This is a genomic window from Methylobacterium terrae (assembly GCF_003173755.1).
GTDB classification, from domain to species: domain Bacteria; phylum Pseudomonadota; class Alphaproteobacteria; order Rhizobiales; family Beijerinckiaceae; genus Methylobacterium; species Methylobacterium terrae.
Window position 1 is genome coordinate 2,462,117 of the sequence record NZ_CP029553.1, and the last position, 56,533, is coordinate 2,518,649.

The window sequence follows — 56,533 nt, forward strand, 5'->3', positions numbered from 1 at the left end:
GCCCGCCGATGGTGAGCACGAGGCCGATGTCGGACTGGGTCCAGCTCTGCGAGGTGAAGTAGACCGCCACGAACGGGCCGAAGCCGGTCTGCAGGTTGGCGACGAAGAACGTGAAGGCGTCGAGGCCGCGGCTGCTGGCGAGCGAGGGCGCCGGCTTCTCCCGCCGCCGGCCCGCCGACCCGCCGGCCCCGTCCCGCAAGCCGTCGCGGGCGGGATCCTGGCGGGGATCCGGCCGCGCCTCGGTGCGAGGCACGTCCCGGTCGCGATGGGCGAGGGGGCGGCGATAGGCCTGGCGCGGTCGCGTCATTTGTCCGGCGGGTTGCGCGCCGCAGCCTGGTCGGCGTCGGGCGCCGCCGGAGGAGGCGACGTCGTCGCGGAGGGTGCGGGCGCCGCCGGGGGCGCGGCGGGGGCGGCGGTCGCCGGGGCGGCGGGCGTCGCCGGCGCGGGAACCGGGCCTGCGGGACCGAGCACCACGATCGGGTCGCCGGGCTTGTACTCGGGCGAGACCCGCACCTGGTTGCGGTTGAGCTGCAGCACCGCGCGGCCGGGCTTGTTGTCGGCCGAGAAGTGCAGGGCGCGCCAGTCGACCGCGATCTTGCGCGAGCCGACGCCGAGGAAGCCGCCGAAATCGATGATCGCGGCCCGGGGCCGGCCGTCCTTGTCGACGATGATGTCGATGATCCGGCCCATATCCTCGCCGGCGGCGCTGCGCACCGGCTTGCCGAGGACGCCGTCGTAATCCTGGGTGTCGAGCACCGTGGCCGGGGTGCCGGACGGAACCGCCGGCGCCTGCGCCGCGGGGGCGGGATTCGCGGGCGCCGGGACCTGGTTCGCCGGCGCCTGGGCGGCCGGTGCTTGCCCTGCGGGGGCTTGCCCGGCGGGGGCTTGGGGCTGGGCCGCGGGCGCTTGAGTTTGGGCCGCGGGCGCCTGCACGGCCGGTGCGGGGGTCGGCGCGGGCGCCGTCGGGGCCGGGGCCGCCGGCTTCTGGGCGTCCGGCGGTACCGAACCCTGCTGCGCCTGGGTCGCCGTCACGGCCGAGAGCGCGGCGAGGGCCGTCAGCATCGTCCGCAGGGTTCCGGGCAAGGTTCCGAGCAAGCGGGCCTCTCGCAGCGTCACGCGGTGTGTCCTGCCGGCAACCGCGGCGGAGGCCGGCGGTTCCGAACGCGAGGGGTCCGGATGGCGGAGGAACGCGGCGAAGTTGTGGGGGCGGGGCGGCAGGGGCAGCCGGGCGGGCGCGTCACCGCCGCGGTCGAGCCGTCGAGCAGACATCGTGGGCCTCCGGGGCAGGCGCGGCGGCCCGCCCGAGCATCGGTCGTTGGGTTGTCGCGGCGCGCGGGCCTCACGCCGGTCGGGCATCCGGGCCCGCGCCGCGGAAAGCCTACAGTGCGGTGCACCGGGCGGGATTGTCCAGGCGGATGCCCCGCCTCGCCGCGCTTTCCCGGGGAGTGTGGTTCCGCAATACGGGCGGGTGGCGAGGCCCGGCCGCCCACGCTACATCGCGGAGGCTCCCGAGGAATCCGTCCGAGAAGCCCGCCCGATGCCCGCGTCCCCCCTCCGCCTCGGCGTCAACGTCGACCACGTCGCCACCCTGCGCAACGCCCGCGGCGGCACGATGCCGGATCCGGTGCGGGCGGCGCACGCGGCGATCGCGGCCGGGGCCGACGGCATCACCGCCCACCTGCGCGAGGACCGCCGCCACATCCGCGACGCCGACGTCGAGCGGCTGATGCGCGAGATCGACCGGCCGCTGAACTTCGAGATGGCGGCGACCGACGAGATGCTGGGGATCGCCCTGCGCCTGAAGCCCCACGCCGCCTGCCTGGTGCCGGAGAAGCGCGAGGAGCGCACCACCGAGGGCGGGCTCGACATCGTCGGCGGCCGCGAGCACCTCGCCCCGGTCGTCGCCCGCCTCAATGAGGCGGGGGTGCGGGTGTCGCTGTTCGTCGAGCCCGAGCCGCACGTGATGGAGGCGGCGCGCGCGCTCGGCGCCCCGGTGGTCGAGCTGCATACCGGCACCTACTGCGAGGCGGTGATCGCCGGGGACGAGGCGAAGGTGCGCGCCGAGCTCGCGCGGCTGGCCCGCGCGGCCGAGCACGGCGGGGGCTTGGGGCTCGAGATCCATGCCGGCCACGGCCTGACCGTCGACAGCGTCGGCCCGGTGGCGGCTCTGCCGCAGGTGCGCGAGCTCAATATCGGCCACGCCCTGATGGCCGAGGCGATCTTCGACGGGCTGCCCGCCGCGATCCGGGCGATGCGCGCGGCGATGGCGGCGGGCCGCACGGGGAGCGCCGCATGATCGTCGGCATCGGCTCGGACCTCTGCGACATCCGCCGCATCGAGCGCTCGCTCGAGCGCTTCGGCGACCGCTTCACCCACCGGGTCTTCACCGAGGGCGAGCGCGCCCGCAGCGACCGGCGCGCCGCCCGCGCCCCGTCCTACGCGCGGCGCTTCGCCGCCAAGGAGGCCTGCTCCAAGGCGCTCGGCACCGGCATGAGCCACGGCGTGTTCTGGCGCGACATGGAGGTGGTGAACCTGCCCGGCGGCCGCCCGACCCTGCGCCTGACGAACGGCGCGGCCGACCGCCTCGCCGCCCTGATGCCGCCGGGCCACCGCCCGGTGGTGCACGTGACGCTGACCGACGATCCCCCGCTCGCCCAGGCCTTCGTCATCATCGAGGCGCTGCCGGCGGGGTAGGTCGCCGACGACCGCGGCGGCGTCGCGGCGCGGAAGGCGAGCCCGAGAGGGGCGTCGGCGCCCGTGCGCCGGACGCCTTCGCCGGCTCGCGGAGGCACGAACGGACTGATTCGCCCGCGCCGGCCACGCCGCGTTGCGGGCGGGCAAGCGTTGGTCTAGACCCCCCGCACCGCGCAAAAAGCCGGCCGCGTGCCCTCGGCGGGTGCCCAGGCGCATTCTGCACGGACCGCCGGAGAGAACGAGCATGGATCGCGCACGCACGGACCAGGACCTGAAACGCGGCAAGGATGCCGGCCTGTGGGACTCGATCAAGGAGACCGTCAAGGTCGGCGTCCAGGCGCTGCTGATCGCCGTCGTGGTGCGCACGCTGCTGTTCCAGCCGTTCAACATCCCGTCCGGCTCGCTGATCCCGACCCTGCTGATCGGTGACTATCTCTTCGTGTCGAAGTACTCGCTCGGCTACTCCAAGTACTCGCTTCCCTTGAGCGAGTACCTGCCGTTCGAGGCCAAGGGCCGGATCTGGGGCGCCGAGCCCAAGCGCGGCGACATCGTGGTGTTCAAGCTGCCCAAGGACAATGCCACCGACTACATCAAGCGGGTGATCGGCCTGCCGGGCGACCGGATCCAGGTGATCGAGGGCGTGCTCAACATCAACGGCCGGGCGGTCAAGCGCGAGCGCATCGCCGACTACTCGACCACCGACGCCTTCGGCCAGCCGACCCTGGTGCCGCAATACCGCGAGACCCTGCCCAACGGCGTCACCCACGAGATCATCGAGCGCGACGGCGACCGCGGCCTGTGGGACAACACCCAGGTCTACACCGTGCCGGCGAACCACTTCTTCATGATGGGCGACAACCGCGACAACTCCACCGATTCCCGCGACCTCGGCAATGTCGGCTACGTGCCGTTCGAGAACCTGATCGGCCGGGCCGAGGTGATCTTCTTCTCGATCGACGAGGGCGCCGCCGCCTGGCAGATCTGGAACTGGCCGTGGACGGTGCGCTGGAACCGCCTGTTCAAGCCGATCCACTGACGGGAGACCGGACGCTGTGAGCGACGCCGACGCCGCCACGCCGCAGGCCGAGCCGCCTGGCCCCGCACCGGGCGACGCCCCGCCGCGGCGCAAGCGCGGGATGCGGCGCCGGCCCGACCTCTCGGTGCTGGAGGAGCGCATCGGCCACCGCTTCGCCGACCGCGACCTCCTGGTGCAGGCGCTCACCCATGTCAGCGCGACCAACGGGAAGGGCAGCTACCAGCGGCTCGAGTTCCTCGGCGACCGGGTGCTCGGGCTGGCGGTGGCGGACGGCCTCTACAACGCCCTTCCGGGGGCCGACGAGGGCGACCTGTCGCGGCGCCTGTCGAGCCTGGTGCGGCGCGAGAGCTGCGCGGTCGTCGCCAATGCCTGGGAGGTCGGGCCCCACCTCAACCTCGGCGGCGGCGAGGTCCATGGCGGCGGACGCCGCAACGCGGCGATCCTCGCCGACGTCTGCGAGGCGATCCTCGGCGCGATCTTCCTTGATGCCGGCTACGGCGCCGCCAAGGCGGTGATCGACCGTGCCTTCGAGGCCGGCCGCCAGACCGAGGGGACGCGCAGCCGCGACCCGAAATCGGCCCTCCAGGAATGGGCGCAGGCGCAGGGCTGGCCGACGCCGACCTACGTGGTGGTGGAGCGGGCCGGGCCCGACCACGCGCCGCAATTTCACATCGAGGCCCGGGTCACCGGCGCCGCGCCCGGCATCGGCTTCGGCGGCTCCAAGCGCCTGGCCGAGCAGACGGCCGCGCGCGCGCTGCTGGTGCGCGAGGGGCTGTGGACCGGGGACGAGCCCGGGGAGCAACCAGAATGATCGACGACGATACCCCTCCCGAGACCGACGAGTCCGGCCTGCCCGAGAATGGCCCGCCCGAGAATGGCCCGCACGAGGCCGCTCCTCCCAAGGACACCCGCGCGGGCTTCGTCGCCCTGATCGGGGTGCCGAATGCCGGCAAGTCGACCCTGCTCAACAGCCTCGTCGGCACCAAGGTGTCGATCGTCTCGCGCAAGGTGCAGACCACGCGCGCCCTGGTGCGCGGCATCGCCATGGAGGGCACGGCGCAGATCATCCTCGTCGACACTCCCGGCATCTTCGCGCCCAAGCGCCGCCTCGACCGGGCGATGGTGACCTCGGCCTGGAGCGGCGCGGCCGATGCCGACGCGGTCTGCCTCTTGATCGACGCCCGCAAGGGCGTCGACGAGGAGGTCGACGCCATCCTCAAGCGGATGCCGGAGCTGAAGCGCCCCAAGTTCCTGGTGCTCAACAAGATCGACGTGATCGCCCGCGAGCGCCTGCTGGCGCTCGCCGCCTCCCTCAACGAGCGGGTGCCGTTCGAGCGCACCTTCATGATCTCGGCGCTGACCGGCGACGGGGTCGACGACCTGCGCCGCGACCTCGCCGCCCGGATGCCGCCCGGCCCCTGGCTCTATCCCGAGGACCAGGTCTCCGACGCGCCCCTGCGGATGCTCGCCGCCGAGATCACCCGGGAGAAGATCTACGACCGGCTGCACGAGGAGCTGCCCTATTCCTCGACCGTCGAGACCGACCAGTGGCAGGTCCGGCCCGACGGATCGGTGCGGATCGAGCAGACCATCTTCGTCGAGCGCGAGAGCCAGCGCTCGATCGTCCTCGGCAAGGGCGGGCAGACCATCAAGGCCATCGGCCAGGCCGCCCGGATCGACATCGCCGAAGCCGCCGAGACGAAGGTGCACCTGTTCCTGTTCGTGAAGGTGCGGGAGAACTGGGCCGACGATCCGGAGCGCTACCGCGAGATGGGCCTGGAATTCCCCCGCGGCTGACGTGACCGACCTCAGCCCCGCCCGGCCGGGCGTCTACGGCCACCCGCCCGCCGATCTCGCCGCCGTGCCGGACGGCGCGGTGCAGCTCTCGCCGCTGATGCCCGGCGGCACCGCCCTGGAGGCGCTCGCCGCAGGGTCGCTCCCCGGCCTGACCATGCTGGCCCCGCCCGGCACCCTGGAGCGCCGCCACGTCCTGGCGCTGGGCTTGCGTGCGCTCGCCCCCGGCGCGACCCTCACAGTGCTCGCTCCGAAGGACCGGGGCGGCTCGCGCCTCGCCCGCGAGCTCTCGGGCTTCGGCTGCCGGCTCGACGAGACCGCGAAGAGCCACCACCGCATCGTCCGGACTGTGCGGCCCGACGCGCCGACCGGGCTCGACGAGGCGATCGCGGAGGGCGCGCCGCGGCGCGACGACGGTCTCGGCCTGTGGACGCAGCCCGGCATCTTCTCGTGGAACCGGATCGACCCCGGCACCGCCCTGCTGATCGAGACGATGCCGGCCCTGTCCGGGCGCGGGGCCGATCTCGGCTGCGGCCTCGGCATCCTCGCCCACGCCGTGCTGGCCTCGGCCAAGGTCACTGCGCTCGCCCTCGTCGACAACGACCGCCGGGCCGTCGAGGCAGCGCGGCGCAACGTCGACGATCCGCGCGTGACGGTGACGTGGGCCGATGCCCGCGCGACGGATGCGGTGCCGGAGCGCCTCGACTTCGTGGTGATGAACCCGCCCTTCCACGATGGCGGCGCCGAGGACCGGACCCTCGGCCAGGCCTTCATCCGCCGCGCCGCCGCGGCCTTGCGGCCCGGCGGGACGCTCTGGCTCACCGCCAACACCCATCTGCCCTACGAGGCGACGCTCTCGGAGGTCTTCCGCGAGGTGGTGCCGCGCGCCTCCGCCCAAGGGTACAAGATCCACGAGGCGCGCAAATGAGCGCCAGGACATGAGCACGAAGGCGAAGGTGGCGTCGGTCCGGCTCGACCGGCTGCTCGCCAATCTCGGCTACGGCTCGCGCCGCGAGATCCAGATGCTGGCCCGCGCCGGCGCCGTGGTGCTCGACGGCGCGCCGTTGCGCGACGCCGACCGGCGCATCGCCCTCGACCCGGACCTGCCGGCGCGGCTGACCGTCAGCGGCAAGCCCCTCGATCCGCCGCCGGGCTTGGCCCTGATGCTGCACAAGCCGCTCGGCGTCACCTGCTCGCACAAGGAGGCCGGTCCGCTCGTCTACGGCCTGCTGCCGCCGCGCTGGCGCCGGCGCGAGCCGGCGATCTCGACGGTGGGCCGCCTCGACAAGGAGACCTCCGGCCTCCTGCTGCTCACCGACGACGGCGCGCTGCTGCACCGGATCATCTCGCCGAAGGCCAGCGTCTCGAAGCGCTACCAGGTCACGCTGGACCGCCCCTTGCGCGGCGACGAGGGGGCGATCCTCGCCTCCGGCACGCTGATGCTGGAGGGCGAGGAGAAGCCGCTGCTGCCGGTCGCCCTGGAGGTCCACGGCCCGACGAGCGCCGCCGTGACCCTGACGGAGGGGCGCTACCACCAGGTCCGGCGGATGTTCGCGGCTCTCGGCAACCACGTCACGGCGTTGCACCGGGATCGGGTGGGCGCGCTGGACCTGCCGGCGGACCTGGAGCCCGGACGGTACCGGGTGATGGAGGAGGGGGATGTGGCGCGGGTGTTCGGGGTGGAGTGAGCGGGTATATCAGGTTGTTTGAGACCGTGCGACGGTGAGCCTCGCTCTGCCACCTGCAACTGTCCCCGAACGTCCAAGCCTGTTCGATTCGCCCCCCGAGACTTCTAAACCCTACTGGTCATTCCGGGCTCCGCTGCGCGGCGCACGGTCCACGACACGGCCTTCAGGCTGCGGCGGCAACTCCTCCCACCCGCGACCTCATCCTGAGGTGTCAGCCGATCGTCGATCGGCTGACCTGGCGTCCGCTCGCGGACGAAAGATAGACGCACGGCTCACCGCCATTTCCTGATTCGTTCATGCGCCGGCTCGCCACCGAGCCCCCGCATCCAGTTCAAGACGAGGCGCTCTCACCCCAGCGTCGTCAGATCCTGAAACCAGTGCTGCGCCTGCATATAGCCCTTCACCTTCCCCGACAGCGCGTGCGGGTTGGTGTCGTGCACGACCCAGACCTGCACCGCGTCGTCGACGACGATCTCGTGGATGCGCGCCAGCATCCGGTCCTGCTCGGCCGGGTCGAAGCTCGCCCGCACCGCGTCGCAGAGACGGTCCACCTCCGGGTTGCGGTAGTGGCTCCAGTTCACGCCGGTCGGCGCCACCTGCGTCGAATCGTAGAAGCGCAGGATCGCGTAGAGCGGGTCCGAGGTGACGTAGGCGATGTTGCTGCCGGTCACGCCCTTCAGCGACGGGTCGGCGACGCCCTGGCGCCAGGCGGTGTAGGCGACCTCGAGCTCCACCGCCCGGAACTCGACCGCGATCCCGATCTCGGCCCAAGCCTGCTGCACGAACTCGTTGATCGGCAGCGACAGCATCTGCCCCGAACCGCCGGTCGGGATGATGAAGGTCGTGCGCAGCGGGTTCTGCACCGAGTAGCCGGCCTCCCGCACCAGCTCGCGCGCCTGATCGGCGTCATACCCGATCGTGAAGCCCGGCTTGCCGAACCACGGGCTCGAGGGCTGCACCTGGCCCACGGCCGGGGTCGCGAGCCCGCCCATCAGCGCGGCGACCCCGTCGCGGTCGATGGCGAGGTTGGCGGCCTTGCGCAGGCGCAGGTCGCGCCACGGGCTGCCCTCCCGCATCGACAGGTGGTAGTTCCAGACATGCGGCGTATCGTTGCCGGTGACCCGCATGCCGGCGCCCTTGAGGCGCGGCACCGCGTCGGGGGCGGGCAGCTCGATCAGGTCGGCATTGCCGGAGAGCAGCGCATTCGCCCGCGACAGATCCTCCGGGATGCAGGCCAGCGTCAGCTTGGCGAGACGCGGCATCCGCTTCGGGTTCCAGTAGGTCGCGTTCGGCACCAGATCCAGGCGCACCCGCGGCACCAGGGCGGCGAGGCGATAGGGGCCGGTACCGGAGGGCTGGAAGGCGAACTTGGTCCAGTCGCGCCCGACCGCCTCGTACTGCGCCGGCGACGAGATCAGGAACCACAGCATCTGGTAGGGAAACAGCGCGTCGACCGCCTTGGTGGTGACCTGCACGGTCATGGCGTCGAGCTTCCTGTACGAGGCCACCGAGGGCAGGCGCGGACGCACCTGCGAGGCCTGGCGCTGGTCGTAGTGAGGTGCCTTGGCGTCCAGAACCTTGTCGAAGTTCCAGATCACCGCGTCGGCATCGAACCCTGAGCCGTCGTGGAATTTCACGCCGTCTCGCAGGCGGAAGACCCAGTTGCGGCGGTCCGCCGGATCGCTTTCCCAGGATGTGGCGAGCCCCGGCACCAGCTGGCCCGGCCGGTCGGCGACGTCGAGCTCCCAGGCGACCAGGGGGTCGTAGAGGGTGAGCCCGGTGAACTGGTAGCCGCCGGCGCCCCGGTCCGGCTGGCCGGTGGTGAGCGGCAGGTCGAACAGCGAGATGCCGTAGGTCAGGCCGCCCGACGCCGTCCCCTCGGCGAGGACCGCGCCGGTGGGCCCGAGCGCCGCGACGGCGGTGGCTCCGGCGAGCATCTGGCGGCGCGAGAGGGAAGCGTGACGCATCGAAGGACCCCGGAAAGGCGCGCGGCCCGTCCGGCCGCGTTACGCGCCTGACGTCTGCAAGAGGCATGCAAGCGGGGCCGCGGCGACCACACGCTCACCGTCGAACCAGTCGCATAAAGACATCTTTATATCTTGATTGCCTCCCTGCCGGGGGGCTGCTATAGGCCCACCCCGAAACGGCCGCTACCGGGGAGCCCGACCATGCCGAGCACGCAGGACTACATCGTCAAGGACATCGCCCTGGCCGATTTCGGCCGCAAGGAGATCGCGATCGCCGAGACCGAGATGCCCGGCCTGATGGCCGTGCGCGAGGAATACGCCGCGAGCCAGCCGCTGAAGGGCGCCAAGATCGCCGGCTCGCTGCACATGACGATCCAGACCGCGGTGCTGATCGAGACCCTGAAGGCTCTCGGCGCCGACATCCGCTGGGTGTCGTGCAACATCTACTCGACCCAGGACCACGCCGCCGCCGCGATCGCCGCCGCCGGCATCCCGGTCTTCGCCATCAAGGGCGAGACCCTGGAGGATTACTGGAACTACACCGCCAAGCTGTTCGAGTGGCATGACGGCGGCATGCCGAACATGATCCTCGACGACGGCGGCGACGCCACGATGTTCGTGCATCTCGGCCTGCGAGCCGAGCAGGGCGATACCGCCTTCCTCGACAAGCCGGGCTCGGAGGAGGAGGAGATCTTCTTCGCCCTCCTCAAGCGCATGCTGGCCGAGAAGCCGAAGGGCTGGTTCGCGGGCCTCGCCGAGTCGATCAAGGGCGTCTCGGAGGAGACCACCACCGGCGTGCACCGCCTGTACCTGCTCGCCAAGGAGGGCAAGCTCCTCTTCCCGGCGATCAACGTCAACGACGCGGTGACGAAGTCGAAGTTCGACAACCTCTACGGCTGCCGCGAGTCGCTCGTCGACGGCATCCGCCGCGGCACCGACGTGATGATGGCCGGCAAGGTCGCGATGGTCGCGGGCTTCGGCGATGTCGGCAAGGGCTCGGCCGCCTCGCTCCGCAATGCCGGCTGCCGCGTGCTGGTCTCGGAGGTCGACCCGATCTGCGCGCTCCAGGCCGCGATGGAAGGCTACGAGGTCACCACCATGGAAGATGCCGCGCCCCGCGCCGACATCTTCGTGACCGCGACCGGCAACAAGGACGTCATCACCCTCGACCACATGCGGGCGATGAAGGACCGGGCGATCGTCTGCAACATCGGCCACTTCGACAACGAGATCCAGGTCGCGGGTCTCAAGAACCTGAAGTGGCAGAACATCAAGCCGCAGGTCGACGAGATCGAGTTCGCCGACGGCCACCGCATCATCCTCCTGTCGGAGGGACGCCTGGTGAACCTCGGCAACGCCATGGGCCACCCGTCCTTCGTGATGTCGGCCTCGTTCACCAACCAGACGCTGGCCCAGATCGAGCTCTGGACCAACCCGGGCAAGTACGAGAAGAACGTCTTCACCCTGCCCAAGGCCCTCGACGAGAAGGTCGCGGCGCTGCATCTCGAGAAGATCGGCGTCAAGCTGACCAAGCTGCGCGAGGACCAGGCCGCCTATATCGGCGTCAGCCAGGCCGGTCCGTTCAAGCCCGATCACTACCGTTACTGATCGGCGCGACGATCGCACGACGATCGATGGGGAGCCCGGCCCGAAAGGCCGGGCTCTTCTTTTTGCGTGTACGCTCCAAGGTCGCGGTTGTGCGATCGTGTCGTCGCTTGCGTTCTATTTTTGTTCTTTCACAGGTGTGGCATTTCTGTGCCCTTGACGATGCTCCGTGCGGGCCTCGGCGGCCTTCCCCCAATTCACCCCTTCCGGCCCGAATCCGCGCCGCGCTAAACTCCGGCCGAATCTCTGGAGGGGGGTGGGCGTCCCGCGTCGCGGGCGGCGCCCGGCATCCATCGAGGCGTAGCGTTGCGGTCGTGAGGCGTGCCGGTCCGGTCGAGGGCCGGCGCGCCGGTTCGCGTGGAGACGGACGGATCATGGGGGTTGGACCTACGCCGCGGCGGCCCGGCGGCCGCGCGGGCGCCGGCGTACTGGGCGGCGCCCTTGGCTGGGCACTCGGCCTCGCGGCCGCCGCCCAGGCGGCGGAGACCGCCCCGGGCCTGCACGCGCACAACGCCGTCGGCTTCGCGGTGCTGATCGGCCTGACGATCTTCGCCACCATCCTGTCGCTGCTCTACCTGCGCGAGCGCGCCCGCTGGGCCCGGCGCGAGCACACCCTGAACGCCGAGCTCTCGGAGCTGCGCGGCGCCCACGACCGGGCCGAGCTGCTGCTCGGCTCCGAGCCGCAGCTCGTCGTGACCTGGGATGCCCGCGGCGAGCCGCGGATCGAGGGCGATGTCGGCATCACCGCCGAGGGGTCGCGGCCGGGCTCCGCCCGCCGGGTGCTCGCCTTCGGGGCCTGGCTCGTCCCCCACGACGCCGCCGCCCTCGACGCCGCGGTCGAGGCCTTGCGCGGGCGCGGCGAGCGCTTCCGCCGCACCGTCCACACCCTGCAAGGCCGCACCGTCGAGGCGCAGGGGCAGGCGGTCGGCGGCCAGGCGCTCCTGCGCCTGCGCGAGCTCACCGGGGAGCGGAGGGAGCTGGTCGAGCTGCGCGCCACCCTGGAGGAGGCCCGCCACGGCCTCTCGGCGCTCGCCGGCCTCCTCGACGCGATTCCCCAGCCGGTCTGGCGGCGCGGCCGCGACGGGCGCCTGGCCTGGGCCAACGCCGCCTACGTCGCCGCGGCCGAGGCCGGCGACGTCGCCCGCGCGGTGCGCGAGGGGGCGGAGCTCCTCGAGCGCACGGCCCGCGAGGAGGCCGAGCGCCGCCGCTCCCGGGGCGGCGGCAACCCGCTGCGGGTCTCCGCCGTGGTGGCGGGCGCGCGCCGCACCCTCGACGTCACCGAGGTCGCGACCGAGGCCGGCACCGTCGGCATCGCGGTCGACGTCTCGGAGCTCGAGAGCGTGCGCGCCGACCTGCAGCGCCAGATGGACGCCAACGTCCGCACCCTCGACCAATTGCCCACCGCCGTCGCGATGTTCGACGCGCGCCAGCAGCTGATCTTCCACAACGCCGCCTACCGCCAGCTCTGGGACCTCGCTCCCGCCTTCCTGGAGACCCGGCCCCTCGACGGCGAGATCCTCGACACCCTGCGCAACGCCCGCAAGCTGCCCGAGCAGGCGGATTTCCGCACCTGGAAGGCCGGCGTGCTCGCCGCCTACCGCGCCGCCGAGGCGCAGGAGACCTGGTGGCACCTGCCGGACGGCCGGACGCTCCGCGTCCTCGCCGACCCGAACCCGCAAGGGGGGCTCACCTACCTGTTCGAGGACGTGTCCGAGCGGGTCCACCTCGAGTCGCGCTACAACGTGCTGATGCAGGTGCAGAGCGAGACCCTCGACACCCTGCGCGAGCCGGTGGCGGTGTTCGGCACCGACGGGCGGCTCAAGTTCGCCAACCGGGCCTTCGCCCAGGTCTGGCGCATCGCCCCCGAGATGCTGGAGGTCCAGCCGCACATCGACCAGGTGATCGCGGTCTGCCGGACCCTGAGCCCGGCCGAGGAGCCCTGGACGCAGATCCGCGAGGCGGTGACCGGCCTCGTCGATGCCCGCCGCGGCCTCGCCTGCCGGCTGGCGCTCAAGGACGGCACCATGCTCGACTGCGCCGCCGAGCCGCTGCCCGACGGCGCGACGCTGCTCACCCACATCGACGTGACGGCGAGCGTCAACGTCGAGCGGGCGCTCACCGACAAGAACGAGGCGCTGGAGCGCACGACGCGCCTTCGCGACGAGTTCGTGCATCACGTCTCCTACGAGCTGCGCTCGCCGCTCACCAACATCATCGGCTTCACCGAGCTCCTCGGCGACGAGACCGTCGGCGCCCTCAACCCGCGCCAGCGCGAATATGCCGACCACATCATGCGCTCGTCGGCGGCGCTCCTCGTCATCATCAACGACATCCTCGACCTCGCCTCGATCGATGCCGGCTCGATGGAGCTGACGCGCGAGCGGGTCGACGTGCAAACCACCATCGCGGCGGCGGTGCGGGGCATCGGCGACCGGCTGGCCGAGGCCGACATCGCCCTCGTCCTCGACGTCCCGGCCGACATCGGCAGCTTCGTCGCCGACGGCAAGCGCATCCGCCAGATCCTGTTCAACCTGCTCTCCAACGCGGTCGGCTTCTCGGCGCCGGGCCAGCAGGTGCGGGTCTGCGCCCGCAAGGACGGCGAGAGCCTGGTGCTGGAGGTGATCGACCAGGGCCGCGGCATGCCCCCCGAGGTGATGGCGCGGGTGTTCGAGCGCTTCGAGAGCCAGACGCTGGGCACCCGCCACCGCGGCGTGGGCCTCGGCCTGTCGATCGTGCGCTCCTTCGTCGAGCTCCATGGCGGGCGCATCGACATCGCCTCGGCCCCCGGCGCCGGCACCCGGGTCACCTGCACCTTCCCGGTGGGCGACGGCGAGGCGCATCTGGCGGCGGCCGAGTAGCCGGCGAGCGGCCGCCGCGTCCTGACGTTTCGTGCCGGCGGGTGACGGGATCGGGAAATTCCGGCACCCTGTCCGCGTTGTCTCCGGCGCCGTGTCGCGAGCCCCGGCGCGAGGCCCCGGCCCCGTCCGGGAAAGGTTAAGGTTCATGGGCTATTTCATGGGCCATCACCGGGGCGCGACGCCCCGGACGGGCCCGTGAGCGAGGATGGCGGAGTGGACCAGGAGGGCATGGCCGAGCGCACACCCTGGGAGATCGTGCTGCCGGACGAGAGCGCGACCGAGGATCTCGGGCGCTTCCTCGCCGAGATCCTGCGGCCCGGAGACCTGGTGGCGCTCTCGGGCGGGCTCGGCGGCGGCAAGACGACGCTGGCCCGGGCGATCATCCGCGACATCGTCGGCGACCCGGAGCTCGAAGTGCCGAGCCCGACCTTCACGCTCGTGCAGCCCTACGAGGGCCGGGGCGACCAGGCGGTGGTCCATGCCGACCTCTACCGGCTGCGCGGGCCCGACGAGCTGGTCGAGCTCGGCTTCGACGAGCTGACCGAGCGGGCGATCGCGCTCGTCGAGTGGCCCGACCGGCTGCCGCCGCGCCACGGCCCGACGCTCGCCATCGACCTCTCGCTCAAGCCCGAATTCGGCGACGACGCCCGCCTCGCCCGCCTGATCGGCGGCGGCGGCCTCGGCGACCGGCTGATGCGGGCGAGGGCGCTGCGCGTCCTCCTCGACCGCTCCGGCTGGGGCGAGGCCGAGCGCACCCACATGCAGGGCGACGCGTCGAGCCGCTCCTACGAGCGCCTGACCAACCCGGACGGCGCCAAGGCGGTGCTGATGATCTCGCCCCCGAAGGCCGACGGGCCGCCGGTGCGCGACGGCAAGCCCTACAGCGCCATCGTCCACCTCGCCGAGAGCGTGCACGCCTTCGTGGCGATGGACCGCGGCCTGCGGGCGCTCGGCCTCTCCGCCCCCAAGATCCTCGGCGAGGACCTGGAGGCGGGGATCCTGATCCTCGAGGATCTCGGCAGCGAGCCCGTCATCGACCAGAACGGGCCCCGCCCCGAGCGCTACGCCGAGGCCGTGAAGGTGCTGGCGCGCCTGCACGGCACGACCCTGCCCGCCGTGCTGCCGGTGGCCGAGGGCCGCGACCACGTCCTGCCTCCCTACGACCGCGAGGCGCTGCTGTTCGAGGCCGAGCTGCTGCCGGAATGGTACGCGCCCTTCGTCGCCAACACTCCGCTGGTGCCGGAGGCCCGGGCCTCGTTCGTGGCGGCCTGGAGCGAGGCGCTGGAAGGCCTCGAATCGGAGGCCCGGACCTGGACCCTGCGCGACTACCACTCGCCCAACCTGATCTGGCTGCCCGAGCGCGACGGGATCGAGCGCATCGGCGTGATCGACTTCCAGGACGCGGTGCTCGGCCACCCGGCCTACGACGTCGCCTCGCTGCTGCAGGACGCCCGGGTCGATGCCAGCGCCGAGTTCGAGCTGCGCCTGCTCGGCCTCTACGCCCGCGAGCGCAAGTTGCGGGACGCCGAGTTCGACATGCAGGGCTTCGCCCGCGCCTACGCGGTGCTGGCGGCGCAGCGCGCCACCAAGATCCTCGGCATCTTCGCCCGCCTCGACCGGCGCGACGGCAAGCCGGGCTACCTCGCCCACCTGCCGCGCATCGAGGGCTACCTCGCCCGCAACCTCGCCCATCCGGCGCTCGCCGGCGTGCGGGCTTGGTACGCCGAGCACCTGCCGCGCCTCTGTCCCGCCGATTCCTGACCGCCGAAAACACCTCCCGATGACCGATTCCCCGACCCCTGCCGTGACGCGCGCCTTCGTGCTGGCCGCGGGCCTCGGCAAGCGCATGCGCCCGATCACCGTCACCACGCCGAAGCCCCTGGTCGAGGTCGCCGGCAAGTCGCTGGTCGACTACGCCCTCGACCGGATCGCCGAGGCCGGCATCCCCGAGGCGGTGGTGAACGTGCACTACCTCGCCGACCTGATGGAGGCGCACCTCGTGCGCCGGCGCTCGGGGCCCGTCGTCACCATCTCGGACGAGCGCGACAAGCTGCTCGAGACCGGCGGCGGGGTGAAGAAGGCGCTGCCGCTCCTCGGGGCGGCGCCGTTCATGGTGCTGAACTCCGATTCGTTCTGGCTCGAAGGCCCGCAGCCGAATCTCGGCCGGCTGGTGGCCGCCTGGGACCCGGAGCGGATGGACATGCTGCTGCTTTTGGCCTCCGCCGCCACCAGCCTCGGCTATGACGGGCCGGGCGACTTCCACATGGACGGGGAGGGGCGCCTGACCCGCCGGGCCGAGCGCGAGGTCGCGCCCTTCGTCTATGCCGGCGTCGCGATCCTGAAGCCCGAACTCTTCGCCGACACGCCGGAGGGCTCGTTCTCGCTGAACCTCCTGTTCGACCGTGCCATCGCGGCCGAGCGCCTGTTCGGCCTGCGCCTCGACGGGCAGTGGCTCCATGTCGGCACGCCGGAGGCTTTGCGCGAGGCCGAGGAGCGGGTGCGGGCGAGCGCGACGCAGCCGTGAGGAGACTTCCCTTCCCCCCTGCGGGGAGGGGAGGCGCCTCATCGCCCCGCCGAAAAGCTCGCACGGATCCCGCATGACCCCCGGCTTCTCGATTGGTCCCATCGACGACCTCGACGCGGTCCTCGCCCTCAACGCCGCGAACGTCGCCGAGACCTCGCCCCTCGACGAGCCGGCCCTGCGCGCCCTCCTCGACCAGTCGTTCCTCGCCACTGCCGTCATCGGCCAGGACGGCCTCGCCGCCTTCCTGATCGCCCTCGACCAGGACGCGACTTACGCCAGCCCCAACTTCGGCTGGTTCCGGGCCCGCTACCCCCGCTTCGTCTACGTCGACCGGATCGTCACCGCCCCGGCGCAGCGCGGCCGCGGGATCGCGCGCGCGCTCTACGAGTCCCTGTTCGCCCGCGCCGCCGCCGCCGGCCACGGCCGCGTCGCCTGCGAGGTCAACCGCGTGCCGCCGAACCCGGGCTCCGACGCCTTCCACGCCGCCCTCGGCTTCGACGAGGTCGGCACGGCCGAGATCCACGGCGGCCTGAAGACGGTGCGCTACCTCCTGCGGGGGGCCGCCCGGTGAGCGCGCCGGATCCGGGAAGCCGCGTCTTCACCATCCCGCCGGGGGCGCCCTTCCTCGACACGCTCGCCGAGGCGCTGCTGTCGGGGCGCCTCGTCGGCGACCTCGCGGGCGGGCCGTTCGGGCTCGCCGCCGTCACGCTCTACCTGCCGACCCGGCGCGCCGCCCGGGCCCTGGCGGCGATCCTCGCCCGGGAATGCGGACCGGCCGCGCTCCTGCCCCGGATGGTGCCGCTCGGCGAGGCCGACGAGGCCGAGCTCGACCTTCTCTCCGCGCCGCTGCCTGAGCGCCGCGACGACGTCCTGCGCCCGCCGATCCCGGCGCTCGAGCGCCGGCTGATCCTGGCGCGCCTCGTCCAGGCCTGGGCCGGCACCGTCGACCGCCAGCTCCTGCCGCTCGGCGACGAGGTGCCGTTCCGGGTGCCGTCCTCGCCGGCCGACGCGATCGGGCTCGCGGCCGACCTCGAGGGGCTGATGGACAGCCTCACCGTCGAGGGCCTGCCCTGGGATGACATCGCCGGCGCGGTCGAGGCCGAGCATTCGCGCTACTTCTCGCTCACCCTCGACTTCGTGCGCATCGCCGCCGAGCACTGGCCGCGGATCCTCGCCGATCGCGGCGTCAGCGATCCGGTCGAGCGCGGCCGCGCCCTGGTACTGGCGGAAGCCGCGCGCCTCGCCCGCGAGCGCCCGGCCGACCCGGTGATCGTCGCGGGCTCGACCGGCTCGGTTCCGGCCACCGCCCGTCTCATCGCCGCGATCGCGGGGCTGCCGCGCGGCGCCGTGGTGCTGCCGGGCCTCGACCGCGACCTCGACGCCGCCGGCTGGACCGCGATCGACCCCGCCGGCGACGGCGAGGCGGCGGCCCACGCCCACCCGCAGGCGGTGCTGCACCGCCTGGTGGGAAAAAGCTTCCTCGCCCTCGACCGCGCCGACATCGTCCCCCTCGGCACCCCGACCCCGGCCGCCGCGGCCCGGGCATGCCTGCTGTCCCAGGCCCTGCGCCCGGCCGAGACCACCGACGCCTGGGCGGACCTCGACGCGGGCATCCGCCGGGCGCTCGCCCGCGACGGCGCCGCCGGGATCCGGGTGGTCGAGGCCGCCGACGAGCGCGAGGAGGCGCTCGCCATCGCGGTCGCCCTGCGCGAGGCGCTGGAACGGCCCGGCCGCACCGCCGCCCTCATCACCCCGGACCGGGCGCTGGCGTTGCGCGTCGCCGCCGAGCTCGGGCGCTGGGGCATCGTCGCCGACGATTCCGCCGGCGAGCCGCTCGCCCGCAGCCCGGCCGGGCGCCTCGCCCGGCTCGCCGCCGACGTGGCGGCGCTCGACGCCAAGCCCGAGCGGGTGCTGGCGCTCCTCGCCCACCCGCTGGTACGCCTCGGCCTGACCCGGGCGGAGGTGGAGCAGGCGGCGGCCGCGCTGGAGATCGGGTGCTTGCGCGGTCCGGCCCCGGCCAAGGGGTTCGCCGGCATCGCCGACGCCCTGCGCCTCTCCCGAGCCGAGGAGCGCCGGCACGATCCCCGCCCGCGCCGCCGCCTCACCCCGGAGGAGTGGGGGGCGGCCGACGAACTCCTTCTGCGCCTCTCGGTCGCCTTTCGCGACTTCTCCGCCGACGAGGACGACGCCGCCGACGACCTGATCGCCATCGCGCGACGGCACCGCGCCGCCTGCGACTTCCTGATGGAGGGCCCCGAGGAGGACGAGGACGAGCCCGGGCCCGAGGTCGACGCCTCCGTGGCGGTGCTCGACGCGCTGTTCGACGACATGGAGCTGGCCGAGCCCGGCCTCCTCGCCGGCCGGTTCTCGGACTACCCGGCCTTCTTCACCGCCCTGTCGCGCGAGCGGGTGGTGTCGCGGCGCAACGCCAGCCCGCATCCGCGCCTGCGCATCCTCGGGCTCCTCGAGGCGCGCCTCCTCTCCGTCGACCGGGTGGTGCTCGGCGGCCTCGACGAGGGGGTGTGGCCGCCCAAGGCCGAGACCGACGCCTTCCTCAACCGGCCGATGCGCGGCCGCGTCGGTCTGCCGCCGCCGGAGCGGCGCCTCGGCCAGACGGCGCACGACTTCGTGCAGGCGCTCGGCTGCCCCGACGCGATCGTCACCCGGGCGCACAAGCGCGAGGGCGCGCCGACGGTGCCGTCGCGCTTCCTCCAGCGCCTGCGCGCCTTCGCGGGCGAGGAGATCTGGACGGGCCTCGTGCAGGGCGGGCAGCGCGTCCGGGCGCTCGCCGCCGCGATCGATGCAGGGGCGGGCCTTCGCAGCGGCCCCCTCCCGCCGCGCCTGCGCCGCCCGGCGCCCCGGCCCGATCCGGCCCTCTTCCCGCGCTCGCTCAGCGTCACCGAGATCGAGACCCTGGTGCGCGACCCCTACGGGATCTTCGCCCGCCACGTGCTCGGCCTCGACGCCCTGGAGCCGGTCGCGGTGCAGCCGAGCGCCAGCGACCGCGGCACCATCGTGCACGACGTGCTCGGCGGCTTCGCCGAGCGCTTCCCCGAGGCGCTGCCGTCCCTCGACGAGGCCGAGCAGGTCCTCTACGGGCTCGCCGCCAACGCCTTCGCGCCGATCGCCGACGCCTATCCGGAGCTCTACGCCGAGTGGTGGCCGCGCTTCGTGCGGCTCGCCGAGGCCTTCCTGGCCTGGGAGGCCGAGCGCCGCCCCGGCCTGCGGCGCGTCCATCCCGAGACCGGCGGGCGCTGGGTCCTGGACATCCCGGGCGGCCACGTCCTGACCCTGCGCGCCCGCGCCGACCGGATCGAGACCCGGCGCGATGGCAGCCACACCATCATCGACTTCAAGACCGGCCAGCCCCCGAGCGCCCGCGAGGTGTTCGCCGGGTTCTCGCCCCAGCTGACGCTCGAGGCCGCCATGCTGCGCGCGGGCGCCTTCAAGGGGCTCGGGGCCGCCGCCGAGACGCCGGACCTCCTCTACGTCCGCGCCGGCGGCGGCAAGACGCCCCTCGATCCGATGCCGCTCAAGGCGCCGCGCAACGACGGACGGACGCTTCCCGAGCTGGTCGAGGCGCACGTCGCGGGATTGCGGCAGCTCGTCGGCGCGTTCATGGCCGGCGAGGCGTCCTACCTGTCCCGGCCCTATCCGAAATACGCCAAGGCCTACTCGGATTACGATCACCTCGCGCGGGTCAGGGAGTGGTCGCTGGTCGAGGGGGAGGAGTGAGGGGCTGAAGGCGCGCCGGATCGAACCCTCCTCCCGTCTGCGGGGGCAGGGTTCGGTCCGTCGCCTCGTTCGGCCGGCGAGAGGCGGGCAATCCCCCTGTGCCCCCGCCGCCACGCCCCCCGAAATCCCTGTGCAGCACCCCCCGATCGCCCTTGAGGCAACGCTTCCTTCGGTGCGAGCCCGGCACGGTGGGGCGTGACCGGGAGGACGGATGGGCATCGAGGGTTTCGTCGTCGACGGCCTGACGCAGGACGCGCAGCGGCGGGCGGCGGATCCGCGGGCCTCGGCCTGGGTGTCGGCCAATGCCGGGGCGGGCAAGACCAAGGTGCTCACCGACCGGGTGGTGCGCCTGCTGCTGCACGGCGCGGCCCCGGCCAAGATCCTCTGCCTCACCTTCACCAAGGCGGCGGCCGCCAACATGGCGATCCGGGTGTTCGAGCGGCTCGGGCGCTGGGTCACCCTCGACGAGGCGGAGCTTCGCGCCGAGCTGACGGCGCTCGAGGGCGAGGCACCGGACGGCGCCACCCTGCGCCGGGCGCGGCGCCTCTTCGCCCGGGCGGTCGAGACGCCGGGCGGGCTCAAGATCGAGACCCTGCACGCCCTGTGCGAGCGGCTGCTCCACCTCGTGCCGTTCGAGGCCAACGTGCCGGCCCGCTTCGTGGTGCTGGACGAGGCCCAGACCCGCGAGGCGATCGACCGCACCATCGACAACGTGCTCGCCGATGCGGTCGACGCGCATCACCCGGAGCTGGCCGCGGCGCTCGCCCTCGTCGCCCCCGAGGCGGCGGGCGAGGCCCTGCGCCGGGCGATGGTGGCGGCGGTGCAGAACCGGAGCCTGATCGGCCATCCCGACGGGGTGCCGGCCCGCCTCGCGGCGTTGCGCGACGCGCTTGGGCTCGCGCCCGACGAGACCTCGGGCTCGATCGAGGCGCGGATGCGCGACGGCGGGCCCGACCTCGCCGGCCTGATCGAGGCGCTGCGCACGGGCAAGGCCACGGACGAGAAGCGCGCCGATGCGCTGGCTCTCGCCGCCTCCGCCACCGGGCCGGCCCGGCTGACGCTGACGCTCGCGGCGTTCTTCAAGGACGAAGGCGAGGGCGACCCTTACGCCGCCGCGAGCCTCGGCACCAAGGCGGTGCCGGCCGCCGCCAAGGAGGCGCTGCTCGCCGAGCAGGCGCGGCTCGGCGCCTTGCGCGACCGCCTCAAGGCCGCCCGGGCCCATTCCCGCACCGAGGCGCTGTTCACGCTGGCCGCCGAGATCCACCGCCGGATGGAGGCGCAGAAGGCGCGCCTCGGCGCCCTCGACTTCGACGACCTGATCCACAAGACCCTCGACCTCCTGACCCGGGTCGATTCGGCCTGGGTGCTGTACAAGCTCGACCGCGGCGTCGACCACGTGCTGATCGACGAGGCGCAGGACACCAACCCGCAGCAATGGGAGATCCTGCGCCGGATCACCGAGGATTTCTGCGCCGGCGACGGGGCCCGCGAGGCGGGCGCCGGGCTCGCCCGCACCCGCTTCGCCGTCGGCGATCCCAAGCAGTCGATCTACAGCTTCCAGGGCGCGGCGCCGGAGGAGTTCGAGACCACGCGGCGGGCCTGGCGGCGCGACGCGGAAGGGGCCGGCCTGCCCTTCGCCGATGTCGGCCTCACCCTGTCGTTCCGCTCCGCCATCGGCGTCCTGCGGGCGGTCGACGCTACCTTCGGGATCGAGGGCCATTATCGCGGCCTGTCCTTCGGCGACACCGCGATCGGCACCGTGCATTCCACCGCCCGCGTCCGGGCGCCGGGCCAGGTCGAGCTGTGGCCGGTCGAGCGCCCGAGCGCCGAGGAGGAGCCCGACGCCTGGACCCACCCGGTCGACGCGATCGAGGCCGGCGCGCCGGCCCTGGTCGCCGCGCGCCGGGTGGCGCGGGCGGTGCGGCTCTGGACGACCTCCGGCGACGAATCCGGCCGGGTCTGGCGGCCGGGCGAGGTGCTGATCCTGGTGCGCAAGCGCTCCGCCGCCTTCGAGGGCGTGATCCGGGCGCTCAAGGCCGAGGGCGTACCGGTGGCCGGCCAGGACCGCCTCGACATCGCCGCCCACATCGCGGTCCTCGACCTCGTGGCGGCCGGCCGCGCCGCGCTGCTGCCGCAGGACGACCTGACGCTCGCCACCGCGCTGAAGACGCCGCTCGTCGGCCTCACCGACGACGACCTCGTCGGCATCGCGGCCGGTCGCGACCCGGCGGAGTCGCTGGTCGCGGCCTTGCGCCGCCGCGCCGAGGCCGGCGACCCGGCGGCGCAACGCGGCGCCGCGTCGCTCGATCGCTGGATGGACCTCGCCCGGACGCACGGGCCGTTCGGCTTCTACGCCGAGCTGCTCGGGCCGCGCGGCGGCCGGGCGCTGCTGGTCCAGCGCCTCGGCGGCGAGGCGGGCGATGCGATCGACGTCTTCCTCACGGCGGCCGCCCAGGCCGAGGCCGGGCCCGACGCGCCCTCGCTCACCGGCTTCCTGTCCCGCTACGCCCCGAGCGGCGGGCGCGATGCCGGCGGCCACACGGTGAAGCGCGACCTCGATTCCGCCCGCGACGAGGTCCGGGTGATGACGGTGCACGGCGCCAAGGGGCTGGAGGCACCGCTGGTTCTCGTGCTCGACGGCTGCGATGCGGCGGGCCGCGACCCGGCCCTGATCCCGATGCGGCTGGAGGATGGCAGCACCGTGCCGGTCTGGTCGAGCGCCAAGGCCCATGACAGTCCGGCGGTCGCGGCGGCCCGCGACGCGCTCCACGCCAGGGCCGGCGAGGAGCACAACCGCCTGCTCTACGTCGCCATGACCCGGGCCAAGGACCGGCTGGTGATCGCGCCCTATGCCGGCAACGACAAGGAGACCCCGGCGGCGGCCTGGTGCGAGATGATCCGCCGCGGCCTGGTGAAGGAGTTCGGCGGCGTCGAGGTCGCCGAGATGCCCTACGGCCCGGCGGAGAGCTGGCGCGAGGGCGCGGCCCTGCCGGAAGCCCCGGCCACCGCCGTGCCGGTGCCGGAGCCCGAGGCGGTGCCGGACTGGCTCCACCGGGCGGTGACGCCCGAGGCCGAGCCGCTGCCGCCGCTTCGCCCCTCCGGCCTCGGCGCCGCCGACGAGCCGCGCCGCTCGGATGCCCGCTCCAGCGACCCGGCGGCGCGCCGCCGCGGCGTGCTGGTCCACGCCCTGCTCGAGCACCTGCCGGCGCTGGCGCCCGAGCGGCGGGCCGGCGCCGCGGAGGCTTTCGTCGCCGCCCGCGCGCCGGGCCTCGACCCGGATCGCCGTTCCGCCATCGCCGCGGAGGCCCTGCGGCTCCTCGCTGATCCCGACCTCGCGGTGCTGTTCGGGCCGGAAGGACGGGCCGAGGTGACGCTCGCCGGCAGTCTCCCGGTCGACGGGGCGATGCGCCCGGTGCATGGCCGGGTCGACCGGATCGCGGTGACGGACGAGGCGGTCTGGCTCGTCGACTTCAAGACCGGCCGCCCGCCCCGCGACGGCGCGCCGACGCCGCGGGGCCAGGCGGCGCAGGTCGCGCTCTACGCCCGCCTCCTCGGGACGATCTATCCGGGCCGCGCCCTCGTCCCGCTCCTCGTCTGGACCGCCGGGCCGACCTTCCGCCGCCTGAGCCCGGAGGAGTGCGACGCCGCCTTGGACACGCTGGCGTGACCCGGCGTGCGCCGGCACACGGGCCGCGCGGGGACGGCCCCGGGGAGGGGGCATGAGAGCGGGGATGACGTGGCCGTCGCGCTTGATCGGCCCCGGTGCGGTTCTTAACTTCCCACCCACGCGGGCCGGTCCGCGCCGTCGGCCGGCTTCATGACGAGAAGGATTTTCAGCGATGGCAACCGTGAAGGTGACCGACGCGAGCTTCGAGCAGGACGTGCTGCAATCGGCCGAGCCGGTGGTGGTGGATTTCTGGGCCGAGTGGTGCGGCCCGTGCCGCGCGATCGGTCCCGCGCTGGAGGAAATCTCCAGCGAGATGAACGGCCGGGTGAAGATCGCCAAGGTCAACGTCGACGAGAACCCGGGCATCGCCTCCCAGTACGGCATCCGGTCGATCCCGACCCTGATGATCTTCAAGGGCGGCGAGCTCGCCGGCCAGATGGTCGGTGCCAAGCCGAAGGGCGAGCTGTCGCGCTGGATCCAGACCAGCGCCTGAGCGCGGCGGCCCGATCGATCGACGAGGAGCCCGGCCGTGAGGCCGGGCTTTCTGCATTTCGGACGGGCGGTTGTGGCGTCGTCGTCCTTGGGACAACCTCGCGTGGACGGGGAGGGGCGCAAGCTCGCTCCGTTTCTCCCTGAGCTTGTCCGGCTGAAGCGATAGACTTGAAATCCTCCATCGTCGTCCCGAGGCCGCGTAGCGGAGTCCGGGATCCGTGACCGCTGACGGTGCAGGATGAAGCCGGACGATGATCGCCTGATCCGGCCTTATCAGCCGGCACGGATCCCGTGTTCTCGACTTCGTCGATTTCCATGACGATACAGATCGTTGTCAATGTCGCCGCCGGACAACTTGCGCGGCGAGTCAAGCAAGTTCCGATGAACGACGTGTCATAAAATTAACGACCGACAGACGATGATTTCCCGACGACAGGATCGATCCGGATCGTGAGTCGCGGAAGGGATTGTTGGATGGCGATCGAGGCGGTGACCGACGACACCTTCGAGCAGGTCGTGCTGCGATCGGCGGAGCCGGTCGTGGTGGAAATCTGGGCGCCGTGGTGCGGCCCCTGCCGCCTGATCGCTCCGGCTCTGGAAGAGGCGGCAACCGAGTTCCAGGGTCGGGTCAGGTTCGTGAAGCTGAACATCGATGAGAACGAGGGAATGCCGAGGACGTACGGCGTTCAGGCGATGCCGACCCTGCTCCTGTTCAAGAACGGCAATCTCGTCTCGAACCGCGTCGGTGCGTTTCCGAAGACCCGGATGGTGAGCTGGATCAAGGACCACGTCTGACCGCTCGCCGCGTCCCATCGTGCGGGCCTGCCGGCTCACCCCCGCCGCAGCAGCTGGAGCGCGCTGCCCGGCCCGTAGGCCACCCAGATCGCGTCGCAGGCCGCCCGCCGGTCGCGACGCAGTCGCGTGTCCAGATCGTCGAGGGCGGCCTGGAGGCGGACGGAGCGGGTCTTCTGGAAGAAATCGGCGTGGCTGAGCTGCGCCCGGGACGAGAAGGCCCGGAAGTGCTCGGCATCGATCCTGACACCCTCGCAGCGTCGGCTAGCGAGGTCGGCCTCGATGCCGGAGAGCAGGACCGTGTCCTGGGGCGTCGCCTGCTCCCGGTGCGGCTGGGCCGTGAAGCCGAAGGCGATCCAGGCAGTGGCGGCGAGGGCGGAGCCGAGGGACGAGCGGAGGATCATGGACGTGCTCGCAACGCACGAGTGACGATTGCGTGGCGAGAACCGGCGGCGGAAAACCCGGTTCCTGCCCATTCGACCCGCCATGTGCGCCGGCGCACGCCCGAGAAGACCGGGCGCGGCGCCTCCGTTCGTCCTTACAGGGGGTCGCGGTCGATCCAGGCCGGGTCCATCGCGGCGACGTCCTCCGCCGCGGCGCCCCCGTCGAACGGCGCCGGGCCGGGCGCCTCGCCGCGGATCAGGGTCTCGGCCTCGTCGTGGTCGACGTCGCGCATCTGCTCGGCGAGGAGCGCGAGGTAGCTCGCCGCCGCGGAGGTGCCGAACAATCGGCGAAGCGGGCGTGGGCGACCGCCGTCATGGTCTCGACCACCGCCGCGGGCGGGCTGCCGGCCTCGACGGCGTTGTCGAACACCGCCCGCCAGGCGCGGGACAGGCGCTCACGCAGTTCGAAGGTATCGTCCACGGGAGGCCTCGCCGGGCCGGAAAGCGGCCTCACCGGAGTATGGGCCCGGGGGCCCGCGCTTTCCAGGCGGGGAGGGGTGCATCCGGGCGCCTCCGGTGCGATACGGCCCGGGCGGTCCTCAGCCGCAGGGAGAGATCCATGAAACTCTACGGCACCAGCCTGTCGCCGTTCGTCCGCAAGGTGCTCGTCGTCCTCGCCGAGAAGGGCATCGAGGCCAAGCACGTGCCGCTGCGCTTCCACGATCCCGATCCGCGTTTCCGGGCCGCCAGCCCGTTCGGCAAGATCCCCGCCCTGGAGGACGAGGAGTTTCGCCTCGCCGATTCCTCGGCGATCATCCACTACCTGGAGCGCACGCACCCGGCGCCGGCCCTGCTGCCGACGGACGCGCAGGATCTCGGCCGGGCGCTCTGGTTCGACGAGCTCGGCGATACCGAGCTGTTCCCGGTGCTGATCAAGCCCTTCGTCCAGCGGGTCCTGCGGCCGAAGATGATGAAGCAGCCCTGCGACGAGGCGGTGGTCGCCAAGTGCATGGGCGAGGAGTTGCCGCGGCTGTTCGACTATCTCGAAGGGGTGATCGACGGACCGTTCCTGGTCGGCGGCGCGTTCGGCCTCGCCGACATCTCGGTCGCGACGGGCTTCCACAACCTGCACCTCGCCGGCGAGGCGGTCGATGCCGGGCGCTGGCCGCGGCTCGCGGCCTACGTCACGGGCATCCTGGAGCGTCCGTCGTTCCAGGCCGCGATCGCGGCCCGGCAGGGCTGAGGTAGGGTCGAGGGGGCGGGTGACCGTCCCCTCGTGTCAGCGTCCCTTGGCGCTGCGGCGATAGAAGCCGTCGACCTGGGACTGGGCCTCGGCCCGGTCGCGCTCGTTGGCGGCGGACATCGCCTGCTCCTGCAGGGCGACGATCCACTGGTCCTTCGGCCCTTCCGCCGCGTCGCGGGCGAGCGTCAGCCAGGCGAGGCCCCGGGCGCGCTGCACCGTGACGCCCTGGCCGTTGATCAGGAGCTGGCCGAGCAGCGCCTGCGCGGCCGGATGCCCCTTCTCGGCGGCGAGGTTGAACCAGCGCGCCGCCTGGCGCGGATCCTGGGTCACGCCGGTGCCGTCGAGGTAGAGCCGGGCGAGGTTGTACTGCGCGTTCGGGTCGCCGTAGTAGGTCGCCGCGTAGTTGAACATGTCGTAGGCGCGCTCGACGTTCGGGCGCACGTAGGAGCCCTTGATCCCGTCGAGGAAGTAGCGGCCGAGCGCCGTGAACGCGCTCGCCACCACGCCGGCATTCGGCGCCTCCGGTCCCTCGTCGGCGTTCTCGTCGGCGATCTTCGAGAAGAACTCGAACGCCTTGAGGTCGTCGTGCGGGACGCCGTCGCCCTCCGCGTACATGCGGCCGAGCTTCCACAGGGCCAGGGCATGGCCCTGTCCCGCGGCGTATTCGAGGGCGCGGGCGGCGCCCTCCTTGTCGCCGGCATTGTAGTCGCGCATGCCCGTCCGCATCGCCTCGCGGGCGCTGCGGTAGCCCGCCGCCGCGGGCACCGGCGTCCGCACCGCGGCGTCGAGCGCAGCAGCCGGGCCGGCCCCGGCCATCGTCAGGCCGAGGAGCGCGAGGAGGAACCGGCGGCCCGCCCTTTTGGGCAGGCCGGCCTCAGATGTCCGCATAGGAGAGCGTCTCCTGGGCCCCGCCCGGATGCGTCACCGCGCCGGTCACCGCCGGGCCGACGGTCTGCGCGTACTTCCACAGGTAGCCCGAGGTCGAATCGTTGGCCCGCGGCTGCCAGGCCGCGCGGCGCTGGGCGAGCTCGTCATCCGTGAGGTCGACCGAGAGCGTGCCCTGGATCGCGTCGATGCGGATGATGTCGCCGTCCTGGAGGAGGCCGATCGGGCCGCCCACCGCGGCTTCGGGCCCGACATGGCCGATGCAGAAGCCGCGGGTGGCGCCCGAGAAGCGCCCGTCGGTGATGAGAGCCACCTTGTCGCCCATGCCCTGGCCGTAGAGGGCCGCGGTGGTCGCCAGCATCTCGCGCATGCCGGGGCCGCCGCGCGGGCCCTCGTAGCGGATCACCAGGACCTCGCCCTCCTTGTAGGTGCGGTTCTTCACCGCCTCGAAGCAGGCCTCCTCGTTGTCGAAGACCCGGGCCGGGCCGGCGAAGCTCTGCTTCTCCGGCGGCATGCCGGCGACCTTCACGATCGCGCCCTCGGGGGCGAGATTGCCCTTGAGGCCGACGACGCCGCCGGTCGCGGTGATCGGCTGGCTCGAGGGGCGCACCACGTCCTGGTTCGCGTTCCACGACACCTTGGCGAGGTTCTCGGCGATGGTGCGGCCGGTGACGGTGAGGCAGTCGCCGTGCAGGAAGCCGCCGTCGAGCAGCGTCTTCATCAGGAGCGGGATGCCGCCGACCTCGAACAGGTCCTTGGCGACGTAGCGCCCGCCGGGCTTCAGGTCGGCGATGTAGGGCGTGCGCTTGAAGATCTCGGCGACGTCGAACAGGTCGAATTCGATGCCGCACTCGTGCGCGATCGCCGGGAGGTGGAGCGCCGCGTTGGTCGAGCCGCCCGACGCCGCCACCACGGTCGCGGCGTTCTCGAGCGCGCGGCGGGTGACGATGTCGCGCGGGCGGATGTTCTTGGCGAGGAGCTCCATCACCATCTCGCCGGCGGTGGCGCAGAACCGGTCGCGGATCTCGTAGGGAGCGGGGGCGCCGGCCGAGTAGGGCAGCGCCAGGCCGATCGCCTCGGAGACGGTCGCCATGGTGTTGGCGGTGAACTGCGCGCCGCAGGCGCCGGCCGACGGGCAGGCGACCTGCTCCAGCTCCTCGAGGTCGTCGTCGCTCATCGCGCCGACCGAGTGCTTGCCGACCGCCTCGAACAGGTCCTGGATGGTGACGGGCTGGCCCCGGAAGGTGCCGGGCAGGATCGAGCCGCCGTAGATGAAGACGGAGGGCACGTTGAGGCGCACCATCGCCATCATCATGCCGGGCAGGGACTTGTCGCAGCCGGCCAGCCCCACGAGCGCGTCGTAGGCGTGGCCGCGCATGGTCAGCTCGACCGAGTCGGCGATGACCTCGCGGGACGGCAGCGAGGCGCGCATGCCGCGGTGCCCCATGGCGATGCCGTCGGTGACCGTGATGGTGCAGAACTCGCGCGGGGTGCCGCCGGCGGCGGCCACGCCCTTCTTCACGGCCTGGGCCTGGCGCATCAGCGAGATGTTGCAGGGCGCCGCCTCGTTCCAGCACGACGCCACGCCGATCAGCGGCTGGTGGATCTGCTCGCGGGTCAGCCCCATGGCGTACAGGTACGACCGGTGCGGCGCGCGGTCCGGACCCTCGGTCACGTAGCGGCTGGGCAGCTTCGATTTGTCGGTGGTGTGACGCGCGTCCATGGCCCTGTCCCGTACCCGTAGTTTCTTGAAAGGCCGGTTTTTCTCCGGTCCCGCTCCCTGCACCGTCCCGGGACGGCTCACGCGAAACGAACCCGTCGGGGGGTCAATCCGCCAGCTTTGCCCGCGATCCCCGGGAACCCGGGAAGACCGCGATAAATCGCTGTGGGGACAGTCGCTTAACGTGGCCGTTGAGGTGCCGTCGGTTTATGGCGGGAACGCGGCGGAGCAAAGTGCGGTCTGGGGCAAAGCTGGGATGCTTTCGGGGTGTTGCGACCTCGCCACAGCTAAGCTTGCGGGCGAGGTCCGACGAAGGGCGAGGGGTGCCCTTCGGCATCCGGGCGCACCCTGCCCGGCCTTCGTGTCCGGGGTGAGGCGAAGTCCTCGGCGCGACGCACGCGGGCCTGTGCGGGCCGGTCCGACCCCGATGCGATTTTCACTTGCGATCGACTTGGCCCGCACGGCGATCGACTTGGCCGGCGCGAGTCGCGGCGCGGCGCCTCGCGGGCGGAGCCGTCGCGGCGCCTGGCATCGGCCGCGCGGCGAATCGGTGAGCGGACCGCGCGGCGGCGTTCTCCGGCCGCCGCGCGGTCCGGGGCCGGCGCTCAGCCGGCGGCTGCGGCCGAGCGGCGCTCGACCAGGCGGGCGAAGTACGCCGCCCCGAGCGGGATGATCGCGTCGTCGAAGTCGAAGGCGGCGTTGTGCAGGTTCGCCCCGGCCTTGCCCCCGAGCCAGGCATAGGCGCCCGGCACCGCGTGCAGCATGTCGGCGAAGTCCTCGCTGCCCATCTTGGGCTCGGGCGCGAGGTCGACCTTGGCGGCGCCGAACAGCTCGGTGGCGATCTCGGCGGCGGCCTGCGTCTGGGCCTCGCTGTTGCGCAGGACCGAGAAGATGTCGCGGATGTCGACCGTGATCTCGGCCCCGAAGGTCGCCGCCACGCCGGCGGCGATCTCGCGCATGCGCTTTGCCACCAGGGCGCGGATGTCGTCGTCGAAGGTGCGGATCGTGCCGGCGAGGTGGGCCTCCTCCGGGATCACGTTGTAGGCCGCCCCGGCATGGACCTGGGTGATCGACAGGACCGCCGATTGCAGCGGGTTGGCGTTGCGGCTGACGATGGTCTGGAGCGCCTGGACCAGGGCGGCCTGCACCACGACCGGGTCGATGCCGCGGTTCGGCTGCGCCCCGTGCGCGCCGCGTCCGATGATGCGGATGTCGAAGAAGTCGGCCGCCGCCATGGCGGGGCCGGGCCGCACCGAGAGCTCGCCGGTCCGCCCGCTCGGGTTGTTGTGCAGGCCGTAGACCTCGTCGCAGGGAAAGCGCGAGAACAGCCCGTCGGCCAGCATGGCGCGGGCGCCGCCCAGGCCCTCCTCGGCGGGCTGGAAGATGAACACCGCGGTCCCGTCGAAGTCGCGCGTCTCGGCCAGGTACTTGGCGGCGCCGAGCAGGATCGTGGTGTGGCCGTCATGGCCGCAGGCGTGCATCTTGCCCGGGACCGTCGAGCGGTAGGGGAGGTTGGTCGCCTCCTCGATCGGCAGGGCGTCCATGTCGGCCCGAAGCCCGATGCGGCGCCCGCTGGTGCCGCGGCCCTTCAGGACACCGACGACGCCGGTGCGGCCGACCTCGCGATGCACCTCGATGCCCCAGGAGGCGAGCTTGTCGGCCACGACGCCGGAGGTGCGCACCTCCTCGAAGCCGAGCTCGGGATGGGCGTGCAGGTCGCGCCGGATGGCGGTGAGCGCGTCGAGGTCGGCGGAGATGCGATCGATCGGGGACATGCGGGACAAAGCGCTCCGGGATTCGGCCCGCGATGCCCGGGCCGGACGGCGGCATCCTCAGACGCGGTCCCGCCCGAGTCCAGGGCCGCGGATGCATGGCAGTGCCATGGTCACCCGCGCCCGCGGATACTCGGCGAGAAGGCTCAGTCGGCGATGGCGCCGTAGACGAGCTGCTTGATCTCGCGCCGGTAATAGGCCCGGCTCGGTCCGGGAGCCTGGGTCATCATCACCACCGCCAGGTCTTCCTTGGGATCGACCCAGAAGAACGTGCCGGCATAGCCCGCCCACATAAACTCGCCCTTGGAGCCGGGCACCCCGGCGATGCCGGCGTCCTTCCGCACCATGAAGCCGAGGCCGAACGTGTAGCCGGGCACGCCCATCAGGAGCTCGCCGGGGCTGACCGCCGGCCTGATCCGGTCGCCGAGATGGTCGGCGGTCATCAGTTCGACGCTGGTGCGGCTGAGCACCCGGGCGCCGTCGAGGCTGCCGCCGTCGAGGAGGGCCTGGGCGAAGCGCAGGTAATCGGCCGCGGTGCCGTAGCCGCCGGCGCCGCCGGAATCGTTCTTCGGCGCGGCGCCGTCGATCAGCCGGTTCGGCGCGCCGGTGGCGGGATCGGTCGGCAACGCCTGGGCGATCCGCCCTGCCTTGTCGGCCGCCACCGAGAAGCCGGTCTCGCCCATCCTGAGCGGCCGCAGGACCCGCTCCGAGAGGTAGTCGCCGAGGCGTTGCCCCGAGGCCTTCTCGACGACGCGGCCGAGCACGTCGACGGCGAGGCTGTACTGCCAGACCGTGCCGGGCTGGTAGGCGAGCGGCGCTGCCGCGATCCGGGCCGTGAACTCCTCCGGGGTGAGGTCGGTGGTGTTGTAGTCGAAGTCGGGCTTGAACAATCCGGCCTTGGCGTAGGCCGTCTTCACCGCCGAATTCGTGGTGATCTCGCCGTAGGCGAGGCCGGCGGTGTGGCGCAGGAGATCCTGCACGGTCGGGGCGCGCTCGACCGGCACGAGGTCGGGCGAGGCCTCGCCCAGCGCGTTGGGGCGGCTCTGCGCCACCTTCAGGTCCTTGAACTCGGGCAGGTACTTCGACACCGGCTCGGTGAGCTGGAGCCGGCCATCCTCCATGAGCGTCATCGCGGCGACCGAGGTCAGCGGCTTCGTCATCGAGTAGATGCGGAAGATCGCGTCCTTGGAGAGCGGCGCGCCGGCGGCCTTGTCGCGAAAACCCACGCTCTCGGCGTAGGCGAGGCGGCCGCGCCGGGCGATCATCACCACGGCGCCGGGCAGGCGGCCGGCCGCCACCTCCTCCTCCATGACCCGCTTGATGCGGCCGAGCCGCTCGGTGGACAGCCCGACCTCCTCGGGCCGGGCCGGCGCCAGGGCCTCGCCGCCGCGCGGCCGCAGGGCCTGGTCCGCCATCGCCGGCGCGGAGAGCGCCGTGAGCGCCAACCCGACGCAACCCAGCAGGAACCGGCGGGACGCGCCCGCGCGTCCTCCCTCGCTCGTCCGCATGACGTATCGCTCCCGAACCGGAGCCTCTTGCCGGGCCCCGTGGAGGGAGCGTAGCCGCCCGGAGGCCGGCGCGCTACGGCGCCGTCACTCGTCGCCCCTGCGGAACGGCGTCGCCTCGTCGAGGGCCTCCGCCGCCGCCTCGACGTGGCGCGCCTCGCGGGCGAGGTAGTCGGCGATGGCCGCGCGCAGGCCGGGATCGGCGATGTCGTGGACCGAGTGGGTGATGACCGGGCGGTAGCCGCGGGCGAGCTTGTGCTCCCCTTGCGCCCCGGCCTCGACCCGGGCGAGGCCGCGACGAATCGCGAAGTCGATCGCCTGGTAGTAGCAGACCTCGAAATGCAGGAACGGGTGGTCCTCGATGCAGCCCCAGTTGCGGCCGTAGAGGGCGCGGTCGCCGATCAGGTTGATGGCGCCCGCCACGTACCGGCCCTCGCGCCGGGCCATCACCAGCAGGATGCGCTCGGGCATCCGCTCGCCGATGAGCGAGAAGAACTCCCGGTTGAGGTAGGGCCGGCCCCACTTGCGCGAGCCCGTATCCATGTAGAAGCGGTAGAACGCGTCCCAGTGCGCTTCCGTGAGGTCCGAGCCGGTGACCCATTCGACCGTGAGCCCGGCCGCGAGCGCGTCGCGGCGCTCGCGCTTGATCGCCTTGCGCTTGCGCGAGGCGAGCGCGGCGAGGAAGTCGTCGAAGGTGGCGTAGCCGGCGTTGTCCCAGTGGAACTGCTGGTCGACCCGCCGCAGGAAGCCGAGCTCGCCCGCCCGCTCCGCCTCGACCTCCGGGAGGAAGGTGGCGTGGATCGAGGAGGCCTCGACCTGCCGGCGCAGGGCCCGCAGGCCGGCCACGAGCGCGGCGGTCGCCTCCTCCGGATCCTCGCCGGGCGCGATGAGGAAGCGGGGGCCGGTCACCGGCGTGAACGGCACGCTGACCTGGAGCTTCGGGTAGTAGCGGCCGCCGGCGCGCTCGAACGCGTCGGCCCAGCCGTGGTCGAACACGTACTCGCCCTGCGAGTGGGATTTCAGGTAGCAGGGGGCGTAGGCGATCACCCGCCCGTCGCGCTCGACGGCGACGTGCAGCGGGACCCAGCCGGTGCGGCCGCCGACGCAGCCGGACTCTTCCAGGGCCGACAGGAAGGCGTGGCTGACGAAGGGGTTGTGGCTCTCGCTCGCCCCCTCCAGCGATTCGGCCGAGAGGGCGCAGCGGTCCCAGTCGGCCGCCGCGATCTCGGAGATGCGCTGGACGACGCGGACCTGCAAGGTGCCCGTCCCCGGGGTGGCGCCACACCCTGCTTCGCCGGTTTGCTCCATGGGGGGCGCAGTTAGGTCGCGGCCCGGGCCTCGGCAATGCGGCGCGGCCTCGCAGGTGCGACGCGCCCGACGGAACCGTCCGGGCGTTTCTCCGCTTGGTTTCCCGCCATGATCAGCGACGACACCACGGCGCGCTCGCGCGTCCCGACAGCGATGCCGACGCCTCCGCAGGGTTCACCGAACACGCCGGCCGAGACCCCGCTGGCCGAGACCCCCCTGGCCCAGGCCTGGGACGACCGGATCGCCCGGCTGCTCGACCTCCTGCCGCGGCGGATCGGCGATGCCATCGCCTGGCTGCGGGCGCCGTCCCGGCGCTGGGTCCGGATCCCGGCGGCGATCCTGCTGATCCTCGGCGGCTTCCTGGCGGTCCTGCCGATCTTCGGCCTGTGGATGCTGCCGCTCGGCCTCGCACTCCTCAGCGAGGACCTGCCCGGCATGAAGCCGTCGCTGGAGCGCGCGGCGCGGTGGCTCGAGGGCAAGTGGGGGCGGGTGGTCGCGTGGTGGCGGGGTCGCTGAGGCGGCCGACGATACGCCGTCGAATGGACGCCCCCGCCACCGCACGGGGTCATCCCGGGGCCGCGCGGCGGAGCCCGGGATCCAGATCCTCAGGAGAATCGATCCGTCAGTTCAACGACGTCATCGCCCCCGGCCGCGTCGCGTTCGGCCATGACACCGCCGGCAGGTCGCTGTTGGGCAATTCGACGCTCACGGCGTCGCCCGGCATCAGGGCCGTGACCTCCTCGCCGACGATCTCCTGAACCCCTGCGGCGCCCTGGCGGGTGATGCGGTAGATCGGCCGGGCGCGGCGGGCCTGGGCGCGGTCGGAGAGGACGCGCGGGGCCGACACCTCGGCCTCGATGATCAGCCGCTCGGTCATCTCCATCCGGGGCTTCAGCTGCTCCAGCATCCGCTGGGTGTCGCGCATCTCCGCCGTGACCTCGGTGGCGCGCCGGCTGCGCATGTCGAGGATCGAGAGGTCGGCCCGCGAGATCGCCTCGCGGGCGCGCAGCAGGTCGGTGGTGGTGCGCAGCTTCTCGCTCTCCATCTGCGCCATCGAGCGGCCGGCCGCGATGGTGCGCTGCTGCGTGGCCAGCCCGCGCTCGGCGAGCTGCTCGTTGCTGCGGATCTCGGTGGCGATCAGCTTGATCTGGGTGTCGATGGTGGCGAGCTGGCCGTTGAGCGCGTCGATCTGCTGGCGCAGGAAGCGCTTGAGATCCTCGATCGCGTCGACCTGCATCGCCAGTGCCCTGCGGCGGGCCTCGAAGGTCGAGGCCTCGCGCTCGATGAGGGACTGGAGGCCCGGATCCGGGCGCCCGGCCAGCTCCTTCGGGAACTCGATCTTCGGCTTGTCGTCCCGCTCGGCGGCGAGGCGCACGAGGCGGATCGTCAGCTGGTCGCGGTCCTTGTGCAGGCCGGCGAGGTCGCCGCGGGCGGTGATCGCGTCGCGCTCCAGGCGCAGGAGGCCGCTGTCGGTGACCCGCGGCGGTCCGCCCGCCAGCGCCACCGCCTTGGCCACGGTCAGCCCCGGCCGGAAGGAGAATTCCCCCGGCTTGTCGACGGCGCCGGTGATGTAGAAGGGCCGGTACTGGGCGATCTCGACCGCGGTGTCGGGAGCGTCCGCCAGCTCCATGCGCTCGCGCAGGCGCCGCGCCACCAGCCGGCCGACCTCCCGGGTCGGCAGCCCGGCGACCGGGATGTCGCCGATGATCGGCAGCGACAGCGTGCCGTCCGCCCCGATGGTGAATTCGTCGTTGAGCGCGGTCCAGGCGAAGATCTCGTCGCGGCTCGCCCGCCACTCGAACACCCTGAGCCGGATCCGGTCGAGCGGGCCGAGGGCGTAGCCGGCGGGGCTCGCCGCCGGAACGGCGATCGGGGGAGTGGGGGGTGTGCCTCCGGCCGCACCGGCGGGCCCGGCCGGCAGGCAGATCGCGCCCAGGCCGACCGCGCCGGCGACGATCGCGCCGACGTCGAAGGCGCCGAGCTTGAGCCCGCGCCGGAGGGGAGCGGGAGGACGATGTGCTGCTCGCATGCGGTTCAAGGCCTTCGCGTCCCGGAGGAGGCGTCGAGCCTCGGCCGTCCGCCGGCGCGACGCAGCCTCCCAATAAGCAGTAGGCACCGTACCGCCACCCACGCCTTGCCCGCCTATTCCTGCATCACATTCGTCGATGCGCTCGCAAGCTTCGCGCTTCTAAGGACGTATTCCAAGTATAAGCGGCGTATATCCGACTGATATTGAGGAGAAATTGACCTGATCGCCGCTCGCCTGCCTATCGTTAACCGCTCTTTAACGATGGAGACGGCGAATGGCTCGTGGAGTGTGGCCGCGATCCCGCGTGGGCCGCGGTGACGACCTTCCAGGCAGGGAACTTGCGGGCGCAGGCTTCGCGGGCGGCGGCTTTGCCGGCGGCGGTCTCGCGCTGCTGCTCGCGCCGGGGCTCGCCCCCCTCGCGCCGGCGGCCGAGGCCGGGCCTGCCCCGGCCCTCGTCGCGCTCCGCCCGGCGGTCGCGCCCCGGACCGGGGCGGGCCCGGCGCTCAAGCGCGCCGTCGACCTCGTCGGTGCGGCCCTCGGCCTCCTCGTGCTGCTGCCGCTCCTTCTCGCGATCGCGGTGCTGATCAAGTGGGACTCGCCCGGGCCGGTGCTGTTTCGCCAGAGCCGCGTCGGTCTCGGCAACCGGCCGTTCCAGGTCTGGAAGTTCCGCACCATGACCTGCTGCGAGAACGGCGCCGTGGTCCGGCAGGCCCGGCGCGACGATCCGCGGGTGACCCGCATCGGCCGGATCCTGCGTCGCACCAGCCTCGACGAGCTGCCGCAACTCGTGAACGTCCTCCTCGGCTCGATGTCGCTGGTCGGGCCGCGCCCGCACGCCGTGGCGCACGACGCCCAGTTCTCGGCCATCGTCCCCCGCTACGCCGAGCGCCACGCGATGCGGCCGGGCATCACCGGCTGGGCCCAGGTGCGCGGCTGCCGCGGGGAGACGCCCAATGCCGCCGCGATGCAGCGCCGTGTCGATCTCGACCTCGCCTACATCGCGCATTGGTCGATCCTGCTCGACCTCGTCATCCTGGCGCTGACCCTGCGCGAGGTCTTCCGCTCGCAGGCCGCCTACTGAACCTCGCTCCCGTTCCGACCCGGCCGCGTGCCGCGCGGCCGGGCGACGAATCGTTCGTGCCCGAGGAACCCCCTTCATGCTTGTCGTCGATCTCCTGCTCTGCGCCCTGGCGCTCGCCGGCGCGGTGCCGGTCCTCGTCCTCGCCGCGCAGGTGCTGGCCTCGCTGCCGCTCCTGCGGCCCGCACCGCTCGCCCCGCGCCGCCCGGCACTGGCGGTGCTGATCCCGGCCCACGACGAGGCCGTCCTGATCGCCGGCGCGGTGGCGGCCCTGCGTCCCGGCATCGGCCCCGGCGACCGCCTGCTGGTGGTGGCCGACAATTGCCGCGACGCCACCGCCGCCGTCGCCCGCGCCGCCGGGGCCGAGGTGGTGGAGCGACACGACCCGGTGCGGCGCGGCAAGGGCTTCGCACTCGATTTCGGGTATCGCCACCTCGCCGCGACCGGGCTGCCGGAGACCCTCGTCGTGGTCGATGCCGACTGCATCCTGGCGCCGGACGGCCTCGACCGCATCGCGCGGCTGAGCGCCGCCCTCGACCGGCCGGTCCAGGCCGCCTACCGCCTCGTGCCGCCGCGCGAGGCCTCCTCGTCCTTGCGCCTCGCGGCCTTCGCGACGGTCGTCAAGCAGATCGGCCGGCCCCTCGGCGCGGGCCGCCTCGGCTGGCCCTGCAACATCTCCGGCACCGGCTTCGCGGTGCCGGCGCGGCTTCTCGCGACGGTCGGGCTGGCGAGCGGGCACCTCGCCGAGGACCTGAAGCTCGGCCTCGACCTCGCGCTCGCCGGCCATCCGCCGGTCTTCTGCCCGCAGACGGAGGTGACGAGCGTGCTCCCCGCCGCTACGACCGCCAGGAGGACGCAGCAGACGCGCTGGGAGCACGGCCACCTCTCGCTGATCCTGCCCTATGCCGGCCTCCTCGCCCGGGGCGCCCTGGCGCGGCGCGATCCCCGCCTCGTCGCCATGGCCCTCGATCTCTGCGTGCTGCCCCTGGTGACGCTCGGCCTCCTCGAAGCCGGGCTCCTGGCGGCCGGCGCCGCCTGGTGGGCGCTCGGCGGCGCGCCGGCCCCGATGCTCGTCGCCGGCGCGAGCCTCGCGTTCCTCGTCCTGACCTTCGGGACGGCGGGCCGCCGCTGGGGTGCCGGGCTCCTCAGGCAGCGCGACCTGCGGGCCCTGCCGGGCCTCGTCGCCGGCAAGGCCGGCATCCTCGCGCGCTTCGCCGGCCGCCGGCGAGCGGTGTGGGTGCGGACCGATCGGGGCGGGGAGGAGCCGCGCGCGGGGTAGGGGCCTGGCCGGTCTCCCGGCACCGAGCGCAGGTATCGAGCGCAGGTCCCGACGCCGCTGCCACCCGGCAGCGGCGTCTCTTCGCGCAACCACGATGCCGGGCGGCGACCGGGTGGGTCAGCGGGATGCTCTCCCCCATCGGGGGCAGCGGCCACCCGCTCCGGCGATCCGCCGGCCGCCGCCCGCGCCACATCCCGCACCTTCTCCAGCACCGCCGCCATCGCGGGGGCGACCGCCCGGAAGGTGGCGCTCTCCTCGACGGTCCGGCGCGCGCCCGCCCCGAGGCGGGTCCTGGCGTCCGGGTCGTCCCGCAGGGCCGCGATCGCCGCAGCCAGCGCGACGGGATTCCCGCGGCGGCACCAGGAGGCCGTTCCCATCCGCCGATCACGTCATCGCCGGTGCCGGCAGCCCGGGTCGCGACGACGGACTCGCCCGGCATCATCGCCTCGAGCACCGTGACATGGCCCAGGGTAGAGGCCGTGTTGCGCAGGGACGCGACGTTGACCCGGGCCCGGCCGCGCAGATCGTGGCACTCCGCGATGCCGAGGCCGATCCATCACCGTGACGTTCGGCGGCAGGGCCAGGCCCTCGTCCGCGTGGGCGGCCGTCAACCCCCTGAGCGGTCGTGGCCGTGGGGCGCTGGCGCCGCGGTGAGGCGGGCGGACCCGCCGACATGGCGCGTGATCCAGCCGCCTTCGTCGCGCATGAAGGGAGTCGCGAGGATCCACTGCATCGAACCGGCCCCCGTCCTCGTCGCGCGTCGCAGCCCGATCGCGGGCCGCCGCGCGGTCGCGCCGGATCCAAGGGCCCTCCGGGGCCGGCCGGAGCGGGACGATCCGGCGGCCGCACGGTGCCAGAAAGGCGGTGGGGCTCACCGAAAGGCGCAACGGCACCGCGTCGGCCGGCGGACGCCGCCCGCCCGAAAAGGCTCCCGGGGACCCCCGCAGGCGACCGGAAAGGCGGCGCTCCCCACGGGAGGCCGGCCCGCTACCCTGCCGTCGCCCTTTTTCTGCCGGGAGACCGCCCCGCCGATGACCCGCTCCGCCGCCGCCCTCGCGCTCGTCCTCGCCCTGCAGGGCGCTCCGTCCCGGGCCGAACAGACCGGCGCGTTCCGCGACCCGGTCGCGCAGCCCTTCGCCTCGACGAGCATCTGGAACACGCCGCTCGGAAGGGGGCGGAGTTCCAGCCCGGTGATGCAGCCGAGACGGCGCTCCTGCGCAACCAGAATGCCGGAGGCCCCGCCGGCGCCTTCGCGTGGATCGGCGGCCATGCCTTCGGGATCTACCGTCAGGGAGCGGACGATCCGGTGCGCCCCTGGACCTATCGCGGGCGCCCCCCGACCCTGCCCTGGCCCCATGGCGGCTCGCCGGGCGGCGGCCGCTTCTCGATGCGCACGCCGCCCGGCATCGCCTTCCTGGGCGGGACCGACGGGCACGCGGTCCTCATCGACGAGGAGGGGCGCTACGCCTACGAGATGTGGCTCGGGGGCTTCGACCCGGCCCGCGGCCTCTACTCGGCGCACGTCATCATCCGCACCGACCTGCGCGGCAGCGGCATCGCCGCCAGGACCGGGACCTCGGAGGGCGTGCGGGCCTTCGGCGGCTCGCTCGTCGGCGGCCTGGTGCGCCGGGAGGAGCTGGAGCGGGGCGAGATCCGCCACGCCATCGCGATGGCGGCCAGCACCAGCCAGGCGAGCCCGACCCGCATCGTCTGGCCGGCCTCGACCACCGACGGCGACGGCCGCAACGGGCATACCGGAATCATTCCGATGGGCGCGCTGTTCGCGATCCCGCCTCAGGTCGACCTCGACCGCCTCGGCCTCGCGACGCCCGAGGGGCGGGCGCTCGCCCGGGCGTTCCAGGAGTTTGGCGGCTACATCACCGACACCGCCGGCCGCACCGTGGTGATCGCCTACCTGGAGGAGGGCTGCACCGAGGCGCAGATCGACCGCCTGCAATCCGACAAGGACCGCATCCTGACCGCGCTGACGATGGTGACCAACAACTCCGCCGCCCATCCGGGCGGCCCCGGTCCCCGCGTCGCGGCCCCGCCGCCGCCGCTGAAGGGCGAGTGAGGACCGGGCCGGATCTCGCCGGGCCTCCCTTTCCGGGGCCGGAACGGGCCTGTGCGACCGGGGCGTCAGCGCAAGGAGATCGGGGGAGGGGGAGGGTACGAAGCGCCGCGGAGGATGGGCGCGAAGTCACGGTCGAGACGCAGGCGGCACATCAAGCGCGGTCGCGGCGTCGTCGCCCCCCGTGGCACGGACCCTCCGGGTCGTGTCGATCGGACGACATGAAATCCGAGGTGAGGGCGGCGGAGCGGGGTCGCCCCCCGCAGGGGCAGGATCGGCGCGGGAAACCGTCCCCGCGCCCTCCTCTCGTCACAGCTTCAGGTCGGAGCGGGATTCGAAGGCCCGGATCGCCACCTCGGTCCGGTTGGTCGCCCCGACCTTGCGCATGATGTTGCGCACGTGCACCTTGACGGTGCTCTCCTTCATGTTGAGCTCGAAGGCGATGATCTTGTTCGCCTTGCCCTTCTGCAACTGCTCCAGCACCGCGGTCTGGCGCGGGGTGAACTGGCTGCGGGGGTCGGTCGCGCCGGCTTCCTCGGGCCCGCCCCGGCGCTGCAGCAGGCAGCTCGCCGGCACGAACACGCCGCCCGCCCGCACCAGGCGCATCGCCTCGATCGCCACCTTCAGGCTCACATTGGTCGGAATGTAGCCGCGGGCGCCCTCGTTCAGGCGCTCGACGATCTCGCTCGGGTCCTCGCTGTCGCAGAGCAGGACCAGGCTGGTGTTCGGCCCGATCCGCGCGCGCAGGGCGGCCTCGCGCTGGGCGCCGCGGCCGCCTTCGCGGGGATCGTAGTAGAGCACCACCAGGTCGCCGTCCCGGTGGCCGACCGCACCCCGTTCCCACTCGTCGATCGACGCGAAGGTCACGACGTCGTGGTCCGGGATCGCCTCGGCAAGGCAGTTGCGCAGGCATTCCCGCACCAGCTGCCGCGGCTCGATGATCGCGATGGCGGGCTTCAGGCCGACCTCCTCGGCGGGCTCGAACGCGTCCATCGCACTCTCATTCACCTCGACCAATCTGCGGCCCCGCGAAGCGAGGCCGTAATCAACGAGAGCAGGCGTCGACATGCTTCACCTCCACCACTGTACGATCGATCATTATTGTTGGACAGGTCTCACGGAGTGATGGTCAAGGCGCCGTACTGACTGCGCGATGCCACCCCTTGTCCGCGGCCGGATCGGTGAAGGATGCGGGCGTCATCGGGTCATCGACTGCATTACCCAGTCGAGCCGACCCTTCGCATCCGCCGCTCCCTCTGAAATGAGTCCTAACACGGCCACAAATCAGTTACAATCCTAAATGTGGTGGTTTACATCAGCATTGATCGGCGGATGAGGGTAGTTTGATTGATTGAATGACGAGGATCCATCACTTGATGCACACGCGGTACGTGTATGCCTGTGGAATGGATGCGGATGAATTGACGCTGGGGTGAACCTTGTGGAAAAGGCCCGAAGAGACGCCCGACATTATCGCTTGGTCAAAACCCAGACACTTGCACGACAGATGCGAGTGCGGTTTCGAGTGGGAGGATCCAATGAACTATCATCGTATCGTCACTCGGTACGGGCGGATCAACGCATGCCCGTCGTCGGGCGACAGGATCGCCCATGTCGCGGGTGTCGATCCTCGGGACGGAGGAGGTGCCCCGGTCCAGCCGGGAGGCTGCGCCCGTCCCTCGTCCTCGATCCAACTCGCCGCCCCACCCATACATCAATCTATGTATTCAATCTGACGTCCCCGCTCGCTTCAGCTCGCCTCGACCTTGTTCAACAATCAACCAAAGAAGGTCGCGTCAACCATATCGTTTGATAGGTTTTAACCCCCAATGCCGCGGTGCAGTGATCCAGAAAAGAAAAGATCATCGGCAGGCTCTGCGCCTGCCGATGATCGTGGGTCCCGATGAGGCGGGCGTCAGGCGCTGAGAGGCAGGGCAGGCCGGCCCGCGAGGGCGTCCGCCAGGGCGCCCGCGACGGCATCGACGGTCTCCTCGCCCATGCCGGCATAGAGCGGCAGCAGGATGCAGCGGTCGCGCGCGGCCTCCGAATGCGGCAGGGCGTGGCGCAGGGGCAGGTCGGCGTAGGCCGGTTCGAGATGGATGCACATCACCCCGCGGCGGCTGGAGACGCCGCGGTCGAGCAGGCCCTGCATCACCGCGACTTGGTCGGCGCCGGGAGGCAGGCGCACCCCGTAGCTCTGCCAGTTCGAGCGGGCCCAGTCCGGCTCCGCCGGGACAACGACGGGCAGGCCGGCGAGGGCCGCGGCGTAGAGGCCGGCGAGGCGCCGGCGCTCCGCCACGATGGCGTCGAGGCGCGCGAGCTGCACCCGCCCGATCGCCGCCTGGAGGTCCGTCAATCGGTAGTTGTATCCAACCGTCGGATAATCCTCGAACACCACCGCCCGGCTGGCGTGGCGGGCGACGTCCGAGACGCCCATCCCGTGCTGGCGCCACAGCCGGAACTGCCGGTCCCAGGCGGCGTGGCGGGTCACCAGCATGCCGCCCTCGCCGGTGGTGAGGATCTTGCGCGGGTGCATCGAGAAGCAGGCGACGTCGCCGAGCGGCCGGCCGATCCGCTGCCACGCCCCGTCGATCCGGATCTCCGACCCGATGGCGCAGGCGGCGTCCTCGACGAGGGCGATCCCGTGGCGACGGGCGACCGGGACCAGCCGGGCCATGTCGCAGGGCATGCCGATCTGGTGCACCGCCAGGATCGCCCTGGTGCGGGGCGTGATCGCGGCCTCCGCCAGGTCCGGATCGATGGTGAGGGTGACGGGGTCGATGTCGACCAGCACCGGCTCCGCCCCGCATTGCCGGATGGCGTTGGCGCAGGCGATGAAGGTGTGGCTGACGGTGACGACCTCGTCGCCGGGCCCGACGCCGGCGGCGAGCAGCGCCAGATGCAGGGCGGTGGTGCAGTTCGAGACCGCGCAGGCGTGGGGGGCGCCGACCGCCGCGGCGAACTCCGCCTCGAAGGCGGCGACCTGCGGCCCCTGCGTGAGCCAGCCGGAGCGCAGGACCGCGCTCGCCGCCTCGACCTCGGCCTCGCCGAGATTCGGCTTGATGATCGGGATCACGAGGCGAACTCCATCACGGGGGCAGGGGTCGCGGCGACGGCGGGCGTGCGGGTCTGCCGCCACCAGGCGACGAGGGCGTCGAGCCCCTCGTCGAGGCCGATGCCCGCCTGGAAGCCGGTGAGCTCGCGGGCGAGGCCGACATCGGCGAGCCGCCGGGGCACCGGGTTGACGCTGCGCTCGGCCTCGTGGACCGGCACCAGGTCCGGCCGTCCCATGACGGCGGCGAGGCGCCGGGCGAGCCCGAGGAGCGAGGTCTCCTCGCCCCGCCCGACATTGAGCGCAACGTCGCTCGCCGGGGAGAGCGCCGCCAGGATGTTGGCCCGGGCGACGTCGCGGACGTCGACGAAGTCCATGGTCTGCAGGCCGTCGCCGAAGATCAGCGGGGGCTCGCCTCGGGCGATCCGCTCCATCCAGCGGATCAGGACCTCGGTGTAGCGCCCGTGCAGGTCCATGCGCGGGCCGTAGACGTTGAAGTAGCGTAAGGCGACGTAGTCGAGCCCGGCCATGTCGTTCCAGGAGCGCAGCAGGCCCTCGCCGAAGCTCTTGGCCGCGCCGTAGAGCGTGCGGTTGCCCGAATGCGCCTCGGCCTCCGGCGTCGGGAAGGTCGTCGCCATGCCGTAGACCGAGGCCGAGGAGGCGTAGACCACCTTGCCCACCCGTTCGGCGACGCAGAGTTCGGCGAGGGCGGCGGTCGCGTCGACCATCACCTCGATCGCCTGGCCCGGCTCGGCGGCGCAGTGGGTGATGCGCAGGGCCGCCTGATGGAAGACGGTGTCGCAGCCCGCCACCAGCCCGGCCATCAGGTCGCGGTCGCGGATGTCGCCGATGACGAGCTCGACCGCGCCCGACGCCATGGCGGCGGAGAGGTTCTCGGTCCGGCCGCGGATCAGGTTGTCGACCACCACGATCTCGCGGCAGCCCCGCGCCACCAGCTGGTCGACGATGTGGGAGCCGACGAAGCCGGCCCCCCCGGTGACGAGGACGCGCCCCAGGGTGCGCGAGGACTCACACGGCTTCAGCATAACCACCTCCCAGGCTGTCGGTGAGGGCCGAGACGACGGCGGCGATCTGCCGCTCGGTGATCTCGGGGAAGAGCGGCAGCGACAGCCACTCGCCGGCCAGCGCCTCCGAGACCGGGCAGGGCGTGCCGAGGCGCACCCGGTCGGCATAGGCCGGCTGATGGTGCACGGCCCTGGGATAGTGGATGCCGGTGGCGACGCCCGCCTCCTGCATCCGGGCCCGCACGGCGTCGCGGTCCGGCACCCGCACGGCGTAGACGTGGTAGACGTGATCGCGGCCGCCGGCCCTCGGTGCCTTGAGGCCGGCCTGACCCAGCAGCGCGTCGTAGCGCGCCGCCGCCCGCCGCCTCCCGTCCGTCCAGCCGTCGAGGTAGCGCAGCTTCACAGCGAGAGCCGCCGCCTGCACGGTGTCGAGGCGGTAGTTGAAGCCCGGGCGGACGTGGTTGTAGCGCCCCTCCTGGCCCCAGTCGCGCAGGGAACGCAGGGTCCTGGCGATGTCGGGGTCGTTCGTGGTGATCGCCCCGCCCTCGCCGCAGGCACCGAGGTTCTTGCCCGGGTAGAAGCTGAAGCAGCCGACCGTCCCGAAGGCGCCGGCCCGGCGGCCGTTCCGCTCGGCGCCGTGGGCTTGGGCGGCATCCTCCACCACCGTGATCCCGTGCCGCTCGGCGATGGAGCCGATCGCCGCCATGTCGGCGAGCCGCCCGTGCAGGTGCACCGGCACCACCGCGCGGGTGCGGGGCGTGATCGCCGCCTCGAACGCCGCCGGGTCCATGGTGTAGGTCTGGGGGTCGACGTCGACGAGGACGGGCTTGGCGCCCGCGTAGAGGATCGCCGCGACGGTGGCCACGAAGGTCATCCCGACGGTGATCACCTCGTCGCCGGGGCGCACCCCGGCGGCGATCAGCCCGAGGTGGAGCGCGGCGGTGCCGGTCGAGACCGACACCGCCTCGGCGGTCCCGCAATGGGCCGCGAAGTCGCGCTCGAACGCGGCGACCGGGGGCCCGAGCACGTAGGCGCCGCTGCGGAGCACCGCCAGCACCGCCTCCTCCAGGGGCTCCTGCACGGCCCGGTACTGGGCCTCGAGATCGAGAAGCGGGATCATCACGCGGCCCTCAGGGGAGACAGGTCGATCGGGTGGCCGCGCTGGGCGAGCGACTGGGAGGCGGCCTCGAGCAGGCGCACCACGCGCAGGCCGCTCTCGCCGGAGCTGAGCGGGACCTCGCCGCGGGTGATGCAGCGGGCGAAGTGCTCGATCTCGGTGACGAGCGCTTCCTTGACCGGGATGTGCGGGGTCCAGACGTCGCCCATGCGGTAGGCCGGCAGGATCCGGCGGATCTCCTCCGGCGAGGGCCGCTCGTCGAACTCGACGCCGCGGTCGTAGACCTTGACCTTCTCGCTCGGCTCCATGTCGTCGAAGACGATCATCCGGCGGCTGCCGCCGATCAGCGTGCGGCGGATCTTCACCGGCGCGAGCCAGTTCACGTTGAGATGCGCGGTGACGCCGCCCTCGAGGTAGAGGGTGATGTGGGCCATGTTCTCCGGGCTGCCCTTGATGTGGCCAGCCCCGGTCGCCGAGATCGCCAGCGTCTCGGCCGGCAGCAGGTAGTCGAGGATCGCGAGGTCGTGGACCGCGAGATCCCAGATCACGTTCACGTCGTCCTGGAACAGTCCGAAATTGATCCGCGTCGAGTCGTAGTAGAACAGGTCGCCGGTGACCCCGGTATCGATCAGCTCGCGGATCTTCTGGACCGCACCGGTATACACGAAGGTGTGGTCGACCATCAGCGTCAGGCGGCGCTTGGCCGCCTCGGCGACGAGGCGGGCCGCCTCGCGCGAGGTCGGCGTGATCGGCTTCTCGACCAGCACGTGCTTGCCGGCCATGAGGGCGGCGAGCGCGATCTCGTAGTGCAGCCGGGTCGGCGTCGCGATGGCGACCGCGTCGATCTCCGGGTCGGCCAGCATCCGGTGCCAGCTCTCGTCGATCGTCACCCCTGGGTGGCGGGAGGCCGCGCGCGCCTGCGCGGCCGGCGAGGGATCGGCGATCGCCGCCAGGGCGGTGCCGTTCGCTTCCGCGACGCAGCGCGCGATGTTCGGCCCGAAATAGCCGTACCCGATGACTCCGATCCGGATCATGACGCCTCCGAGGGATTGAGCAGGGAAGAGGGGAGAGAGGAGGTGGCGGGCACGCCGGCGACGGAAGCGCCGTCCGGCACGTCGCGGGTGACGACCGATCCGGGGGCGATCCGGGCGCCCGCCCCGATCGAGAGCCCGCACAGGATCGTCGCGTTGGCGCCGATGACCGCGCCCGCCCCGACCCGGGTCGTCTCGAGGGTCCAGTCGTCGGGGCCCATCAGGGCACCCGCCGCCGTCACGGCGCGGGGGTGGCGGTCGTTGGTGAACATCACGCCGGGACCGATCGCGACGTCGTCCTCGAGGGTCACGCCCTCGCACAGGAAGGCGTTGGCACCGATCCGGCAGCGCGCCCCGACCGAGGCGCCGCGCTGGATCTCGACGAAGGGCCCGATGCGAGCCTCCGCGCCGATCGCGCAGCCGTAGACGTTGACGAGATCGGGGTCGGCCAGGACGGCGCCCGCCGCGATCCGCGCATTCACCACCGGCATCCCGTCCCCCGTCCCGTGACCGTGCTGGGACGCTAGGCGGCCGGCCCGGCCAAGTAATCGTGCCAATGCGAGGGTGCGCGTTACACCCTAATCACGCCGGAATGAGCCAGAACGGACCGGTATCGCTACCGCTTCGGACGTATAGCTGGTGTTCACGACCAGTCCGGCGGGTCGGATCGCCTCGCCGTTTTCCGATCTGGGCAGGGAAGGGGAGGGATTCCGACACTGGTCCGCGAAGGAGCACACTCATGCCGACCTTAGCGGACAAAGCCCCGACCTGCGTCGTGCGGGGCCTGAGCTTCGATGCCCTGGCGACGGCCCTGGTCCGGGGCCGGGCCACGGTCTTCACCCTCAACATGATGCACATGCGGCTCCTGTCGCGGGATCCGGAGTTCCGCGAGAGCTACCGCCGGGCCTCGATCGTCACCCTCGACAGCAACCTGCTCAACACCTGCTTCCTGCGCCGGCGCATGACGGTCGCGACCGGCAGCGACCTCGTGCAGCACCTCTCGGCCAAGAATTCGCTGCGCGACCGCTCGATCCTGGTGATCGGCAACGTGACGCGCGAGGAGGCCGGCGCCGTGATGGCGACCCGGCACCTCGAGGTCGTGCGACCACCCTTCGGCTTCATCCGCGACCCGGCGGCGGTGGAGGCGGTGATCGCCCGGGTACGCGAGGCCGCGCCCGACGTGGTGTTCATCGCGGTCGGCGCGCCGCAGAGCGAGATGCTCGCCTTGCGCCTGCGCCGCGCCGGCCTCCTCGCGCCCTCGATCCTGTGCTGCGGCGCCGCCTTCGAGTTCGTCCTCGGCAAGCAGACCCGTTCCCCGGTCTGGCTGCGCCGCACCGGCCTCGAATGGGCCTGGCGGCTCGCGAGCGATCCCCGGCGGCTCGCCGGCCGCTACGCCTCGGATGCCGGCTTCATGCTGTCGATGCTGGGGCCGCTGGCGCGGCTCGCCCGCTCCGGAGCGATGAAAGTCGGCGGCCTGCAGCTGCAGTTCCGCCAGGAGGCGAGCGCGGGAATCGGGCGGGGAGTCCTCGGGGGGGGATAGCCCAGACATGAAAAAGGCCGCCTCGACCCAGCGGGGAGGCGGCCTCCTTGACGGCGATCACAGGATGATCGCGCGGGATCTTACTCCGCGGCGGCCGGCTTCTTGGCCTTGGTCTTGCCCTTCTCGGCGCCGCGCTCGGCGCGCTCGGCGATGCGGGCCGACTTGCCGCGGCGATCGCGCAGGTAATACAGCTTGGCGCGACGGACCTTGCCGCGACGGACCACCTTGATCGAGTCGATGTTCGGCGAGTAGATCGGGAAGACGCGCTCGACGCCCTCGCCGTAGGAGATCTTGCGGACGGTGAAGCTCTCGTTGATGCCGCCGCCGGAACGGGCGATCACGACACCCTCGTAGGCCTGAACGCGGCTGCGCTCGCCTTCCTTCACCTTGACGTTCACGATGACCGTGTCGCCGGGCTCGAAGTCGGGGATCGTCTTGTTGAGCTGAGCGATCTGCTCCTGCTCGAGCTGCTGGATGATGTTCATCGGTCAAACTCCTGCCGTCGCCGCCGCGCCCCGGGATGGGATCCGGCGTCAGGATTTCGGCGTCCTGTTGTGAGTTGCCGGCTCCATACAGGAACGGCCGCGGCTTGTCGACACGGGCAGGGAGGGCTTTTTCGCCCGGCACGAGCTTCACCCGGCACGAGCATCGCGACCCGCGAGTCGGGAACAGAACGGCGCGTCCGCTGTTGTGTCGGGTCGGTGCGGTGCCGGATCCCGGCGCCACCCGTTCCAAGGACCACACGGAGGACCCTCCCTCATGCTGATGCGTTGGACGATCGCCGGCCTCGCCGCCCTGGCCTTCGGCGGTCTCGCCGCCGCCCCCGCGAGCGCGGCTCCGGCCGGCCCCGGTCTCGCCGGCGTGCTCGCCCCCGAGGCGCCGGTGACGCAGGTCGCCCAGGGCTGCGGCCCGGGCTTCGCCCGCGGACCCTACGGCGGCTGCCGGCCGATCTACGGCCGCCGCGTCTTCGGCCCGCCGCGGGTCTACGGCCGCCGCTGCTTCATCCGCCCGACCCCGTACGGGCCGCGGCGCGTCTGCCGGTTCTGATGAGGTGGGCGGGGACCCCGGAGGGGGTTCCCGTCCCGCTCAGCTCGCCTTCGGCCGGAACGCCACCAGGGTCATGTCGTCCCGGCGCGGCTCCGCGCCGCGATGGTCCGACAGCGCCGCGTCCAGGGCGCGCACCTGCCCGTCGAGGGGCAGGTCGCGGTGCCGCGCCAGGATCTCGGCGACGCCGCGGTGCCCGAGGAGCCGGCGGGACGCCCCGCCCACCTGGTCGCTGACCCCGTCGGTCATCAGGAAGAAGGTCCGGTCTTCGCCGAGCGGGAGCGTGACGGCGGACAACGGGTCCTCCCGGCCGGTCGGGCGGTAGCCGAGGCCGTGGCGGCGGCCCTTGATCCGCGCGACGCCGTCCCCGGACAATACCGTGAGCGCGAGGCCGGCGCCCGCGAAGGCGAGCGTGCCCGCCGCCCGGTCGACGACGCAGATCCCGCAATCGAGCCCGTCATCCGACAGGTCGGATTCCTCCCTGTCCTGCCGCAGCCGCGTCCGCACCACCCCGTCGAGGGCGGCGAGGATCGCGTCGGGGCGGCACAGGGACCGGTCGTGCAGGATCCGGTCGAGGGCGGTGGCGACGATGAGGGTCAGGAAGGCGCCCGGCACGCCGTGGCCGGTGCAGTCGGCCACCACCACGACGCTCAGGGTCTCGCTCCCCTCGCCCGCGATCTCCTCGATCCAGAAATAGTCGCCGCCGACGACGTGCAGCGGCTCCCACAGGACCGCCACGTCGAGGGCGCCGCCGCGCAGGGCATCGGGGCCCGGAAGCACCGCCTGCTGGATCCGGCGGGCGTAGCCGAGGCTTTCCATCACCAGGCCGTTGGCCTCGGCGAGCCGCGCGTGGGTGCGCTCGAGCTCGGCCAGCAGGTGGCGGGCCTCGTCGCCGCTCCGCAGGCCCTCGACCATCCGGTTGAAGGCGGCCGACACGTCGGCGATCTCCCGGCTCGGCCGTCGGTGGTCGGCGAGGTCGACCGTGACCCAGTCCTTGCGCTCGACCCGCCCCATCGCCGAGAGGAGCCGCGCCAGCGGCGCGAGCACGTGGCGGCCCACGGCGAGCCGCAGGGAGAGCGCGAAGGCCAGGATCAGCGCGACGCTTGCGGCGAGCACCATCACGACCTGCTTCTCGGCATTGGCCCGCAGGCTCTCGGCCGACAGGACCAGGGTCAGGCTCCCCGCCGGCTGCCCGGCCGCGCCCGCCTCGATCTCGGACGAGACCTGGATGCGCTCGAGGCCGCGGCCCCGCGGCTCCTCGCCGAACCGTCCGACCACCGTGCCGGCGGCGTCGCGCAGGGTCGCGAAGCGGAAGGCCGGATCGAGGGCGAGCGCCTGGAGCTGCGGGCCGTAGGAGGCGGTCCAGTCCGGCCGGGCGAGCGCCCGGGCGGTCATGTTCGCCATCATCTGCGCCCGCTCGCCTTCGATCCGGATCTGGTCGCCGTAATTGACCCAGGCGATCGCCACCTGGGTCAGCAGCACCACGGCGGCGATCACCGGCGAGAGGCGCAGGAACAGGGTGTGGGCGAGGCCGTCGAGGTTGCGGCCGCGGGCCGCGCCGCGCAGGGCCCCCGGGCGCATCGTGTCGGCGCCGCCATCATGCGTCGTCGGCACCTCGGTGAGGCCGAGATCGGCGAGCGCGTCGCCCCGGCGCATCGGGCCGGCCCCGCGCAAGGAGCCGCCCCGACGGGACTTGTCCCGCGGCAGGGCCTCACCGCTCAAGAGGAGCGCTCCGCCGGGGAGGGGAGCGCCCGCTCCACCCGGTTGCGGCCGCCGTTCTTGGCCGCGTAGAGGGCCGCGTCGGCCCGGCGCATCGCCGCCTGAAGGCTCTCGCCCGGTTCGGCCGCCGCGAGCCCGATGCTGACCGTGATGCCGATCGGCCCGGATTCGGTCGCGACCGGCTGCGCCGCCACGGCGGCGCGGATCCGCTCGGCGATCGCCGCCCCGTCCTCGGGGGAGGTCTCGACCAGCAGGATCGCGAATTCCTCGCCGCCGAGGCGCCCGACGGCGTCGAGGGAGCGCAGGGCCGAGCGGCAGGCGGCCACGAAGGCGATCAGCGCCGCGTCGCCGGCGGCGTGGCCGTGGCTGTCGTTGACGAGCTTGAACCGGTCGATGTCGAGCATCAGCAGGCAGGCCGCCTGACCGGTCCGCCCATGATCGGCACGCACATGATCGGCACGCACATGATCGGCAGGCCCATGACCGGCAGAACCTTGGGCGGGTCGCCGCGGCCAGTCCCGGGTGCAGACCTCGAGGAAGCGCCGGCGGGCCAGCGCCCCGGTGAGCGGGTCGGTGTCGGCGAGCCGGCGCAGCTCGGCCTCCAGCCGGGCGCTGGTCTCGATCTCGCCCGAGAGAGCCTCGTTGAGGGTCTGCAGGTCGCGCTGCTGCTCGCCGAGGCGTCTGTTGGCCTTCTGCAGGTCGGCCTGCATCCGGTCGCTCAGCCGCACCAGCCGGCGCTGCTCGCGGTAGCCGCGGCGGTAGGCCTCGGCCAGAACCTTCACGCCGTCGGCGAGGGCGGCGAGCTGGGTCAGCATCACCTCGGTCCGGTCGAGCACCGCCTCCTCGTTGTCGAACAGGCTGAACACGTTGGCGGGCCCGCCGGCCTTGCCGCCGGCCTTGCTGCCTTCCTGGCCGCCGCCGTCCCGCCGCCCATCGGGATCGGAGGGCGCGTCGCCGTCCCCCACCGCCGCCCGCGCCGCGGCGCGCTCCTGCGCGCGGTCCTGGCCCGTCTTGCCGGTCATGCCGCGCTCTCCTGCACCATCTCGAACCGGGCATGCGAGAAATCGGCCGCGAAATCCTCGCCGGCCTCCGCGATGGTGTCGTCGCCCTCGGCGTAGAGCCAGCGGATCGTCACCGCGCGGCCCGCCTCCGCGGCCTCCTCGAGCGGCATGAACAGGTTCATCAGGGCCTTGGCGCTCGACGAGTTGAAGTACGACAGGGCGACGTCGACGGTCAGCGGCGAGGTCCCCGCCTCCAGGCAGCCGCGCAGGGCCTGGAGCAGCGGGCCGTAGAAGGCGGCGGCGTCCTCCGGATAGGATTCGCCGCGCAGGAGCAGGCGCCCGGCGGGAAAGTCGAAATCGACCAGCGGCGAGCGGCTGGTGGCGGGGATCTGGATCCGGTCCATCGTCGGGCGCCTCAGATGAAGGCCTTGAGGCAGAAGAAGCAGCGGTCGTCGCCGCGGGCCTGGAACTCGTACTCGACCGGGGCGCTGGCGCGGCGGGCGATCTCGATCAGCCCGATGCTGCCGCCGAGGCTGCCCTCGTCGGCGGGCTGGCGCAGCCGCTCGCGGTAATACTGCCTCAACTCGTCGCCCGACAGGCCGGCGATGTGGTCGAGCCGGGCGCGCAAGGCGGTGACGTGCTCGCCCGGCACCTCGTTGCCGCAGGCGACGAAGAAGCGCCCGTCCTCGACCCCGACCACGATCAGGCCCGCGCTCACCATGCCGCCCGGGGCGGCGCCCGGCGGCACGAGCTTGTCGGCGGAGTAGCGGATGATGTTCTGCGCCTGCTCGACGAAGACTGAGAAGACCCGCTTCGACACCGCGGCGTCGGTCGCGCCCTGCTGCATGCGCAGCTTCAGGACCTCGCCGAGGGAGAACAGCACGTTCTCCGACAGGTCGCCGCCGAACGACAGGATGATCCCGTTGCGCCGCGACGCCTCGTGGAACGCCATGAACTCACTCGCGAGCACCGCACTCTCCTACCCGCGGCCGGATGGCCTAGGCCTTTCGCCCGAACAGCCCGAGGTCTCGCCCCCGGCCGGCGAGACGAGATGTTACATCGCCGAGACTGACCGGAGTGTTACTGATTCTCCGCCAGGAAGTCATCGCTTGATCATGCAGGATCGACCCGGCGAGTGTCGGGAGATGCTTTATCGCTCAGGATGTGAGCAAAATTTCCGCGGTTTGCTCCATGCTTGTGCAGTCGCAGTCGATTTCGGGACGATCTTGGCTCTCGGGCAATTCGATCGCACCGGAGATGTCGCCCGATCCGGGCCGTCGGCGCCGGTCGCGCAGCGCGCGAGGGCCGCCCGTGATTCGCGCCGTGCGGACGCTCCGGGATGCTCCCCGGAGGCACCTCTTGCGGGCGGCGCGGCGCGCGGGCAGCATCGCTCCGGCGGCGGAGCGCGTCCGGACATGGTCGAGATCAAGCGGCGCCGGTCCTTCGAGGCCGGCCATCGGCTCAAGTTCATGGTGCTGGTCGACGAGACCCCGGAATGCGACCGCGCGGTGCATTTCGCGGTGCGCCGGGCGGCGCGGCTCGGCGCCCGGGTGGTGATGCTGGCGGTGGCCGAGCCGCCCGAGACCATGGAGTGGCTCGGCGTCGGCGACGCCATGCGGGCCGAGGCCGAGGCCGAGACCGTCGAGCGGCTCGAGGCGCTCGCGGCGGCGGCGCGCCGGGCCGCCGGGGTCGATCCGGAACTGGTGGTGGCCACCGGCGAGCGCGCCGAGGCGATCCTGCGCCAGATCGAGGCGGACGAGGACATCGCCTTCCTGGTGCTCGCCGCCGCCGTCGGCAGCGACGGCCCGGGCCCGCTCGTCTCCTCGATCGCCGGGCGGAATGCCGGGGGCTTCCCGGTGCCGGTGGTGATCGTGCCCGGAGCGTTGAGCGAGGCCGAGATCACGGCGCTCGCCGGTTGAAGAGTCTCGGACTCTCCCCCGGCCGTCCATTGAGCTTTCGCGCGTTCGGGTCCACATCTCACCCCAGGTGCCGGCGCCCGTTCCGGGCCCGCGCGCCGTTCCCGGCCGGCCTTGAACCGGCGCAGAGAACTCCCCGAGGATCACCGATGTTCATCCAGACCGAAGCCACCCCGAACCCCGCCACCCTGAAGTTCCTGCCCGGCAAGGTCGTGCTGGCGGACGGCACCTTCGAGGCGCGGGACGAAGGCGCCGCGACGCGCTCGCCGCTCGCCCGCGCCCTGTTCGGCGTGCCCGGCGTGTCCGGCGTCTATCTCGGGCACGACTTCATCTCGGTCACCAAGGCCGAGGGCGAGCCGGGCTGGCCCCAGGTCAAGCCCGCGGTGCTCGGCGCCATCATGGAGCACTTCATGTCGGGGGCCCCGGTCCTCGAGGCCGGCCACGCCCCCGAGGAGCCGGCCGAGGAATTCTACGAGGAGGCCGACGCCGACACCGTGGCGACGATCAAGGACCTGCTCGAGACCCGGGTCCGCCCGGCGGTGGCGGGCGACGGCGGCGACATCACCTTCCGGGGTTTTCGCGACGGCGTGGTCTTCCTGGAGATGAAGGGCGCCTGCTCGGGCTGCCCGTCCTCCACCGCGACCCTGCGCCAGGGCGTGCAGAACCTGTTCCGTCACTTCCTGCCGGACGTGCGCGAGGTCCAGGCGGTCTCCTGATCGGGCGACCGATTCCGCCGTCGCGCGGTTTCCACGCCCGCGGCGGATGTTCTAAAGGCTGAGGCCGAACCGGGCCGCCCCGCATCCGCGGGGCGGTCCTTCTTGTGTTAACCTGTGCGTGCCACGCTGGGACTCAAGCGGCGGGGTCGATCATCGACCCCCCGCGGCCGGCGGCACGGACCCGGCCGCGGCGACGAGTCCGCGGACGGACGAGAGGGCGGAGCCTGACGGCGATGCGGATCCTGGCCATCGACACGGCGCTCGAGCGCTGCGCGGCCTGCATCATGGCGGACGACTCGCCCGAGCCCCTGGCCCAGGAGAGCATGGACCTGACGCGCGGCCACGCCGAGGCCCTGCTGCCCCTCGTCGAGCGGGTGATCGCCCGGGTCGAGGGCGGGTTCGACGGCCTCGACCGGGTCGCGGTCACGGTCGGCCCCGGCAGCTACACGGGCCTGCGGGTCGGCCTCTCGGCGGCCCGCGCGGTGGGCCTCGCCTGCGGCATCCCGGTCGTCGGCGTCACCACCCTGTCGGCGCTGCTCGCCCCGCTGCTCGCCGCCGACGACGACTTCCTCGGCAAGGGCTACCTGCTCGCCGCCGCGATCGACGCCCGCCACGGCCACGTCTACTTCCAGGCGCTGAGCCAGGACGGCGGCATCGCGGTGCCGCCGAGCCTGCTGCCCCTGCCGGAAGCCCTGCGGCTCCTCGGCCCCGGCCCCGCGGCGCTCGCGGGCTCCGCCGCCCCGGCGCTCGCGGCGGCCGCCGCGGCCCAGGGCGTGCGCGCCGTCGTGCCGGACGGCCACATCGCGCCGCAGATCGAATGGATCGCCTCGCTCGGCCTCGTCGCCGACCCCGCCCATGCCCTCGCCCGCCCCCTCTACCTGCGCGGGCCGGACGCCCAGCCGCAGGACCACGCGCGCCTCGCCCGCCGCTGACGGAGCTCCCCCCGATGAAGTGGATGCCGTTCCGCTCACCCCCGACCGCCCACGTCGCGCCCCTGACCTCGGCCGACCGGGCCGGTGAGCTCGCGGCGCTCCACGCCACCGCCTTCGCGCGGCCCTGGGAGGCGGACGAGTTCGAGCGCATGCTGTGCGAGCGCGGCCACGTCGCCCACGCCTTGATGCTGGGCGCGGTGCTCGCCGGCTTCGTGCTCTCGCGCCGGGTGCTCGACGAGGCCGAGATCCTCACCGTCGTCCTCGGCCCCGCCTCCCGCGGCGCGGGCCTGAGCCGCCAGCTCCTCTCGTCCCACCTCGCCGCCCTGGCGGCCGAGGGCGTGCGCCGGGTCCACCTCGAGGTCGACGACGGCAACGTCCCGGCGCTGGCGCTCTACCGCCGCCTCGGCTTCGCCGAGACCGGCCGGCGGGCGAGCTACTACGCGCGGCCCGACGGCAGCCGCGCCAACGCGATCATGATGCAGGCGGCGCTGGGATAGGGGCCGGGATAACGGAGGACCGCCGGGCTGTGGACGACCCGGGCCGGACTTGGTATGCGGCCGCACCCCCGAAACCCCCCGAGTCCCGCGCCCGCCGACCGAATCATGACGTACCTCGTCGCCGGCCTGCGGCTCCTCGCCTACGCCCTCACCTTCGCGCTCCTCGTCGGCCCGCACTGGCTCGGCCTGCGGTTCGGGCGCGGCGCGCTCGCCGGCCACGCGCCGGTCTGGCTGCACCGGGCCTTCCTGCGCCTGTTCAAGGTCCGGATCACCGTCGCCGGCACGCCGCCGGCCCCGGGCGAGGCGGCGCTGGTGCTCGCCAACCACATCTCCTGGCTCGACATCCCGGTCCTCGGGGCGCTGCGGCCGCTCTCCTTCGTGGCGAAGTCCGAGATCGCCGGCTGGCCGGTGATCGGCACGCTCGCGCGGCTGCAGCGCACCCTGTTCATCGATCGGGCGCGCAAGCGCCACACCGCGGTGGTCAACACCGAGATGAGCCGGCGCCTGCGCGACGGCGACCTGATCGTGCTGTTCGCCGAGGGCACCACCGGCGACGGCACCCGGCTCCTGCCGTTCCGCACCTCGCTCGTCGGCGCCGCGCGGGCGGCGATCACCGAGGGCGGCCTCGACCGGGTGCGGCTCCAGCCGCTCTGCATCGCCTATACGCGCCGCCACGGCCTGCCGCTGACCCGGGCCGAGCGCCCGGAGATCGCGTGGTACGGCGACATGGAGCTCGCGCCCAGCGTCAAGCTGTTCTTCGAGCGCGGGCCGATCGACGTCCAGGTGACCTGGGGCGAGCCGATCGCCTTCGCAGCCGG

50 protein-coding genes (2 of these 50 cut by a window edge) are annotated in these 56,533 nt (G+C 72.8%); 28 read left to right on the top strand and 22 right to left on the bottom strand.

Going from position 1 to position 56,533, the window contains the following annotated elements; all coding sequences use genetic code 11:
* Both DK419_RS11070 and DK419_RS29410 read right to left on the bottom strand, forming a co-directional pair.
* Positions 1-307 carry the 5' end (the start) of an MFS transporter gene (locus DK419_RS11070; protein WP_109959122.1) on the bottom strand. The gene continues 1,049 nt to the left of window position 1, outside the view, so only the first 307 of its 1,356 coding nucleotides appear in the window; the start codon lies at positions 305-307; the stop codon falls past the left edge of the window.
* Positions 304-1,062, bottom strand: coding sequence for a PRC-barrel domain-containing protein (locus DK419_RS29410; RefSeq protein WP_245442907.1), 759 nt, complete (start codon positions 1,060-1,062; stop codon positions 304-306). Before DK419_RS29410 ends, DK419_RS11070 begins: the two co-directional genes overlap by 4 nt.
* A 475-nt stretch (positions 1,063-1,537) precedes the next feature.
* Here DK419_RS29410 and DK419_RS11080 point away from each other — a divergent pair, with 475 nt between their 5' ends.
* The 7 genes from DK419_RS11080 (at position 1,538) to DK419_RS11110 (ending at position 7,212) form a co-directional block, all read left to right on the top strand.
* Complete coding sequence (locus DK419_RS11080) at positions 1,538-2,296, top strand: pyridoxine 5'-phosphate synthase (protein WP_109959123.1); 759 nt, start codon at positions 1,538-1,540, stop codon at positions 2,294-2,296.
* Entirely contained in the window at positions 2,293-2,694 is a 402-nt protein-coding gene (gene acpS / locus DK419_RS11085) for a holo-ACP synthase (protein WP_109959124.1), read from the top strand. Before DK419_RS11080 ends, acpS begins: the two co-directional genes overlap by 4 nt.
* Positions 2,695-2,938: 244 nt before the next feature.
* Positions 2,939-3,730, top strand: a complete 792-nt coding sequence (gene lepB / locus DK419_RS11090; protein ID WP_109959125.1) for a signal peptidase I — start codon at positions 2,939-2,941, stop codon at positions 3,728-3,730.
* Positions 3,731-3,830: 100 nt separating this feature from the next.
* A complete protein-coding gene (gene rnc, locus DK419_RS11095; RefSeq protein WP_109962246.1) occupies positions 3,831-4,541 on the top strand; it encodes a ribonuclease III in 711 nt (236 codons plus the stop codon).
* The gene (era, locus tag DK419_RS11100) at positions 4,538-5,527 is read left to right on the top strand and encodes a GTPase Era (RefSeq protein ID WP_245442908.1); all 990 of its coding nucleotides are present in this window, start codon (positions 4,538-4,540) and stop codon (positions 5,525-5,527) included. The genes rnc and era overlap by 4 nt, the downstream gene beginning before the upstream one ends.
* Before the next feature lies 1 nt (position 5,528).
* The gene (locus DK419_RS11105) at positions 5,529-6,452 is read left to right on the top strand and encodes a class I SAM-dependent methyltransferase (RefSeq protein ID WP_245442909.1); all 924 of its coding nucleotides are present in this window, start codon (positions 5,529-5,531) and stop codon (positions 6,450-6,452) included.
* A 10-nt stretch (positions 6,453-6,462) separates the two neighbouring features.
* Positions 6,463-7,212, top strand: a complete 750-nt coding sequence (locus DK419_RS11110) for a pseudouridine synthase (RefSeq protein WP_109959126.1) — start codon at positions 6,463-6,465, stop codon at positions 7,210-7,212.
* Between the two features lie 347 nt (positions 7,213-7,559).
* Here DK419_RS11110 and DK419_RS11115 read toward each other — a convergent pair whose 3' ends face one another.
* On the bottom strand, positions 7,560-9,179 hold the full coding sequence (locus tag DK419_RS11115) for an ABC transporter substrate-binding protein (protein WP_109959127.1): 1,620 nt from the start codon (positions 9,177-9,179) through the stop codon (positions 7,560-7,562).
* 201 nt (positions 9,180-9,380) lie between these two features.
* Between DK419_RS11115 and ahcY the strand changes: the two genes are divergently transcribed.
* The 9 genes from ahcY (at position 9,381) to trxA (DK419_RS11160) (ending at position 24,855) form a co-directional block, all read left to right on the top strand.
* Positions 9,381-10,787, top strand: a complete 1,407-nt coding sequence (gene ahcY, locus DK419_RS11120) for an adenosylhomocysteinase (protein ID WP_109959128.1) — start codon at positions 9,381-9,383, stop codon at positions 10,785-10,787.
* A gap of 371 nt (positions 10,788-11,158) precedes the next feature.
* Complete coding sequence (locus tag DK419_RS11125) at positions 11,159-13,642, top strand: sensor histidine kinase (RefSeq protein ID WP_109959129.1); 2,484 nt, start codon at positions 11,159-11,161, stop codon at positions 13,640-13,642.
* A gap of 228 nt (positions 13,643-13,870) precedes the next feature.
* A complete protein-coding gene (gene tsaE, locus DK419_RS11130; protein ID WP_208642305.1) occupies positions 13,871-15,403 on the top strand; it encodes a tRNA (adenosine(37)-N6)-threonylcarbamoyltransferase complex ATPase subunit type 1 TsaE in 1,533 nt (510 codons plus the stop codon).
* 19 nt (positions 15,404-15,422) lie between these two features.
* Positions 15,423-16,166 (top strand): nucleotidyltransferase family protein, encoded by a 744-nt coding sequence (locus DK419_RS11135; RefSeq protein WP_109959131.1) that lies wholly within the window; start codon positions 15,423-15,425, stop codon positions 16,164-16,166.
* Positions 16,167-16,239: 73 nt separating this feature from the next.
* Positions 16,240-16,737, top strand: a complete 498-nt coding sequence (locus DK419_RS11140) for a GNAT family N-acetyltransferase (protein WP_109959132.1) — start codon at positions 16,240-16,242, stop codon at positions 16,735-16,737.
* Positions 16,734-19,901, top strand: coding sequence for a double-strand break repair protein AddB (gene addB / locus DK419_RS11145; RefSeq protein WP_109959133.1), 3,168 nt, complete (start codon positions 16,734-16,736; stop codon positions 19,899-19,901). The genes DK419_RS11140 and addB overlap by 4 nt, the downstream gene beginning before the upstream one ends.
* Positions 19,902-20,112: 211 nt before the next feature.
* Positions 20,113-23,568: a double-strand break repair helicase AddA gene (addA, locus tag DK419_RS11150; protein ID WP_109959134.1), complete on the top strand. Its 3,456-nt coding sequence runs from the start codon at positions 20,113-20,115 to the stop codon at positions 23,566-23,568.
* 172 nt (positions 23,569-23,740) lie between these two features.
* On the top strand, positions 23,741-24,061 hold the full coding sequence (gene trxA, locus DK419_RS11155; protein WP_109959135.1) for a thioredoxin: 321 nt from the start codon (positions 23,741-23,743) through the stop codon (positions 24,059-24,061).
* Between the two features lie 473 nt (positions 24,062-24,534).
* A complete protein-coding gene (gene trxA / locus DK419_RS11160; protein ID WP_109959136.1) occupies positions 24,535-24,855 on the top strand; it encodes a thioredoxin in 321 nt (106 codons plus the stop codon).
* A 35-nt stretch (positions 24,856-24,890) separates the two neighbouring features.
* On the opposite strand, the gene DK419_RS11165 is transcribed toward trxA (DK419_RS11160), so the two are convergent.
* Positions 24,891-25,256 (bottom strand): hypothetical protein, encoded by a 366-nt coding sequence (locus DK419_RS11165; protein WP_109959137.1) that lies wholly within the window; start codon positions 25,254-25,256, stop codon positions 24,891-24,893.
* 134 nt (positions 25,257-25,390) lie between these two features.
* Positions 25,391-25,579: a hypothetical protein gene (locus DK419_RS29415; RefSeq protein ID WP_245442910.1), complete on the bottom strand. Its 189-nt coding sequence runs from the start codon at positions 25,577-25,579 to the stop codon at positions 25,391-25,393.
* A gap of 275 nt (positions 25,580-25,854) precedes the next feature.
* Between DK419_RS29415 and DK419_RS11175 the strand changes: the two genes are divergently transcribed.
* The gene (locus DK419_RS11175; protein ID WP_109959138.1) at positions 25,855-26,478 is read left to right on the top strand and encodes a glutathione S-transferase family protein; all 624 of its coding nucleotides are present in this window, start codon (positions 25,855-25,857) and stop codon (positions 26,476-26,478) included.
* 36 nt (positions 26,479-26,514) lie between these two features.
* Here the strand turns inward: DK419_RS11175 and DK419_RS11180 are convergent, their stop codons facing one another.
* The 5 genes from DK419_RS11180 to DK419_RS11200 all read right to left on the bottom strand — a co-directional run bounded on the left by DK419_RS11180 (position 26,515) and on the right by DK419_RS11200 (position 33,668).
* Entirely contained in the window at positions 26,515-27,366 is an 852-nt protein-coding gene (locus DK419_RS11180) for a tetratricopeptide repeat protein (protein WP_167450837.1), read from the bottom strand.
* Positions 27,353-29,086 (bottom strand): dihydroxy-acid dehydratase, encoded by a 1,734-nt coding sequence (ilvD, locus tag DK419_RS11185; protein WP_109959139.1) that lies wholly within the window; start codon positions 29,084-29,086, stop codon positions 27,353-27,355. Before ilvD ends, DK419_RS11180 begins: the two co-directional genes overlap by 14 nt.
* Before the next feature lie 602 nt (positions 29,087-29,688).
* Positions 29,689-30,858 (bottom strand): M20 aminoacylase family protein, encoded by a 1,170-nt coding sequence (locus DK419_RS11190; protein ID WP_109959140.1) that lies wholly within the window; start codon positions 30,856-30,858, stop codon positions 29,689-29,691.
* Between the two features lie 143 nt (positions 30,859-31,001).
* Complete coding sequence (locus DK419_RS11195; protein ID WP_109959141.1) at positions 31,002-32,363, bottom strand: serine hydrolase domain-containing protein; 1,362 nt, start codon at positions 32,361-32,363, stop codon at positions 31,002-31,004.
* An 84-nt stretch (positions 32,364-32,447) separates the two neighbouring features.
* Complete coding sequence (locus tag DK419_RS11200) at positions 32,448-33,668, bottom strand: GNAT family N-acetyltransferase (protein WP_109959142.1); 1,221 nt, start codon at positions 33,666-33,668, stop codon at positions 32,448-32,450.
* A gap of 153 nt (positions 33,669-33,821) precedes the next feature.
* On the opposite strand from DK419_RS11200, the gene DK419_RS11205 reads away from it, so the two are divergent.
* Positions 33,822-34,184: a hypothetical protein gene (locus tag DK419_RS11205; protein ID WP_109962250.1), complete on the top strand. Its 363-nt coding sequence runs from the start codon at positions 33,822-33,824 to the stop codon at positions 34,182-34,184.
* Positions 34,185-34,290: 106 nt separating this feature from the next.
* Here the strand turns inward: DK419_RS11205 and DK419_RS11210 are convergent, their stop codons facing one another.
* Positions 34,291-35,697: a polysaccharide biosynthesis/export family protein gene (locus DK419_RS11210; protein ID WP_109959143.1), complete on the bottom strand. Its 1,407-nt coding sequence runs from the start codon at positions 35,695-35,697 to the stop codon at positions 34,291-34,293.
* Between the two features lie 304 nt (positions 35,698-36,001).
* Between DK419_RS11210 and DK419_RS11215 the strand changes: the two genes are divergently transcribed.
* From DK419_RS11215 to DK419_RS11230, 3 genes are all read left to right on the top strand, one after another.
* Positions 36,002-36,778: an exopolysaccharide biosynthesis polyprenyl glycosylphosphotransferase gene (locus tag DK419_RS11215; RefSeq protein WP_245442911.1), complete on the top strand. Its 777-nt coding sequence runs from the start codon at positions 36,002-36,004 to the stop codon at positions 36,776-36,778.
* A 76-nt stretch (positions 36,779-36,854) separates the two neighbouring features.
* The gene (locus DK419_RS11220) at positions 36,855-38,054 is read left to right on the top strand and encodes a glycosyltransferase family 2 protein (RefSeq protein ID WP_109959145.1); all 1,200 of its coding nucleotides are present in this window, start codon (positions 36,855-36,857) and stop codon (positions 38,052-38,054) included.
* A gap of 1,306 nt (positions 38,055-39,360) precedes the next feature.
* Positions 39,361-40,128, top strand: coding sequence for a hypothetical protein (locus tag DK419_RS11230; protein WP_109959147.1), 768 nt, complete (start codon positions 39,361-39,363; stop codon positions 40,126-40,128).
* Between the two features lie 306 nt (positions 40,129-40,434).
* Here the strand turns inward: DK419_RS11230 and DK419_RS11235 are convergent, their stop codons facing one another.
* From DK419_RS11235 to DK419_RS11260, 6 genes are all read right to left on the bottom strand, one after another.
* The gene (locus DK419_RS11235; RefSeq protein ID WP_162561193.1) at positions 40,435-41,118 is read right to left on the bottom strand and encodes a LuxR C-terminal-related transcriptional regulator; all 684 of its coding nucleotides are present in this window, start codon (positions 41,116-41,118) and stop codon (positions 40,435-40,437) included.
* Positions 41,119-42,040: 922 nt separating this feature from the next.
* Positions 42,041-43,201, bottom strand: coding sequence for a DegT/DnrJ/EryC1/StrS family aminotransferase (locus tag DK419_RS11240; protein ID WP_109959149.1), 1,161 nt, complete (start codon positions 43,199-43,201; stop codon positions 42,041-42,043).
* Positions 43,198-44,223, bottom strand: a complete 1,026-nt coding sequence (locus DK419_RS11245) for an NAD-dependent epimerase/dehydratase family protein (RefSeq protein ID WP_109959150.1) — start codon at positions 44,221-44,223, stop codon at positions 43,198-43,200. The genes DK419_RS11240 and DK419_RS11245 overlap by 4 nt, the downstream gene beginning before the upstream one ends.
* Positions 44,207-45,322, bottom strand: a complete 1,116-nt coding sequence (locus tag DK419_RS11250; RefSeq protein WP_109959151.1) for a DegT/DnrJ/EryC1/StrS family aminotransferase — start codon at positions 45,320-45,322, stop codon at positions 44,207-44,209. Before DK419_RS11250 ends, DK419_RS11245 begins: the two co-directional genes overlap by 17 nt.
* Positions 45,322-46,353, bottom strand: coding sequence for a Gfo/Idh/MocA family protein (locus DK419_RS11255; protein WP_109959152.1), 1,032 nt, complete (start codon positions 46,351-46,353; stop codon positions 45,322-45,324). The genes DK419_RS11250 and DK419_RS11255 overlap by 1 nt, the downstream gene beginning before the upstream one ends.
* The gene (locus DK419_RS11260) at positions 46,350-46,841 is read right to left on the bottom strand and encodes an acyltransferase (RefSeq protein WP_109959153.1); all 492 of its coding nucleotides are present in this window, start codon (positions 46,839-46,841) and stop codon (positions 46,350-46,352) included. Before DK419_RS11260 ends, DK419_RS11255 begins: the two co-directional genes overlap by 4 nt.
* A 248-nt stretch (positions 46,842-47,089) precedes the next feature.
* Here DK419_RS11260 and DK419_RS11265 point away from each other — a divergent pair, with 248 nt between their 5' ends.
* Entirely contained in the window at positions 47,090-47,890 is an 801-nt protein-coding gene (locus tag DK419_RS11265) for a WecB/TagA/CpsF family glycosyltransferase (RefSeq protein ID WP_162561194.1), read from the top strand.
* Between the two features lie 80 nt (positions 47,891-47,970).
* On the opposite strand, the gene rplS is transcribed toward DK419_RS11265, so the two are convergent.
* Positions 47,971-48,375 carry a 50S ribosomal protein L19 gene (rplS, locus tag DK419_RS11270; protein WP_109959155.1) on the bottom strand — a complete coding sequence of 135 codons (405 nt, stop codon included), beginning with the start codon at positions 48,373-48,375 and terminating at the stop codon, positions 47,971-47,973.
* Between the two features lie 274 nt (positions 48,376-48,649).
* On the opposite strand from rplS, the gene DK419_RS11275 reads away from it, so the two are divergent.
* Positions 48,650-48,937: a GCG_CRPN prefix-to-repeats domain-containing protein gene (locus DK419_RS11275; protein ID WP_109959156.1), complete on the top strand. Its 288-nt coding sequence runs from the start codon at positions 48,650-48,652 to the stop codon at positions 48,935-48,937.
* Positions 48,938-48,976: 39 nt separating this feature from the next.
* Here DK419_RS11275 and DK419_RS11280 read toward each other — a convergent pair whose 3' ends face one another.
* Genes DK419_RS11280 through DK419_RS11295 form a run of 4 tightly spaced genes read right to left on the bottom strand, consistent with a single transcriptional unit; the run spans position 48,977 to position 52,624 of the window.
* Complete coding sequence (locus tag DK419_RS11280) at positions 48,977-50,656, bottom strand: PP2C family protein-serine/threonine phosphatase (RefSeq protein WP_245442912.1); 1,680 nt, start codon at positions 50,654-50,656, stop codon at positions 48,977-48,979.
* Complete coding sequence (locus DK419_RS11285) at positions 50,653-51,675, bottom strand: GGDEF domain-containing protein (RefSeq protein ID WP_109959157.1); 1,023 nt, start codon at positions 51,673-51,675, stop codon at positions 50,653-50,655. Before DK419_RS11285 ends, DK419_RS11280 begins: the two co-directional genes overlap by 4 nt.
* A complete protein-coding gene (locus tag DK419_RS11290; protein ID WP_109959158.1) occupies positions 51,672-52,058 on the bottom strand; it encodes a DUF1987 domain-containing protein in 387 nt (128 codons plus the stop codon). Before DK419_RS11290 ends, DK419_RS11285 begins: the two co-directional genes overlap by 4 nt.
* Positions 52,059-52,069: 11 nt before the next feature.
* Positions 52,070-52,624: a SiaB family protein kinase gene (locus DK419_RS11295; RefSeq protein ID WP_109959159.1), complete on the bottom strand. Its 555-nt coding sequence runs from the start codon at positions 52,622-52,624 to the stop codon at positions 52,070-52,072.
* 445 nt (positions 52,625-53,069) lie between these two features.
* Here DK419_RS11295 and DK419_RS11300 point away from each other — a divergent pair, with 445 nt between their 5' ends.
* The 5 genes from DK419_RS11300 to DK419_RS11320 form a co-directional block, all read left to right on the top strand.
* Positions 53,070-53,573: a universal stress protein gene (locus tag DK419_RS11300; protein WP_109959160.1), complete on the top strand. Its 504-nt coding sequence runs from the start codon at positions 53,070-53,072 to the stop codon at positions 53,571-53,573.
* 146 nt (positions 53,574-53,719) lie between these two features.
* Complete coding sequence (locus DK419_RS11305; protein ID WP_109959161.1) at positions 53,720-54,286, top strand: NifU family protein; 567 nt, start codon at positions 53,720-53,722, stop codon at positions 54,284-54,286.
* A 233-nt stretch (positions 54,287-54,519) separates the two neighbouring features.
* Complete coding sequence (tsaB, locus tag DK419_RS11310; RefSeq protein WP_109959162.1) at positions 54,520-55,218, top strand: tRNA (adenosine(37)-N6)-threonylcarbamoyltransferase complex dimerization subunit type 1 TsaB; 699 nt, start codon at positions 54,520-54,522, stop codon at positions 55,216-55,218.
* A 14-nt stretch (positions 55,219-55,232) separates the two neighbouring features.
* Positions 55,233-55,715 carry a GNAT family N-acetyltransferase gene (locus tag DK419_RS11315; protein ID WP_109959163.1) on the top strand — a complete coding sequence of 161 codons (483 nt, stop codon included), beginning with the start codon at positions 55,233-55,235 and terminating at the stop codon, positions 55,713-55,715.
* Between the two features lie 105 nt (positions 55,716-55,820).
* Positions 55,821-56,533 carry the 5' portion of a lysophospholipid acyltransferase family protein gene (locus DK419_RS11320; RefSeq protein WP_109959164.1) on the top strand. 178 nt of this gene lie beyond the right edge of the window, so 713 of the gene's 891 nt are visible here — the first part of the coding sequence; the start codon lies at positions 55,821-55,823; its stop codon lies off the right edge, out of view.

Bases quoted from the DNA above. Each gene is read 5' to 3' on its own strand.
- rnc (WP_109962246.1), top strand. From the start codon at position 3,831: ATGCGGCGCCGGCCCGACCTCTCGGTGCTGGAGGAGCGCATCGGCCAC.
- DK419_RS11300 (WP_109959160.1), top strand. From the start codon at position 53,070: ATGGTCGAGATCAAGCGGCGCCGGTCCTTCGAGGCCGGCCATCGGCTC.
- DK419_RS11220 (WP_109959145.1), top strand. From the start codon at position 36,855: ATGCTTGTCGTCGATCTCCTGCTCTGCGCCCTGGCGCTCGCCGGCGCG.
- tsaE (WP_208642305.1), top strand. From the start codon at position 13,871: ATGGCCGAGCGCACACCCTGGGAGATCGTGCTGCCGGACGAGAGCGCG.
- DK419_RS11290 (WP_109959158.1), bottom strand. From the start codon at position 52,058: ATGGACCGGATCCAGATCCCCGCCACCAGCCGCTCGCCGCTGGTCGAT.
- DK419_RS11175 (WP_109959138.1), top strand. From the start codon at position 25,855: ATGAAACTCTACGGCACCAGCCTGTCGCCGTTCGTCCGCAAGGTGCTC.
- DK419_RS11125 (WP_109959129.1), top strand. From the start codon at position 11,159: ATGGGGGTTGGACCTACGCCGCGGCGGCCCGGCGGCCGCGCGGGCGCC.
- DK419_RS11135 (WP_109959131.1), top strand. From the start codon at position 15,423: ATGACCGATTCCCCGACCCCTGCCGTGACGCGCGCCTTCGTGCTGGCC.
- era (WP_245442908.1), top strand. From the start codon at position 4,538: ATGATCGACGACGATACCCCTCCCGAGACCGACGAGTCCGGCCTGCCC.
- DK419_RS11110 (WP_109959126.1), top strand. From the start codon at position 6,463: ATGAGCACGAAGGCGAAGGTGGCGTCGGTCCGGCTCGACCGGCTGCTC.
- DK419_RS11190 (WP_109959140.1), bottom strand. From the start codon at position 30,858: ATGTCCCCGATCGATCGCATCTCCGCCGACCTCGACGCGCTCACCGCC.
- DK419_RS11275 (WP_109959156.1), top strand. From the start codon at position 48,650: ATGCTGATGCGTTGGACGATCGCCGGCCTCGCCGCCCTGGCCTTCGGC.
- DK419_RS11195 (WP_109959141.1), bottom strand. From the start codon at position 32,363: ATGCGGACGAGCGAGGGAGGACGCGCGGGCGCGTCCCGCCGGTTCCTG.
- ahcY (WP_109959128.1), top strand. From the start codon at position 9,381: ATGCCGAGCACGCAGGACTACATCGTCAAGGACATCGCCCTGGCCGAT.
- DK419_RS11165 (WP_109959137.1), bottom strand. From the start codon at position 25,256: ATGATCCTCCGCTCGTCCCTCGGCTCCGCCCTCGCCGCCACTGCCTGG.
- DK419_RS11315 (WP_109959163.1), top strand. From the start codon at position 55,233: ATGAAGTGGATGCCGTTCCGCTCACCCCCGACCGCCCACGTCGCGCCC.
- DK419_RS11255 (WP_109959152.1), bottom strand. From the start codon at position 46,353: ATGATCCGGATCGGAGTCATCGGGTACGGCTATTTCGGGCCGAACATC.
- trxA (WP_109959136.1), top strand. From the start codon at position 24,535: ATGGCGATCGAGGCGGTGACCGACGACACCTTCGAGCAGGTCGTGCTG.
- lepB (WP_109959125.1), top strand. From the start codon at position 2,939: ATGGATCGCGCACGCACGGACCAGGACCTGAAACGCGGCAAGGATGCC.
- acpS (WP_109959124.1), top strand. From the start codon at position 2,293: ATGATCGTCGGCATCGGCTCGGACCTCTGCGACATCCGCCGCATCGAG.
- rplS (WP_109959155.1), bottom strand. From the start codon at position 48,375: ATGAACATCATCCAGCAGCTCGAGCAGGAGCAGATCGCTCAGCTCAAC.
- DK419_RS11180 (WP_167450837.1), bottom strand. From the start codon at position 27,366: ATGCGGACATCTGAGGCCGGCCTGCCCAAAAGGGCGGGCCGCCGGTTC.
- DK419_RS11080 (WP_109959123.1), top strand. From the start codon at position 1,538: ATGCCCGCGTCCCCCCTCCGCCTCGGCGTCAACGTCGACCACGTCGCC.
- DK419_RS11260 (WP_109959153.1), bottom strand. From the start codon at position 46,841: ATGCCGGTGGTGAATGCGCGGATCGCGGCGGGCGCCGTCCTGGCCGAC.
- ilvD (WP_109959139.1), bottom strand. From the start codon at position 29,086: ATGGACGCGCGTCACACCACCGACAAATCGAAGCTGCCCAGCCGCTAC.
- DK419_RS11140 (WP_109959132.1), top strand. From the start codon at position 16,240: ATGACCCCCGGCTTCTCGATTGGTCCCATCGACGACCTCGACGCGGTC.
- DK419_RS11265 (WP_162561194.1), top strand. From the start codon at position 47,090: ATGCCGACCTTAGCGGACAAAGCCCCGACCTGCGTCGTGCGGGGCCTG.
- trxA (WP_109959135.1), top strand. From the start codon at position 23,741: ATGGCAACCGTGAAGGTGACCGACGCGAGCTTCGAGCAGGACGTGCTG.
- DK419_RS11235 (WP_162561193.1), bottom strand. From the start codon at position 41,118: ATGGACGCGTTCGAGCCCGCCGAGGAGGTCGGCCTGAAGCCCGCCATC.
- DK419_RS11250 (WP_109959151.1), bottom strand. From the start codon at position 45,322: ATGATCCCGCTTCTCGATCTCGAGGCCCAGTACCGGGCCGTGCAGGAG.
- DK419_RS11115 (WP_109959127.1), bottom strand. From the start codon at position 9,179: ATGCGTCACGCTTCCCTCTCGCGCCGCCAGATGCTCGCCGGAGCCACC.
- DK419_RS11305 (WP_109959161.1), top strand. From the start codon at position 53,720: ATGTTCATCCAGACCGAAGCCACCCCGAACCCCGCCACCCTGAAGTTC.
- DK419_RS11285 (WP_109959157.1), bottom strand. From the start codon at position 51,675: ATGACCGGCAAGACGGGCCAGGACCGCGCGCAGGAGCGCGCCGCGGCG.
- DK419_RS11245 (WP_109959150.1), bottom strand. From the start codon at position 44,223: ATGCTGAAGCCGTGTGAGTCCTCGCGCACCCTGGGGCGCGTCCTCGTC.
- DK419_RS29410 (WP_245442907.1), bottom strand. From the start codon at position 1,062: ATGCTGACGGCCCTCGCCGCGCTCTCGGCCGTGACGGCGACCCAGGCG.
- DK419_RS11210 (WP_109959143.1), bottom strand. From the start codon at position 35,697: ATGCGAGCAGCACATCGTCCTCCCGCTCCCCTCCGGCGCGGGCTCAAG.
- tsaB (WP_109959162.1), top strand. From the start codon at position 54,520: ATGCGGATCCTGGCCATCGACACGGCGCTCGAGCGCTGCGCGGCCTGC.
- DK419_RS11205 (WP_109962250.1), top strand. From the start codon at position 33,822: ATGCCGACGCCTCCGCAGGGTTCACCGAACACGCCGGCCGAGACCCCG.
- addA (WP_109959134.1), top strand. From the start codon at position 20,113: ATGGGCATCGAGGGTTTCGTCGTCGACGGCCTGACGCAGGACGCGCAG.
- DK419_RS11200 (WP_109959142.1), bottom strand. From the start codon at position 33,668: ATGGAGCAAACCGGCGAAGCAGGGTGTGGCGCCACCCCGGGGACGGGC.